At 72.1% G+C, this 56553-nt stretch carries 51 protein-coding genes, 1 tRNA gene and 1 pseudogene (1 of these 53 only partly in view); 25 read left to right on the top strand and 28 right to left on the bottom strand.

The annotated features are described in order from the left end of the window. Together IE311_RS37430 and IE311_RS21785 are read right to left on the bottom strand one after the other, a co-directional pair. Positions 1–1406: pseudogene (locus IE311_RS37430) on the bottom strand (SUKH-4 family immunity protein); the annotation flags it as partial. A 7-nt stretch (positions 1407–1413) separates the two neighbouring features. Next, positions 1414–2412, bottom strand: a complete 999-nt coding sequence (locus IE311_RS21785; protein ID WP_189833452.1) for an SMI1/KNR4 family protein — start codon at positions 2410–2412, stop codon at positions 1414–1416. Positions 2413–2679: 267 nt separating this feature from the next. Here IE311_RS21785 and IE311_RS21790 point away from each other — a divergent pair, with 267 nt between their 5' ends. Further along, a complete protein-coding gene (locus IE311_RS21790) occupies positions 2680–3195 on the top strand; it encodes a YwqJ-related putative deaminase (protein WP_189833453.1) in 516 nt (171 codons plus the stop codon). A 10-nt stretch (positions 3196–3205) separates the two neighbouring features. Beyond that, positions 3206–3697, top strand: coding sequence for an SUKH-3 domain-containing protein (locus tag IE311_RS21795; protein WP_189833454.1), 492 nt, complete (start codon positions 3206–3208; stop codon positions 3695–3697). Positions 3698–3823: 126 nt separating this feature from the next. Here IE311_RS21795 and IE311_RS21800 read toward each other — a convergent pair whose 3' ends face one another. Then, on the bottom strand, positions 3824–5143 hold the full coding sequence (locus IE311_RS21800) for a sensor histidine kinase (protein ID WP_189833455.1): 1320 nt from the start codon (positions 5141–5143) through the stop codon (positions 3824–3826). Between the two features lie 131 nt (positions 5144–5274). Here IE311_RS21800 and IE311_RS21805 point away from each other — a divergent pair. From IE311_RS21805 to IE311_RS21835, 7 genes are all read left to right on the top strand, one after another. After that, positions 5275–5346, top strand: a tRNA-Gln gene (locus IE311_RS21805). Between the two features lie 109 nt (positions 5347–5455). Then, the gene (gene glmU / locus IE311_RS21810) at positions 5456–6901 is read left to right on the top strand and encodes a bifunctional UDP-N-acetylglucosamine diphosphorylase/glucosamine-1-phosphate N-acetyltransferase GlmU (protein WP_189833456.1); all 1446 of its coding nucleotides are present in this window, start codon (positions 5456–5458) and stop codon (positions 6899–6901) included. Between the two features lie 121 nt (positions 6902–7022). Continuing rightward, complete coding sequence (locus IE311_RS21815) at positions 7023–7997, top strand: ribose-phosphate diphosphokinase (protein ID WP_017241154.1); 975 nt, start codon at positions 7023–7025, stop codon at positions 7995–7997. Between the two features lie 254 nt (positions 7998–8251). After that, on the top strand, positions 8252–8839 hold the full coding sequence (locus tag IE311_RS21820) for a 50S ribosomal protein L25/general stress protein Ctc (protein WP_189833457.1): 588 nt from the start codon (positions 8252–8254) through the stop codon (positions 8837–8839). Between the two features lie 96 nt (positions 8840–8935). Next, complete coding sequence (pth, locus tag IE311_RS21825) at positions 8936–9532, top strand: aminoacyl-tRNA hydrolase (protein WP_189833458.1); 597 nt, start codon at positions 8936–8938, stop codon at positions 9530–9532. A 42-nt stretch (positions 9533–9574) separates the two neighbouring features. Next, positions 9575–10018 (top strand): hypothetical protein, encoded by a 444-nt coding sequence (locus tag IE311_RS21830; RefSeq protein WP_189833459.1) that lies wholly within the window; start codon positions 9575–9577, stop codon positions 10016–10018. A gap of 152 nt (positions 10019–10170) precedes the next feature. Further along, complete coding sequence (locus IE311_RS21835) at positions 10171–10959, top strand: LPXTG cell wall anchor domain-containing protein (RefSeq protein ID WP_189833460.1); 789 nt, start codon at positions 10171–10173, stop codon at positions 10957–10959. An 86-nt stretch (positions 10960–11045) separates the two neighbouring features. Here IE311_RS21835 and ppc read toward each other — a convergent pair whose 3' ends face one another. Further along, positions 11046–13775 (bottom strand): phosphoenolpyruvate carboxylase, encoded by a 2730-nt coding sequence (ppc, locus tag IE311_RS21840; RefSeq protein ID WP_189833461.1) that lies wholly within the window; start codon positions 13773–13775, stop codon positions 11046–11048. A 273-nt stretch (positions 13776–14048) separates the two neighbouring features. Here ppc and IE311_RS21845 point away from each other — a divergent pair, with 273 nt between their 5' ends. The 3 genes from IE311_RS21845 (at position 14049) to IE311_RS21855 (ending at position 17665) form a co-directional block, all read left to right on the top strand. Next, positions 14049–15017, top strand: a complete 969-nt coding sequence (locus IE311_RS21845; RefSeq protein WP_189833462.1) for an acyl-CoA desaturase — start codon at positions 14049–14051, stop codon at positions 15015–15017. After that, positions 15017–15700 carry a TetR/AcrR family transcriptional regulator gene (locus tag IE311_RS21850; protein ID WP_073916044.1) on the top strand — a complete coding sequence of 228 codons (684 nt, stop codon included), beginning with the start codon at positions 15017–15019 and terminating at the stop codon, positions 15698–15700. The genes IE311_RS21845 and IE311_RS21850 overlap by 1 nt, the downstream gene beginning before the upstream one ends. A gap of 255 nt (positions 15701–15955) precedes the next feature. Beyond that, positions 15956–17665: an FG-GAP repeat domain-containing protein gene (locus tag IE311_RS21855; RefSeq protein WP_229902068.1), complete on the top strand. Its 1710-nt coding sequence runs from the start codon at positions 15956–15958 to the stop codon at positions 17663–17665. Between the two features lie 78 nt (positions 17666–17743). Here IE311_RS21855 and IE311_RS21860 read toward each other — a convergent pair whose 3' ends face one another. After that, the gene (locus IE311_RS21860; protein WP_189833464.1) at positions 17744–18586 is read right to left on the bottom strand and encodes a trans-aconitate 2-methyltransferase; all 843 of its coding nucleotides are present in this window, start codon (positions 18584–18586) and stop codon (positions 17744–17746) included. 163 nt (positions 18587–18749) lie between these two features. Here IE311_RS21860 and IE311_RS21865 point away from each other — a divergent pair, with 163 nt between their 5' ends. Further along, positions 18750–19247, top strand: a complete 498-nt coding sequence (locus tag IE311_RS21865) for a MarR family winged helix-turn-helix transcriptional regulator (protein ID WP_030315385.1) — start codon at positions 18750–18752, stop codon at positions 19245–19247. Here the strand turns inward: IE311_RS21865 and IE311_RS21870 are convergent. The 5 genes from IE311_RS21870 to IE311_RS21890 all read right to left on the bottom strand — a co-directional run bounded on the left by IE311_RS21870 (position 19206) and on the right by IE311_RS21890 (position 24288). Continuing rightward, entirely contained in the window at positions 19206–19991 is a 786-nt protein-coding gene (locus IE311_RS21870) for a response regulator transcription factor (protein ID WP_229902069.1), read from the bottom strand. The genes IE311_RS21865 and IE311_RS21870 overlap by 42 nt on opposite strands. Positions 19992–20255: 264 nt before the next feature. Further along, positions 20256–21395, bottom strand: coding sequence for a galactokinase (galK, locus tag IE311_RS21875; protein ID WP_189833466.1), 1140 nt, complete (start codon positions 21393–21395; stop codon positions 20256–20258). Further along, on the bottom strand, positions 21392–22435 hold the full coding sequence (gene galE, locus IE311_RS21880) for a UDP-glucose 4-epimerase GalE (RefSeq protein WP_189833467.1): 1044 nt from the start codon (positions 22433–22435) through the stop codon (positions 21392–21394). Before galE ends, galK begins: the two co-directional genes overlap by 4 nt. Beyond that, the gene (gene galT, locus IE311_RS21885; protein WP_189833468.1) at positions 22432–23475 is read right to left on the bottom strand and encodes a galactose-1-phosphate uridylyltransferase; all 1044 of its coding nucleotides are present in this window, start codon (positions 23473–23475) and stop codon (positions 22432–22434) included. The genes galE and galT overlap by 4 nt, the downstream gene beginning before the upstream one ends. Positions 23476–23604: 129 nt before the next feature. Beyond that, on the bottom strand, positions 23605–24288 hold the full coding sequence (locus tag IE311_RS21890) for a response regulator transcription factor (RefSeq protein ID WP_189833578.1): 684 nt from the start codon (positions 24286–24288) through the stop codon (positions 23605–23607). A 237-nt stretch (positions 24289–24525) separates the two neighbouring features. Between IE311_RS21890 and IE311_RS21895 the strand changes: the two genes are divergently transcribed. Then, a complete protein-coding gene (locus IE311_RS21895; protein ID WP_189833469.1) occupies positions 24526–24966 on the top strand; it encodes a hypothetical protein in 441 nt (146 codons plus the stop codon). 69 nt (positions 24967–25035) lie between these two features. Here IE311_RS21895 and IE311_RS21900 read toward each other — a convergent pair whose 3' ends face one another. The 3 genes from IE311_RS21900 to IE311_RS21910 all read right to left on the bottom strand — a co-directional run bounded on the left by IE311_RS21900 (position 25036) and on the right by IE311_RS21910 (position 30707). After that, entirely contained in the window at positions 25036–26931 is a 1896-nt protein-coding gene (locus tag IE311_RS21900; RefSeq protein ID WP_189833470.1) for an outer membrane protein assembly factor BamB family protein, read from the bottom strand. 13 nt (positions 26932–26944) lie between these two features. Further along, entirely contained in the window at positions 26945–28789 is a 1845-nt protein-coding gene (locus tag IE311_RS21905; protein ID WP_189833471.1) for an outer membrane protein assembly factor BamB family protein, read from the bottom strand. A 112-nt stretch (positions 28790–28901) separates the two neighbouring features. Next, positions 28902–30707 carry an ABC-F family ATP-binding cassette domain-containing protein gene (locus IE311_RS21910; RefSeq protein ID WP_189833472.1) on the bottom strand — a complete coding sequence of 602 codons (1806 nt, stop codon included), beginning with the start codon at positions 30705–30707 and terminating at the stop codon, positions 28902–28904. A gap of 92 nt (positions 30708–30799) precedes the next feature. Between IE311_RS21910 and IE311_RS21915 the strand changes: the two genes are divergently transcribed. Then, complete coding sequence (locus IE311_RS21915; protein WP_189833473.1) at positions 30800–31081, top strand: CopG family transcriptional regulator; 282 nt, start codon at positions 30800–30802, stop codon at positions 31079–31081. Continuing rightward, entirely contained in the window at positions 31078–31491 is a 414-nt protein-coding gene (locus tag IE311_RS21920) for a PIN domain-containing protein (RefSeq protein ID WP_189833474.1), read from the top strand. The genes IE311_RS21915 and IE311_RS21920 overlap by 4 nt, the downstream gene beginning before the upstream one ends. On the opposite strand, the gene IE311_RS21925 is transcribed toward IE311_RS21920, so the two are convergent. Then, a complete protein-coding gene (locus IE311_RS21925; RefSeq protein WP_189833475.1) occupies positions 31478–32770 on the bottom strand; it encodes an acyltransferase family protein in 1293 nt (430 codons plus the stop codon). The two genes, IE311_RS21920 and IE311_RS21925, sit on opposite strands and share 14 nt — an antisense overlap. Positions 32771–33047: 277 nt before the next feature. Between IE311_RS21925 and IE311_RS21930 the strand changes: the two genes are divergently transcribed. Continuing rightward, positions 33048–34019, top strand: a complete 972-nt coding sequence (locus IE311_RS21930; protein ID WP_189833476.1) for an NHL repeat-containing protein — start codon at positions 33048–33050, stop codon at positions 34017–34019. Here the strand turns inward: IE311_RS21930 and IE311_RS21935 are convergent. The 6 genes from IE311_RS21935 to rsmI form a co-directional block, all read right to left on the bottom strand. After that, positions 34016–34921, bottom strand: a complete 906-nt coding sequence (locus IE311_RS21935; RefSeq protein ID WP_229902070.1) for a 4-(cytidine 5'-diphospho)-2-C-methyl-D-erythritol kinase — start codon at positions 34919–34921, stop codon at positions 34016–34018. The genes IE311_RS21930 and IE311_RS21935 overlap by 4 nt on opposite strands. Continuing rightward, positions 34918–35790 carry a 16S rRNA (adenine(1518)-N(6)/adenine(1519)-N(6))-dimethyltransferase RsmA gene (gene rsmA / locus IE311_RS21940; RefSeq protein ID WP_189833477.1) on the bottom strand — a complete coding sequence of 291 codons (873 nt, stop codon included), beginning with the start codon at positions 35788–35790 and terminating at the stop codon, positions 34918–34920. The genes IE311_RS21935 and rsmA overlap by 4 nt, the downstream gene beginning before the upstream one ends. Before the next feature lie 89 nt (positions 35791–35879). Then, the gene (locus IE311_RS21945; RefSeq protein WP_189833478.1) at positions 35880–37214 is read right to left on the bottom strand and encodes a resuscitation-promoting factor; all 1335 of its coding nucleotides are present in this window, start codon (positions 37212–37214) and stop codon (positions 35880–35882) included. A gap of 72 nt (positions 37215–37286) precedes the next feature. After that, positions 37287–38156 (bottom strand): TatD family hydrolase, encoded by an 870-nt coding sequence (locus IE311_RS21950; RefSeq protein WP_189833479.1) that lies wholly within the window; start codon positions 38154–38156, stop codon positions 37287–37289. A 63-nt stretch (positions 38157–38219) separates the two neighbouring features. After that, on the bottom strand, positions 38220–38639 hold the full coding sequence (locus IE311_RS21955) for a hypothetical protein (RefSeq protein ID WP_189833480.1): 420 nt from the start codon (positions 38637–38639) through the stop codon (positions 38220–38222). A 139-nt stretch (positions 38640–38778) separates the two neighbouring features. Next, positions 38779–39666, bottom strand: a complete 888-nt coding sequence (gene rsmI, locus IE311_RS21960; protein WP_189833481.1) for a 16S rRNA (cytidine(1402)-2'-O)-methyltransferase — start codon at positions 39664–39666, stop codon at positions 38779–38781. Between the two features lie 52 nt (positions 39667–39718). Here rsmI and IE311_RS21965 point away from each other — a divergent pair, with 52 nt between their 5' ends. The 5 genes from IE311_RS21965 (at position 39719) to IE311_RS21985 (ending at position 45829) form a co-directional block, all read left to right on the top strand. Further along, positions 39719–41473 (top strand): dolichyl-phosphate-mannose--protein mannosyltransferase, encoded by a 1755-nt coding sequence (locus tag IE311_RS21965; protein WP_189833482.1) that lies wholly within the window; start codon positions 39719–39721, stop codon positions 41471–41473. A 238-nt stretch (positions 41474–41711) separates the two neighbouring features. Continuing rightward, positions 41712–42635: a serine hydrolase gene (locus IE311_RS21970; protein WP_189833483.1), complete on the top strand. Its 924-nt coding sequence runs from the start codon at positions 41712–41714 to the stop codon at positions 42633–42635. 146 nt (positions 42636–42781) lie between these two features. Beyond that, the gene (locus tag IE311_RS21975) at positions 42782–44431 is read left to right on the top strand and encodes a penicillin-binding transpeptidase domain-containing protein (RefSeq protein ID WP_189833484.1); all 1650 of its coding nucleotides are present in this window, start codon (positions 42782–42784) and stop codon (positions 44429–44431) included. A gap of 55 nt (positions 44432–44486) precedes the next feature. Further along, positions 44487–44981, top strand: a complete 495-nt coding sequence (locus tag IE311_RS21980; protein ID WP_189833485.1) for a YbaK/EbsC family protein — start codon at positions 44487–44489, stop codon at positions 44979–44981. Further along, on the top strand, positions 44978–45829 hold the full coding sequence (locus IE311_RS21985) for a DMT family transporter (protein WP_189833486.1): 852 nt from the start codon (positions 44978–44980) through the stop codon (positions 45827–45829). The genes IE311_RS21980 and IE311_RS21985 overlap by 4 nt, the downstream gene beginning before the upstream one ends. Positions 45830–45837: 8 nt before the next feature. Here IE311_RS21985 and IE311_RS21990 read toward each other — a convergent pair whose 3' ends face one another. Both IE311_RS21990 and IE311_RS21995 read right to left on the bottom strand, forming a co-directional pair. Continuing rightward, positions 45838–46353, bottom strand: a complete 516-nt coding sequence (locus IE311_RS21990) for an HAD domain-containing protein (RefSeq protein ID WP_189833487.1) — start codon at positions 46351–46353, stop codon at positions 45838–45840. 53 nt (positions 46354–46406) lie between these two features. Beyond that, complete coding sequence (locus IE311_RS21995; RefSeq protein WP_189833488.1) at positions 46407–47189, bottom strand: SDR family NAD(P)-dependent oxidoreductase; 783 nt, start codon at positions 47187–47189, stop codon at positions 46407–46409. 204 nt (positions 47190–47393) lie between these two features. Here IE311_RS21995 and IE311_RS22000 point away from each other — a divergent pair, with 204 nt between their 5' ends. Then, complete coding sequence (locus IE311_RS22000; protein WP_189833489.1) at positions 47394–48011, top strand: LysE family translocator; 618 nt, start codon at positions 47394–47396, stop codon at positions 48009–48011. A 43-nt stretch (positions 48012–48054) separates the two neighbouring features. On the opposite strand, the gene IE311_RS22005 is transcribed toward IE311_RS22000, so the two are convergent. From IE311_RS22005 to IE311_RS22020, 4 genes are all read right to left on the bottom strand, one after another. Then, a complete protein-coding gene (locus IE311_RS22005; protein ID WP_189833490.1) occupies positions 48055–49230 on the bottom strand; it encodes a serine hydrolase domain-containing protein in 1176 nt (391 codons plus the stop codon). Between the two features lie 73 nt (positions 49231–49303). Continuing rightward, entirely contained in the window at positions 49304–50062 is a 759-nt protein-coding gene (locus IE311_RS22010; RefSeq protein ID WP_189833580.1) for an energy-coupling factor ABC transporter ATP-binding protein, read from the bottom strand. Beyond that, positions 50059–50820 (bottom strand): cobalt ECF transporter T component CbiQ, encoded by a 762-nt coding sequence (gene cbiQ, locus IE311_RS22015; RefSeq protein WP_189833491.1) that lies wholly within the window; start codon positions 50818–50820, stop codon positions 50059–50061. Before cbiQ ends, IE311_RS22010 begins: the two co-directional genes overlap by 4 nt. 113 nt (positions 50821–50933) lie before the next feature. After that, entirely contained in the window at positions 50934–51965 is a 1032-nt protein-coding gene (locus IE311_RS22020) for an energy-coupling factor ABC transporter permease (RefSeq protein ID WP_189833492.1), read from the bottom strand. A gap of 186 nt (positions 51966–52151) precedes the next feature. Between IE311_RS22020 and IE311_RS22025 the strand changes: the two genes are divergently transcribed. After that, positions 52152–52511 carry an SsgA family sporulation/cell division regulator gene (locus tag IE311_RS22025; protein WP_189833493.1) on the top strand — a complete coding sequence of 120 codons (360 nt, stop codon included), beginning with the start codon at positions 52152–52154 and terminating at the stop codon, positions 52509–52511. A gap of 69 nt (positions 52512–52580) precedes the next feature. On the opposite strand, the gene IE311_RS22030 is transcribed toward IE311_RS22025, so the two are convergent. Continuing rightward, positions 52581–54782, bottom strand: coding sequence for an MMPL family transporter (locus IE311_RS22030; RefSeq protein ID WP_189833494.1), 2202 nt, complete (start codon positions 54780–54782; stop codon positions 52581–52583). A gap of 105 nt (positions 54783–54887) precedes the next feature. Continuing rightward, positions 54888–55460, bottom strand: a complete 573-nt coding sequence (locus IE311_RS22035; protein WP_189833495.1) for a TetR/AcrR family transcriptional regulator — start codon at positions 55458–55460, stop codon at positions 54888–54890. Between the two features lie 312 nt (positions 55461–55772). On the opposite strand from IE311_RS22035, the gene IE311_RS22040 reads away from it, so the two are divergent. Next, positions 55773–56553, top strand: the 5' portion of a protein-coding gene (locus tag IE311_RS22040) for a S41 family peptidase (protein ID WP_189833496.1). Its footprint extends 2537 nt past the window's final position; only the first 781 of its 3318 coding nucleotides appear in the window; the start codon lies at positions 55773–55775; the stop codon falls past the right edge of the window.

Below are 56553 nucleotides of genomic sequence, written 5' to 3' on the forward strand. Positions count from 1 at the left end.
CCGGCCGGACCCGGGTGGGCCAGCATCGTCGCGGCGTGGTGCATCGGCTGCGGCGGCGTCGGCGGGCCCGGCGGGGCCGGAGCGGGCGGCGGGCCGGGCGGACCCGGCCGGGAAGGCGGCTGCGGGCCCTCGGGCCCGAGCTGCGACACCAGTTGCGTGGGGATGTACGCCCCCGCGCCCGAGGAACCACCCGGGACACCGGGCGCGCTCGGCGCACCCGGAACTCCCGGGGCTCCCGGCGGCGGAGGCGGAGTCGCCGGACCACGCCCGCCCTTCGGCGGCAGCGCGGCCTTGCTGGTCGCGGCGTCCGCGATGTCCCCGGGCCCACCCGACGCCGAGGGCGCGGGCGGCGGCAAGGTGGGCACCCCGGGGCCGGCGGGACCGACCGGGGCGGCCGGGGCGGCCTGCGGCGGCACGGCGGCCGGCGGGGCGAACGGAGGCGCCTGGGCGCCACCCGGCGGCGGAGCTGCCGGGTCGAGCCGGGGCGCCACGGCGGGCGGCGGCAGCGCGCTGCCGCCCTTCATCAGGGCGGTCGGCGCGTCGGCCCCCACCTGCGGCGGCGGGGTGTCCTCGTCGTCCGTCCCCGACAACGCCGGCGCGAACACGGTCGCGGGCAGCGGCACCGCCCCGTCCGCACCCCCGGAACTCGCGTTGGCGTCGGCCCACGGGCTGGGCGCGGGCGGCGGCGTCGCCGCGGACGGGGTCACCGGCGCGGGCGCCGGCGACGCGACCGGGCCGGCGGCCGCCGGAGTCGCGGGAGGCACGGGAGCCGAGGGCGTCTCCGCCGGGACCCCGTCCATCGCCGTCGGCTCGTACGCGGCACCACCCGGCGCCACACCGACCCCCGCACCCTCCGACGAGGCGGAGGACACGGGCAGAGAGGAAAGGGAGGAAGAAGCCGAGGAGGCCGACGACGCCGACGAGGCGGCCGAAGCCGAGGACCCCGCCTCCGCCACCGCCACCGGATCCGACACATCGTCCGCAGGACCCGACGAACCCACGCTCTCCTGCGACACGTTCGGCTGCTTCGGCAGCCCGATCCGGTCCGCCGCGTCCTGCAACCACTCCGGCGGGCTCAGCAGGAACGACGTCTGATTCAGATCGATCCGGGCCGCCGGAACGGCCGCCTGCGCCGGAACGTCCTCCGCGGCCCCGTACTCCTCCTCGTACCGGCGGATCACCTCACCCACCGGCAGCCCCGGCCACAGCGTCGCCTCACCGCTGTCCCGGGCGATCACGAGCCGCTGACGCCCGCCGTCCGACGTCGGACCGCCCTCGCGGTCCTCCGCCCACACCACGAACCCCAGCTCGAACTCCCGCACCCGCACCTCACGGTGCTGATACGACGGAAGCTCACCGTTGATCCACTCCTCGGCGCGCTCCTGCGCCTGCGCGAACGTCACCACAGCCCACTCACTCCCCCACCGGGACCACGGCCACCGCACGCGCGAAGCCACCGTCCACCATCAGGTTCGCCACCGTCTCCAGCTCCGGCGGATTGCCCGCCAGACGCTGCAGAAACGCGTCGAAGTCCGCACCACAGGGCAGCAGCAGACGCTCCACCCGCTCACCCACCGACCAGCCCGCCGCCACCTCGCCGGAGTCCCGGGCGTCGTCGTACGCGCAGAACCACACCGAACCGACCCCCTCACCCCGCACCTTCAGCGCGATCAGACCGCCCTGGACGAACGCGACGCCCAGATAGTCCTTGGTCAGATGGTCACGGAGACACTTGTTGACATAGACGAGGTCATTGACACCCGCCTCCTCCCGCACCGTGAAGAACGGCTGGTCCACCAGGAGCCCCAGCTCCGCGTCGAGCGCCGCGCCCACCGGAGCGCAACCGCCCGCCGCCTTCAGGAACGAGCGGTACGCCCCCGGAAGCCGGTAGCCGAGATCCTCCTCGACCCCCAGCAGCTGCTGCTCCGACACCGACACCAGGCCCTTCGGCAGCCCGAAGTGCACCGGCCGGGTCTCCTGCAACGGGCGCGTACCCCGCTTCGTGTGGTCCACGGCAGCCGTCGCCACCCCGCCGTGATGGCGCAGCAGGGCCTTCACCTCGACCGGCACCAGCTCCATCCGGCGGCTGCGCGCCACGTGGTGCCAGGTCCAGCCGTGCGGAGTCGCCACCGACGGAATCGTGTCCCACAGCTCATGACCGGTCGCCGCCATCGCCGCGTTCGCCGACACGTAGTCCGTGAGCCTCAGCTCGTCGACGCCGAACCCCTCCGGCGGGTCGGCGATCTCCGCCGCCGCACGCGCGTACGGCGAGAAGTCCGGATGCCCGAACTCGTCCACCCGCACCCCTCTCGGGTGACGGGAAGCACGGACCGGGTCCGGGAAGTGCACGACCTGCCCGGCATAGGCCGCGTTCGGTGGCGCGGTGTCCTGGCCGAGCCGACCTGTCGTCATGGCGGTTGCCCCCTGCACTGGCGTCGCTGTCTGCTACTACCCGCAGCCGCTGGCTGCTCCTGACTGATGCCGCACAGCCTATGCGCTGCCACAAGAGCCCGAACCGGCCCGATCCGACGGTGACCAAGTGTCACGACGCCATGACAGCCGCACCATGATTCCGACACACCGAAGCCACGTTTACGCGCCCCAGCTTCCCCATATGGCTCCCTATTTGGCAGGCTGTCCACGCAACTCGGGGGATTGCAGGAGGGGAAGAAACGCACCATGCACGCAGCACCTACGCCCACACAGGGTGACCCACGCCTCAACTGGAGCAGCAGCGCCGAAGCCACGCGCGCGCCGTTACTGCTTCAGCGCCGCGACGGGATCCTTCCCACCGTCGGGGCCGCCCTCTCCGTACGCGGCGAGACGACCCTCACGTGCACCGCGGGCCGCGGCGACCGCCCGCCGATCCTGCACGCCCTCGTCCAGGACTTCCTGGACACCCTCACCAGCGGCCAGCGCGAACGCTTCACCGGCCGCTGCCCCGAGGCGATCCTGCTCTCCCGGCACCTCACCGCCACCGAGAACGGACGTTCCAAGCGCGCCCAGCGCAAACCACTCACCCACGGCGAGGCCCGCCGCTCCCTCAAATACGCCAAGCTCACCGCCCGGCGCATCCGCGAGGACGGCGACCCCCTGCACGGCAGCTACTCCGCACCCTGCCGTTCCTGTACGGCGATGCTCGCCCACTTCGGTGTCCGGGCCGTCGACCCCACCACGCCTGTCGAGAACGGCTGACCGCACCCCCATGCCCGACCACCTCAGCACCACCCGCTTCCCGGTCAACGTCGACGCCGCCCTCCGCGAGGCCGGCTGGCAGCCCGGCCGCTGGGACATCAAGCTCGCCGAAGAATGGGCCGACACCCTGCGCGCCCACATCTCCCCGGCCGGACACCGGCACAGCGTCTTCCCCGCAGCCGTCGAGGCCTGGGCCGAATTCGGCGGCCTGCGGATCACCGCGCCCGGTCACGGACGGCAGATAGCGCCCGCCGCCGTACGCTTCGACCCGCTCGCCGGACTCCATCTCTCCCGCACCCTCGCGGACCTCGGACGCGCCCTGGAGACCGAACTCGCGCCGCTCGGCGAGGAGGGCGACCACCAGGCGATCCTCGCCATGGACGTCGAGGGACGTGTCTACAGCCTCGACCACGCGGGCGACTGGTACCTCGGCAAGGACATCGACGCGGCGCTCTCGACCCTGGTCACGGGCGCGCAGCCGCCGCGCCTCACGGCGGGGTGAGCGTCATCCTCCGGTGACCGGGGGCCGCGCGACGGGCCGACCCCCGTCGCCCCCTCCGCCGTCACCCACCCGGCCGCCCCCGACGCGGCCGTCCTCACCCGGCGGACGTGGGCAGCACCGCCGTCCTCACCCGGCGGACGTGGGCAGCACCGCCGACACCTTGAACCCACCGGCGTCGGTCGCCCCCGACACGAACACACCCCCGAGCCGCAGCACCCGCTCCCGCATCCCCACGAGCCCGTTCCCGCCGCTCGGCAGACACACCTCGGCGACCCCCGCGTCCGCGGGACACGGACCGTTCTCCACCTGCATCGCGACCTCGGCCTCCCGGTGCGCCAGCCGCACCACGACCTCGGCACCCGCCGCGTGCTTGTGGACGTTCGTCAACGCCTCCTGCACCACCCGGTACGCCGTCCGCTCCACCTCCGGCGGATACGCCCGCGCCTCCCCCATCACCACGAACTCCACGACCGCCCCCGCGAGCCGCGACTGCTCGCACAGGGCCTCCAGGGCGTCCAGACAGGGCCCGTCCTCGGCGGCGGCCTCGGCGGCGGCGGCAGCGGCCCGCCCCACGGCGGCCAACGGCACCACGGCGGGACCCACCGGAGCGGCCCCCTCCCTCAGCACACCCAGCATCTCCCGCAGCTCGGTCAGCGCCTGCCGCCCCATGTCACCCACGAGAGCGGCGTTCCGCACCGCCTTCTGCGGATCCTTCAACGCCACCGCCTGCAACGCCGCCGCGTGCACCACCATCAGCGACACCCGGTGCGCCACCACGTCGTGCATCTCGCGCGCGATCCGCGTGCGCTCCTCCTGCCGCGCCCACTGCGCCCGCTGCTCCGCCCGGTCCGCGAGCAGCGACAGCTCCTGCTCAAGACTGTCCGCGCGCTCCCGCAGACTCTCCATGAGCCGGCGGCGCGCCCCTATGTAGAGGCCGAAGAGCAGCGGGGGCGCGTTGAGCCCGAGGGTCATGAAGAGCCCGACGACCGGCACGTACCAGCCACTCGGGTCGAAGTCCTGCTGATCGACGTCGGCCTGCGCGACGTCCTGCCGCAGCCGCACCACGGTCACGACGAACACGGCGACCGTCGACATCCCGGCGAGCAGGGCGGTGATCCGCCGGGGCACGTCGGAAGCGGCGAGCGAGTAGAGCCCGACGATCCCCATGAGGAAGCCCATCTCGGCGGGCGCCACGGCGATCGACACGAGGACGACCGCGATGGGCCACCGGCGCCGGACGAGCAGCACGGACCCGACGAGCAGCCCGAACAGCACCCCCAGCGGCACGGGCAGCGAGGCCTTCTCGGCGAACCCGATCCCTTCGAGCCCGCACTCCAGGGCGGACACGAGGGCGAGCCCCACGTCGAGAACGACACTCCGCCGTCTTCCCCACCACCACCATGTCCCGACGCCCCCGGCGCCCCGATCTGCCCCCGTCGCGGTCATACCCACCACCCTACGGGCGAGCCCCGGGGCGGTGCCGGGCTATACCGTCGCACGGAAGGTGCCTGGTACGGCATAGTGGAGGCCGCCGGGGCACGAGGCCGACGCAATGTCCGTTTCAACCCTGTACGCCATCCCCTGTGGTGTAATTGGCAGCACTGAGGCTTTTGGTGCCTTATGTCCGGGTTCGAGTCCTGGCGGGGGAGCTTCTTCACACGGGTCCTGACCGACATGGTCAGGACCCGCACTCATGTCCGCCCCCCTGCCCCCCGGTATCCTTCGTGCGTCCACCACCCAAAGCCGAAGGGCATTCCCGTGAGCGCCAACCGCCCGGCAGCCGTCGTCGTCCTCGCAGCGGGTGAGGGCACCCGCATGAAGTCGAAGACCCCCAAGGTCCTGCACGAGATCGCCGGGCGGTCGCTCGTCGGGCATGTCGTGGCCGCTGCCCGGGAGTTGGAGCCCGAGCACCTCGTCGTGGTCGTCGGCCACGCCCGTGAGCAGGTCCGGGGGCACCTGGAGGAGCACTACGCCGGGACCCGTACCGCCGTCCAGGAGGAGCAGAACGGCACCGGACACGCGGTGCGGATGGCCCTCGACGAGCTCGGGCGGGCGCCCGAGGGGACCGTCGTGGTCGTCTGCGGCGACACCCCGCTGCTCTCCGGCGAGACCCTGCGGGCCCTGGCCGACACCCACGCGGCCGACGGCAACGCCGTCACCGTGCTGAGCGCCGAGGTGCCGGACTCCACGGGCTACGGGCGGATCGTGCGGGACGGCTCCGGTGCCGTGACCGAGATCGTCGAGCACAAGGACGCCACCGACGCCCAGCGCGCCATCCGTGAGATCAACTCCGGTGTGTTCGCCTTCGACGGCCAGCTGCTCGCGGACGCCCTGGGCAAGGTGCGCACGGACAACAGCCAGGGCGAGGAGTACCTCACCGACGTGCTGTCGATCCTGCGCGAGGCGGGACACCGGGTCGGCGCCTCCGTCGCGGCCGACCACCGCGAGATCCTCGGCATCAACAACCGTGTGCAGCTCGCCGAGGCCCGCGCCCTGCTGAACCGGCGGCTGATCGAGCGGGCGATGCTCGCCGGCGTGACCGTGGTCGACCCGGCGTCGGTGTTCGTGGACGTGACGGTGACCTTCGAGCCGGACGCCGTGATCCTGCCGGGGACGCAGCTGCTCGGTGCGACGCACATCGGCGAGGACGCCGAGGTCGGGCCGAACACGCGCCTCAAGGACACCCGCGTCGGCAAGGGCGCCCGGGTGGACAACACGGTCGCCGACTCCTCCGTGATCGGCGACAGCGCCTCCGTGGGGCCGTTCGCGTACCTCCGTCCGGGCACGAACCTGGGCGCGCGGTCCAAGGCCGGCGCGTACGTCGAGATGAAGAACGCGACGGTAGGCGAGGGCACCAAGGTCCCCCATCTGTCGTACGTGGGTGACGCGACGATCGGCGAGTACACGAACATCGGCGCGGCGAGCGTCTTCGTGAACTACGACGGCGAGGCGAAGCACCACACCACGATCGGCTCCCACTGCCGGACCGGTTCGGACAACATGTTTGTGGCTCCTGTCACGATCGGGGACGGTGCCTACACCGCCGCCGGGTCCGTGATCACCAAGGACGTCCCGGCCGGTTCGCTCGCCGTCGCCCGGGGCCAGCAGCGGAATATCGAGGGTTGGGTGGCCCGCAAGCGTCCCGGCAGCGCCGCCGCGCAGGCCGCGCAGGCCGCCGCCGGGGAGTCCGCCGGCGAAAGCTGACCGGAAACGGGTACGTCGAACTCGGCGTACCGTGATACGTGCACACAAATTCGGCTGGCTCGCACACGCGCACGACAGCTCGTGGAACGCGGCCAGACAACACGTCTGAGGAGACAGTGCTGTGACCGGGATCAAGACGACCGGCGAGAAGAAGCTGATGCTCTTCTCCGGCCGCGCCCACCCCGAGCTGGCCGAGGAGGTCGCGCACCAGCTGGGCGTCGGCCTCGTTCCGACCAAGGCGTTCGACTTCGCCAACGGTGAGATCTACGTCCGCTTCCAGGAGTCGGCCCGTGGCGCGGACTGCTTCCTGATCCAGAGCCACACGGCTCCGATCAACAAGTGGATCATGGAACAGCTGATCATGATCGATGCGCTGAAGCGGGCCTCGGCCCGCAGCATCACCGTGATCATCCCGTCTTACGGCTACGCCCGTCAGGACAAGAAGCACCGCGGCCGCGAGCCGATCTCGGCGCGTCTGGTGGCGGACCTGCTGAAGACGTCGGGCGCGGACCGCATCCTGACCGTGGACCTGCACACGGACCAGATCCAGGGCTTCTTCGACGGCCCGGTGGACCACCTGTCGGCGCTGCCGGTGCTCGCGGACTACGTGGGTGCCAAGGTCGACCGCTCCAAGCTGACGATCGTCTCCCCGGACGCGGGCCGCGTGCGGGTCGCCGACCGCTGGTGCGACCGTCTGGACGCGCCGCTGGCGATCGTGCACAAGCGCCGCGACAAGGACGTCGCCAACCAGGTCACCGTGCACGAGGTCGTCGGTGACGTGAAGGGCCGCGTCTGCGTCCTGGTGGACGACATGGTCGACACCGGTGGCACGATCTGCGCCGCCGCGGACGCCCTGTTCGCGCACGGCGCGGAGGACGTCATCGTGACGGCCACGCACGGCATCCTGTCGGGTCCGGCGGCGGACCGCCTGAAGAACTCCAAGGTGAGCGAGTTCGTGTTCACGGACACGCTGCCGGTTCCGGGCGCGCTCGAGCTGGACAAGATCACGGTGCTGTCGATCGCGCCGACGATCGCGCGTGCGGTGCGCGAGGTGTTCGAGGACGGTTCGGTGACGAGCCTCTTCGAGGAGCACTGAGCCGTAGCCGCTCGGTAGGCACGAGGGCCGTTCCCCGTTCGGGGGAGCGGCCCTCCGCCGTGTTTCGGTGATCGAATTGGGTGGTAGGGCGGTGGGCCGGTAGACTGCCGTAGTTGCTCGGCGAGGGAGGCCGTACCCGTACGGATGTACAGGGTCACGGCGGTCCGTTATCGACGCGCTCTTCGTAGCAGGCCATCGCCAGTCGTGGCCGGGTGACCACATTTTCGTCGTCACCTTTCTACGAGGAGTGCACCATGTCCGAGGTCAAGATCGCCGCTGCCGTCCGCACCGAGTTCGGCAAGGGCGCCGCCCGTGCGATCCGCCGCGACTCCCAGGTCCCCGCGGTCGTCTACGGCCACGGTTCCGAGCCGGCGCACGTGACCCTCCCGGCCCACGAGCTGGGCCTGGCCCTGCGTACGCCGAACGTCCTGCTCTCCCTGGACATCGACGGCAAGAACGAGCTGGCGATCCCGAAGGCCGTCCAGCGTGACGCCATCAAGGGCTTCCTCATCCACGTCGACCTGCTCCTCGTCAAGCGCGGCGAGAAGGTCACCGTCGAGATCCCCGTCCAGGCCGAGGGCGAGCTCGCCGCCGGTGGCAACCTGCTCGAGCACGTGCTCGGCACCCTCTCCATCGAGGCCGAGGCCACCCACCTCCCCGAGGCCGTCACGGTCTCCGTGGAGGGCCTGGAGGCCGGTGCCTCCGTCCTCGCCGGTGACATCACCCTGCCGAAGGGCTCGACCCTGGTGACCGACGCCGACGCCGTCGTCCTCCAGGTCCTGGCCGCGCAGGCCGAGGAGCCGGCCGCCGAGGCCGAGGCCACCGAGGGCGCCGAGGCCTGAGCCGTAGGCTCTGCCTGACGTGACGGGGTGACGGGCCGCACGGCCCGTCACCCCGTTTCCCGTATCCGGATGCATGGACGAGGAGATCCGACGCACATGACCGATGACGCGAACGCGCCCTGGCTGATCGTCGGCCTCGGCAACCCCGGCCCCGAGTACGCGGCCAACCGGCACAACATCGGGTTCATGGTGGTGGACCTGCTCGCCGAGCGGATGCGCGGCTCGTTCAAGCGGGCGGGGAAGGCGCAGGCGCAGGTCGTGGAGGGCCGGATGGGTCCGCCGGGGCCGGCGAGCCGCCGGGTGATCCTCGCGAAGCCGATGTCGTACATGAACCTGTCGGGCGGTCCGGTGACGGCGCTGCGCGACTTCTACAAGGTGCCGACGGCGCACATCGTGGCGATCCATGACGAGCTGGACATCGACTACTCGGTGCTGCGGCTGAAGATCGGCGGCGGCGACAACGGGCACAACGGTCTGAAGTCGATGACGAAGGCGATGGGCGCGGAGTACCACCGGGTGCGGTGCGGGATCGGGCGTCCGCCGGGCCGGATGCAGGTGGCGGACTTCGTCCTGAAGGACTTCTCCTCGACGGAGCGCAAGGACCTGGACTGGTTCGTGGACCGGGCGGCGGATTCGGTGGAGTGCCTGGTGGCGGAGGGTCTGGAGCGGGCCCAGTCGGCGTACAACTCCTGAGGCCTGCGGGGCTCTCGCGGTACGACTGTACGATCCCGGGTCATGACCCACGTCCGTAACGCCGCCATGGCCCTGGTCGTCCTCCTTCTCGTCGTCGCGGGCGCCTGGGCCTCCTGGAACTCGGCCCAGCACGTGCTGCTCGCCAAGGGGCGGGAGCACGGCACGCTGACGGTGACCGGCTGCACCGAGGAGAGGTGCAGCGGCCGCTACACCCCGGAGGACCCGTCCTCGCCGCGCCGGTCGCTGACGATCGCGCGTTCGGTCGCGGCGGAGCCGGGAGCGACGATCCCGGTGGTGGTGAAGCCGGGGACCGACGAGGGCGTGCGGACGGGCTGGGGCGGCGGTCTGCACGCGTGGCTGCCGCTGGGCGGGGCGCTGCTGCTCGCGGCGCCGCTGATAGGCGGGGGTCTGCGGCTGTCGAGGACGGCGTGGTCGGTGGCGGGTGCGGGCGGGGCGCTGCTGGTGGCGGCGTTCTTCGCGCTCTGAGGCTGGTCGGGGCCGGGGATCGCGGCCGGATTCCAGCAGTTCCCGGCGTGATCGTCATGGGGCTCCGACCTGATGCCGGCTCACAGCGGTGGATAGGCTGCCCCCCTGCCACCCCCCACGGCATCCCTCATCCCATAGATGGACGACAGCACATGCGACGTTCTCTCATACCCGCCGCCGCGTTTGTCGCGGCCATGGCAGGCTCCCTCGTCCTGGCCCCGGTGGCCTCCGCGTCGGAGGGCCCCAAGCCGCTCCCGCTGCACCAGATCGAGGATCTTCCCCTGACCGCCGCGGAGTTCGGCGACAAGGGCGACTGCCCGACCGTTCCGGCCGGCAAGGACGGCTGGCACTTCGTGCTTCCGGGCAGCGGCAAGGGCGACTCCGCCGTCTTCACCAAGCTGACGGTCGAGTTCCAGCCGGGTGGCGTCCAGACCATCACGACCTTCGGCCCGCCGAGCGACAAGCACGCCTACGCGAGCTCCGAGCCGGGTGCCAAGCTGGTCGCCGCCACGGCGGAGGTCTCGGGCGAGGTCAAGCAGGGCTGGTTCAACCTGTCCCACACCTGCCCGGTGACCGTCCCCACCCCGACCGGCACCCCCTCGGGCACCCCGTCCGGGACGCCGTCCGAGACCCCCTCGGGCACGCCGTCCGAGACCCCGTCCGAGACGTCCGGCACCCCGTCCGGGACCCCCTCGGGCACGCCGAGCGAGTCCGTCTCCCCGACCGGGACCCCGAGCGCCTCCGAGACCCCCGGTGGCACCGGGTCGCCGTCCGCGACCACCCCCGCCACGGGTGGCACGGGCGGCACCGGCGGCACCGGTGGTGACCTCGCCGAGACGGGCTCCAGCGCCCCGGTCGGCGTGCTCGCCGCCGTCGCCGTGGCCCTCGCGGGTGCCGGTGCGTTCCTGGTGACCCGCCGTCGCAGGGCCCAGCAGCACTAAGGGCCGGCGGTACCGACGTACCCCATCGTGACGGTGCCCCCGTGGAGGGATCTCCACGGGGGCACCTTCATGTCCGCGGCCGGGCGTCAGCCGGTGTTGCGGAGGCCCGCGGCCACGCCGTTCACGGTGAGGAGCAGGGCCCGCGCGAGCAGCGGGTCCGGGTCCTCGCCGCGCTCGGCGGCACCGCGCTGGCGGGCCAGGAGGGCGACCTGGAGGTAGGAGATCGGGTCCAGGTAGGCGTCGCGGATGGCGAAGGTCTGCTGGAGGACCGGGTTGGAGTCCAGGAGCCGCTCCCCGCCGGTGATCTTGAGGACCTCGGCGACGGTCAGCGCGTGCTCGGCCTCGATGGCGTCGAAGACGTGCTTGAGGTCGTCGGGGACCAGGGTGTCGACGTAGTGGCGGGCGATCCGCAGGTCGGTCTTCGCGAGCGTCATCTCCACGTTGGCGAGGAAGTTGCGGAAGAAGTGCCAGCGCTCGTACATCTCGCCGAGGACCGGGTCGAGACCGGCCTCGCGCAGGGCCTTGAGGCCGGAGCCGACGCCGAACCAGCCGGGGACGATCTGGCGGGACTGCGTCCAGCCGAACACCCAGGGGATGGCGCGGAGTCCGTCGAGGGAGACGCCTGAGCCGGGGCGGCGGGAGGGCCGTGAGCCCAGGTGCAGGTCGGCGAGCTGGTCGACGGGGGTGGAGGCGAGGAAGTACGCCGGCAGGCCGGGGTCCTCGACCAGCTTGCGGTACGCGGTGTGGGCGGCGTCCGAGACGGTGTCCATGGCCGCGTCCCAGCGGGCCAGGGCCTCGTCGGACTGACGCGGCGCGGTGTGCAGGGCGGAGGCCTGGAGCGTGGCGGCGACCGTCAGCTCCAGGTTCTCCCGCGCCAGGGACGGGATGAGGTACTTGTCGGAGATGACCTCGCCCTGCTCGGTGACCTTGATCTCGCCCTCGAGGGTGCCCCAGGGCTGGGCGAGGATCGCGTCGTGCGAGGGGCCGCCGCCGCGGCCGACGGTGCCGCCGCGGCCGTGGAAGAGGCGGAGCCGCACGCCGTAGCGGTGGGCGACGTCGCGCAGCCGTCGCTGGGCGCGGTGGATCTCCCACTGGGAGGTGGTGATGCCGCCGAACTTGGAGGAGTCCGAGTAGCCGAGCATGACCTCCTGGACGTCGCCGCGGAGCGAGACGAGGCGCCGGTAGGAGGGGTCGGCGAGCATGCCGTCGAGGATGACGTCGGCGGCCTTGAGCTCGTCGGTGGTCTCCAGGAGCGGCACGATGCCGATCTTGGCCCAGCCGCCGTGCAGGTCGATCAGTCCGGCCTCGCGGGCGAGGACGGCGGCGGCGAAGACGTCGTCGGCGCCCTGGCACATCGAGATGATGTAGGACTCGATGACCTCCGGGCCGAAGCGCTCGAAGGCCTCCTTGATGGTGTGGAAGACACCGAGGGTCTTCTCGCCGGCGGCGTCCAGCGGGGCCGGGGTGGGCGCGAGCGGGCGGCGCGAGCGCAGCTCCTTGGCGAGCAGCTTCTGCCGGTAGTCGCGCGGCATGTCGGCGTACCGCCAGGACTCCTCGCCGAGGCGGTCGAAGAGCTGACCGAGGGCGTGGTGGTGGGCGTCGGCGTGCTCGCGGACGTCCATGGTGGCGAGCTGGAGGCCGAAGGCCGAGAGGGTGCGGATGGTGCGGTCCATCCGGCCGTCGGCGAAGAGGCCGCCGCGGTGCTCGCGGAGGGAGGTCTGGATCAGGGTGAGGTCGTGGACGAGCTCGGCGGTGCCGAGGTAGTCGCGGCCGTCCTGGTGGGGGGTGCCGGAGGCAAGGCGCTCACGGGTGTTGACGAGCTTCTGCCGGACGCAGGTGGCCTTGAGCCGGTAGGGCTCCTCGGCGTTGAGGCGCTTGTAGCGGGGGCTGATCTCCGGGAGGAGCTCCAGGTCGCGCTGGAGGGAGTCCAGGAGTTCCTGGGTGGCTCCGGCGTAGCGGATGGAGTTGGAGAGGAGTCCGCGCAGGTAGTCGACCAGTTCGAGGGCGTCGGTGATGCCGTGCTCGTGCTGGAGGATCAGGACGTCCCGGGTCACCTGGGGGGTGACGTTGGGGTTGCCGTCGCGGTCGCCGCCGATCCAGGTGCCGAAGGTGAGCGGGCGGGTGCCGGAGGGCAGTTCGACGCCGACGCGCTCCAGCTCGGCGGCGAGGTCCTCCAGGACGTCGCCGACGGCGCCGGCGTGCAGTTCGTCGAGGTAGTAGATGGCGTTGCGGGCCTCGTCGGCGGGCTCGGGTCGGACGACCCGGAGCTCGTCGGTCTGCCAGATGAGGTCGATGTTCTCGGCGAGCCGCAGGTCGAGGCGGCGCCGGTCGGCCTCGATGACCGGGGTCTCCAGGAGGGCGGCGATCCGGCGCAGCTTGTTGAGGACGGAGCGGCGGGCGGCCTCGGTGGGGTGCGCGGTGAAGACGGGCCGGACGTTGAGGTTCTTGACCGTCTCGCGGACGTGCTCGGGGTCGCCGTCCTTGAGCATGTCGGCGGTGCGGGCGAGGAGACCGCCCTCGGCGGCGCGCTTCTCGCGCATCTCGCGGCCGCGGTGGACCTGCTCGGTGACGTTCGCGAGGTGGAAGTAGGTGGAGAAGGCGCGTACGAGCTTGGCGGCTGTCTCCAGTTCGACGCCGCGGAGCAGCTCGGCGGCGGCCTCGCCGTCCTCGCGGGTGAGGCTGCGGACCCGCTCGACGAGGTCGAGGAGCTCGTGGCCCTCCTGGCGGACGAGGGTCTCGCCGAGGAGATCGCCCAGTCGGCGGATGTCGGCGCGCAGCTCGGCGCTGGCGGTGGGGGTCTGGTCGGCACTGCTCACAGGTGCGGCTCCTTGCAGTGTTTGAGCACGTCTGGAGGGGTTCTGGAGGCTTGCGGACCGCGCTGTCCGACGCACCCAGGATAGGTGTCCACATTGTGGTCGGCGGCCAGGGTCGTCTTGTGCCCCCTTGCCGCGCGCCCCGGCGCTGCCATACTTACGACGCCGTAGGTTACGGAAGCGTAGCCATGCGCCCCTTTTCTACCGTTCCGCTCTCATTCCTTCCTCATTACCGCATCCCTTCATTCCTTCATCCCTCATCCCCAGGGGACACCCATGACCGCAAGCCCCGAGTTGCTCGAAGCCGAACATGACCTGCCCTCCGCCACGCTCGGCGGGGACAAGAAGCGATCGATCGAGCAGATCACGCTGCTGCTGTTCATCACGGTGCCCTTCGTCGCCCTGGTCGCGGCCGTGCCGCTGGCCTGGAGCTGGGGCGGCGTGTCCTGGCTCGATCTGGGTCTGCTGGTGGCGATGTACTACATCGGCTGCCACGGCATCACGATCGGCTACCACCGCTACTTCACCCATGGCTCCTTCAAGGCCAAGCGGCCGCTGCGGATCGCCCTGGCGATCATGGGCTCACTGGCGGTGGAGGGTCCGCTGGTGCGCTGGGTGGCGGACCACCGCAAGCACCACAAGTTCTCCGACGCCGAGGGCGACCCGCACTCGCCGTGGCGCTTCGGCGAGACGGTGCCGGCCCTGATGAAGGGGCTGTGGTGGGCGCACATCGGCTGGATGTTCGACGAGGAGCGCACGCCGCAGGCCAAGTACGCGCCCGATCTGATCAAGGACCCGGCGATCCGGCGGATCTCCCGTGACTTCATCTTCTGGACGATGCTGTCCCTGGCGATCCCGCCGCTGGTGGGCGGTCTGGTGACGATGTCGTGGTGGGGCGCGTTCACCGCGTTCTTCTGGGGCTCCCTGGTGCGGGTGGCGCTGCTGCACCACGTGACCTGGTCGATCAACTCGATCTGCCACGCGGTGGGCAAGCGTCCCTTCAAGTCCCGGGACCGTTCGGGCAACGTGTGGTGGCTCGCGGTGCTGTCCTGCGGCGAGTCCTGGCACAACCTGCACCACGCGGACCCGACGTCGGCGCGGCACGGGGTGCTGCGCGGCCAGGTCGACTCCAGTGCGCGGCTGATCCGCTGGTTCGAGCTGGCGGGCTGGGCGAGCGACGTGCGCTGGCCGGCGAAGGCCCGCATCGAAGCCCGGCGCCAGAGCGCGTCCGCAGACGCGGCATGATGGAAGACGTGGCGATCGACGGCAGGACCAGTGGCACCGGCAGCGGCGAGCAGAAGCCCCGGCGGGGCCGCCGGGTGCGGATGACGGGCGCGGAGCGCCGGGAGCAGCTGCTGGACATCGGCCGGACGCTCTTCGCCGCGAAGGGCTTCGAGGGCACGTCGGTGGAGGAGATCGCGGCGAAGGCCGGGGTCTCCAAGCCGGTGGTGTACGAGCACTTCGGCGGCAAGGAGGGGCTGTACGCGGTCGTCGTCGACCGGGAGATGCGTCAGCTCCTGGACGGGGTGACGGGGGCGCTGACCGCGGGGCACCCGCGGGAGCTCCTGGAGCAGGCTGCGTTCGCGCTGCTCGACTACATCGAGAACTACACGGACGGTTTCCGGATTCTCGTACGGGACTCTCCGGTGGCCCAGTCGACGGGGACGTTCGCGTCGCTGATCAGTGACATCGCCACGCAGGTGGAGGACATCCTGGGCCTGGAGTTCAAGGCCCGCGGCTTCGACCCGAAGCTGGCGCCGCTGTACGCGCAGGCGCTGGTGGGCAGTGTGGCGCTGACGGGTCAGTGGTGGCTGGACGTCCGCAAGCCGAAGAAGGCGGAGGTCGCGGCGCATCTGGTGAATCTGGCGTGGCACGGTCTGGACGGTCTGGAGCCGAAGCCGCGGTTGATAGGGCACCGCAAGAACTGACGCGGCGGGGAGGCGGCGGGGCGCGGTGGAGCCGGTCCGGACGGAAAAGCACACCGGACGGTCGGATTCGATCCGTAAACCCCTGGTGCTCTGTCAGACCGCGAGTAGACTCGCGTTCAACATCCGGGGGGGGTGTTCCGACCGTCCGACGAGGTCGTCTCCGCGTGCCTTCTGTCATGCGCTGAAGCCGTTCGACGCCTGTTCGAGCCCCCCTGTTTGGTTCCGTTGAACCTCTGATCCCTGGGGGGGATCTTTTTGTTCTTCCTGCACTCCAAGCGTGCCCGCCGTGTCGCCGGCTGCACCGCTCTCGCCCTCTCCGCGGGCATGCTCCTGGCGGGCCCCGCGTCCGCCGACTCGCCGGCGCCGCGTCCGGCCGTCGAGAAGCCGGCCGCGGCTCCGTCCGTCCCGTCGGGGCGGTTCCTGCCGCAGGACGGCGCCCGGTCCGCCGGGACCGCCGGCGCCACGGCGACCCTGCCGTCGCGCGCGGACTTCGACGGCGACGGCCGTACCGACCTCGTCTACCGCACCGGCGGCGGCTCGCTGTGGACGTCGTCGACGTCGTCCGAGCCGTCCGAGTTCCCGGTGTCCGGCGAGTTCGTCAAGGACATCGTCCCGATCGGGGACCAGGACGGGAACGGCAGCGGTCCCGAGGTCCTGACGCTGTCGAAGTTCGGGAACCTGGCGCTCTACGGCGACGCGACCACGTCCTACGCGAGCCACCGCTGGTCGGGTGCCGGCTGGCAGATCTACAACAAGGTCTTCTCGCCGGGCGACCTCAGCGGCGACGGCCGCGCGGACGTGCTGGCCCGCACGCCCGCCGGTGAGCTGTACGTCTACGTCTCCACCGGCGTGTACGGCTCCCCGTTCCACGCCCGCAAGCTGGTCGGCAAGGGCTGGACCATCTACGACCAGCTGATCGGTCTCGGCGACAGCGACGGCGACGGCCGGGGCGACTTCCTGGCCCGTACGCCCGCGGGCGTCCTGTACTTCTACGGCAGCACCGGCAACCCGCAGACGGTGAAGGCGCGCACTCAGGTCGGCTACGGCTGGCAGGAGTACAACCAGATCGTCGGCATCGACGACGACAACGGCAACGGCATCGCCGACGTCGTCGCGCGCGGCTCGGACGGCACGCTGTGGATCTACTACGGCACCGGCGGCGGCCGCTTCACCGCCCGCAAGCAGGCCAGCAGCGGCGGCGGCTGGGCCGGCGTCGCCCAGTTCGGCGGCGCGGGCAACGTGCCGGCACACGGCAAGGAGGGCCTGGTGGCCCGCACCAAGGCCGGCACGCTGTTCTGGTACAACCCGCTGGGCAACGGCAAGCTCGCGCCCCGCGAGCAGATCAGCAGCGACGGCGGCTGGGCCGGCGCGAACCTCTTCGAGGTCAACTCGCTGGGCCGCGACCGGGTCTCCGACACCCTGGAGATCTGGGACGGTCACCTCTACGGCGGCGACACCGACTTCGGCGGCGGCTGGAGCGGCATCAACCAGATCGCCGGTCCCGGTGACCTGAACGGCGACGGCACCGGCGACTTCGTGGCCCGGGACCGCTCCGGCGTGCTCTGGCTGTACCGGAGCAACTACGACGGCACGGCGCTCCACGCCCGCGTCAAGGTCGGTTCCGGCTGGGGTGCGTACGACCGGATCGTCGGCTCGGGCGACTTCAGCGGTGACGGGCTGAACGACCTGGTGGCCCGCGCCAAGGACGGCACGCTCTACCTGTACCAGGGCACCGGGCAGGCCGGTTACCCGTTCAAGCCGCGCGTCAAGATCGGCGGCGGCTGGAACGCGTACCCGAAGATCGTCGCCCCGGGCGACATCACGGGTGACGGCAAGGCCGACCTGCTCGCGGTGAACTCGGGCGGCGAGCTGTTCCGCTACAGCGGTACCGGCGTGGCCGGTGTCCCGTTCAAGCCGCGCGTCTCGATCGGTCGCGGCTACCAGATCTACAACGGTCTGTACTAGTCGACGGTCTGTACGCGTCGTACCGCGCACGCCCAGGGCGCCCCGCACCGGAGTTCCGGTGCGGGGCGTCCGCGCGTGTCAGGCGGGTTTTCGGGCGACGGCGAAGATCCGGCGGAAGGGGAAGACGGTGCCGTGCGGGCCGGCCGGGTAGGCCTCGCGGAGGAGGGCGCGGTACTGGCCGAGGAAGGCGTCGATCGCCTCCTGGTCGTCGCCCAGGGTGGTGAGGACGGGCCGCAGGGCCGTCCCCTTGACCCAGTCGAGGACGGGGTCCTCGCCCTGGAGCAGCTGGCAGTACGTGGTCTCCCAGACATCCGTCTCGCAGCCGAGGTCGGTGAGGCGGGTGAGGTAGTCGGAGGCGTCGAGGATGTGGACGAAGCGGCGGCCCTGGTCGCCGACGCGGCCGCGCCACTCGGGGGTGTCGCAGAGTTCGCCGAGCAGGGCGTGGCTGGGCGAGGTGAAGTTGCCGGGGACCTGGAAGGCGAAGGTGCCGCCGGGGTGGAGCCCGTCGATCCAGCCGGCGAAGGACTCGGGGTGGTTGGGGACCCACTGGAGGGCCGCGTTGGAGACGATCAGGTCGTAGGGCTCGGTGGGGGTCCAGTGGGCGGCGTCGGCGGGCCGGAAGTCGATCCAGCCGCCGCCCCTGGTGGTGCCGGACCAGTCCTTCTCGGCCCGTTCCAGCATGTCGGGCGAGAGGTCGAAGCCGGTGATGTGCGCGTCGGCCCACCGGTCGGCGAGGAGGGCCGTCACGTTGCCGGGGCCGCAGCCGAGGTCGGCGATGCGGGTGGGGCGGTCCTGCGCGGGCAGGTGCGGTATTCGGGTGAGCAGGTCGAGGAAGGGCCGGGTGCGGTGCCCGGAGTGCCGGAGGTACTGCTGCGGATCCCATGCGGGCGCGGATGGTGCGGCGGATTCCACGGAATGCATGTTCGAAGCCCCCTTGCTGGAACGAAATGCCGAAGCGGAACGGAGTTCCGGCCGGGTCCCTTCCCCATAGTCCAGGGAAATATATCTTGATTTCAAGATACTTGATATCGAGAAACTTGAACACAAGAGACTTTATGTCAACAGACCCTCTACACTGATCGTCATGGAGGACGAGGTCGACCGACTGGTCGCAGCATGGCGCCGAGAGCGCCCCGACCTCGACGTGGAACCGCTCGAGGTGCTCAGCCGCGTCTCGCGGCTCGCCCGGCACCTCGACCGCGCCCGTCGGCTCGCCTTCTCCGAGCACCAGCTGGAGCCCTGGGAGTTCGACGTCCTCACCTCCCTGCGCCGCGCCGGCGCCCCGTACCAGCTCTCCCCCGGCCAGCTCCTGACCCAGACCCTGGTCACCTCCGGCACCATGACCAACCGCATCGACCGGCTCACCAAGAAGGGTCTCGTCGAGCGGCTCCCCGACCCCAGCGACCGCCGCGGCGTCCTGGTCCGGCTCACCCCCGAGGGCCGCGACCGCGCCGACGAGGCACTGGCCGGGCTCCTCGCCCAGGAGCGGGCCATCCTGGCCCAGCTCTCGCGCGGCCAGCGGGGCGAACTGGCCGCGCTGCTACGCCAGCTGACCGCCCCGTTCGACAACGTCCCCGGATAGTCCGGCCGGCGGCTCCTCGTCCAGCCGGGCCGGTCCCACGCCCGCCCGCCGGGCCAGCGCCACCGCCGCCAGGGTCGAGTGCACACCCAGCTTCCCCAGCACGTTCTGCATATGCGTCCGGACGGTGTGCGGGGAGAGGAAGAGCCGCTCCGCGACGGCCTTGCGACCCAGACCCGCCACCATGCAGCGCAGCACCTCCCGCTCGCGCGGGGTCAGCGACTCCACCAGCCGCTCGCTGTCCGTCCGGTGCTTGCGGGCCGCCGTCAGCTCCCGCAGGACGCCGGTGAGCAGCGCGGCCGGCAGATGCGTCTCGTCCCGCAGCACCCCCCTGACCACCGCGAGCAGCCGCTGGAGCGAGCAGTCCTTGGCCACCCAGCCGGAGGCTCCGGCCTGGAGCGCGAGGGCGGCCCGGTGCGCGTCGTCCTTCTCCGCGAGGACCACGGTGCGGACGGCGGGCTGGATCCGGCGGACCCCCGCGACCAGGGAGATCCCGTCGACGACACCCTCGGCGTCGTCCGGCACCGCGCGGGCCACGGCCCCCGCGGGCCCCGCGCCCAGCTCGGCGTCGACCAGCAGCACGTCGAACCTGCGCCCCTCGGCGGCACCGCGCTCCAGGCAGCGCAGGGCGGCCGGGCCGCTTCCCGCGGCCGCGACGTCGACATCGGGCTCGGCCGCGAGTGCGGCGGCCAGCGATTCGGCGAAGACGCGGTGGTCGTCCACCACGAGGACACGGATACGTGCCACGGGCACCCCCAAGTGTCGAGGAACGGAACCGACGCGGGCACGGCGCCGGAGGCGGGTCCGTCATCCGCGCGGCCGCCGCCGTGCGTTGAGTGTTACCCCGCTTGCGGCGCCGTACCCGACCGGGTCTCGCCCCCTGAACAGCACCGGCCCCCACCGGCGCTGCCCAACAGAGTAGGGGCGGAGCGTCACGGTGGGGGCCGATTCGCGGAACTGTCCGAAGTCGTACCGGAGTACGAGGGGTGCCGGAGGTCCGCGGCGGGGGTCTCAGAGCCTGCGGGCACCCGCCGAGGGGACGGCCGGGAAGATGCCGGGGGCCGCGTACCCGGCCTCGGCGAAGGCCTTCCCGACGGCGGCGGCGACCTCGTCGGCCCGGTCGGTGTCGACGAGGACGACGGCCGAGCCGCCGAAGCCGCCGCCGGTCATCCGGGCGCCGAGCGCCCCGGCGGCGTTCGCCGCCTCGACGACGAGGTCCAGTTCGGCACAGGAGACGCGCAGATCGTCCCGGAGGGAGGCGTGCCCCTCGGTGAGGACGGGACCGACGGCCCGGGTGTCCCCGGCGTCGAGCAGGGCGATCGTCCGCTCCACGCGGGCGTTGTCGGTGACGACGTGCCGCACATAGCGAAGAATCGTCTCATCGCCCAGACGTGCGAGTGATTCGGGCAGATGCGCGGCGCTCACGTCACGCAGGGCACGGGCGCCGAGCGCCCGCGCACCGGCTTCACAACCGGCGCGCCTCTCGGCGTACGCGCCGTCCCCGAGCGCGTGCTTCACCCGTGTGTCGACGACGAGCAGCCGCAGCCCCTCGCGGGCCAGGTCGAAGGGGACCTGCCGGTACGAGAGGTCCCGGGTGTCCAGATGGAGGGCGTGGCCCTCCTCGGCGCAGGCGGAGGCCATCTGGTCCATGACCCCGCAGGGGACGCCGACGAAGGCGTTCTCGGCGCGCTGGGCGAGCCGGGCGAGCACGGGCCGGGAGAGCCCGAGCCCGAACAGGTCGTTCAGGGCGAGCGCCGTGACGACCTCCAGGGCGGCGGAGGAGGACAGCCCGGCGCCGGTCGGCACGGTCGAGGCGAGATGGATGTCCGCGCCCGTCACCGGGTGCCCGGCCTCCCGCAGGGCCCAGACGACTCCGGCCGGGTAGGCGGCCCAGCCGCCGCCGGAGAGCGGTTCGAGCGAGTCGGTCCCCAGCTGGACGATGCCGCCGTCGATGTCGGCCGAGTGCAGGCGCAGCACCCCGTCGTCGCGGCGGGAGACGGCGGCGACGGTGGTGTGCGGCAGCGCGAGCGGCAGCACGAAGCCGTCGTTGAAGTCGGTGTACTCACCGATCAGGTTGACCCGCCCGGGGGCGGCCCAGACACCGTCGGGGGCGGCGCCGTACAGCGCCTCGAAGCCGGCTGCGACGCTCATGCGCGTCCCTCCTCGTCACGGGTGGCGGTCCGGCGGGCGAAGGCCCAGGCGTCGGCGACGACGTCGGCCAGGTCGGGGCGGGACGGCGTCCAGCCGAGCCGCTCGCGGGCCGCGTCGGCGGAGGCCACGAGGACGGCGGGGTCCCCGGCCCGGCGCGGGGCGGTGATCTCCGGGACCGGGTGCCCGGTGACCTTCCGTACGGTCTCGACGACCTCGCGGACGGAGAAGCCGTTGCCGTTGCCGAGGTTGCAGATCAGATGCTCGCCGGCGGGCACGGCGGCCCCGGCCGCGGAGGTCTCCGTCGCCGGGGCGCCGGTCGCGGCGCCCCCCGTCATCGCGTCGAGCGCCAGGAGATGGGCCTCGGCGAGGTCGGCGACGTGGATGTAGTCGCGGACGCAGGTGCCGTCCGGGGTCGGGTAGTCCTCGCCGTACACGGAGATCGCCTCGCGCCGGCCCAGGGCGACCTGGAGGACGAGCGGGATCAGGTGCGACTCGGGTTCGTGCCGCTCGCCGAGCGCGCCGTACGCCCCGGCCACGTTGAAGTAGCGCAGCGAGACGGCGGCCAGTCCGTGGGCGGCGCACTCGCCGCCGATCATGTGGTCGACGGCGAGCTTGCTCGCGCCGTACGGGCTGGTGGGGGTGGTCGGCGCGGTCTCGGGGATCGGCACGGCCTCCGGCTCGCCGTAGGTCGCGGCGGTGGAGGAGAAGACCAGCTTGCGGACCCCGGCGGCGCGCATCGCGGCGAGCAGGGCCATGGTGCCGCCGACGTTGTTCTCCCAGTACTTCTCCGGCCGGACGACGGACTCGCCCACCTGGGAGAAGGCGGCGAAGTGCAGGACGCCGTCGTAGGAGCCGTCGAGCCACCGCGCGGCGTCCTGGATCCGGCCCTCGACGAATTCGGCGCCCTCCGGGACGGCTTCGGCGAAGCCGGTGGAGAGGTCGTCGAGGACGGTGACCCGGTGGCCCCGCTCCAGGAGGTGGGCGGCGACGACGCTGCCCACGTACCCCGCCCCACCCGTCACCAGATACCTCTGCGTCATGCGCCTGCCACCTCTCGGAGTCGTCGGGCCGCGTCCTCGGGCCGTACGTCGTTCATGAACGCGCCCATGCCGGACTCGGTGCCCGCGAGGAACTTCAGCTTGCCGGAGGCCCGTCGGACGGTGAAGAGCTCCAGGTGAAGCCCGAAGTCCTCCCGCCGGGCGTCCGTGAACGGCGCCTGGTGCCAGGCGGCGATGTAGGGCGTCGGCGGTTCGTCCGGCCCGAAGATCCGGTCGAACCGCTTCAAGAGTTCCAGGTAGACCTGTGCGCACTCTGTGCGGGCGGCCCCGTCGAGGGCGAGGAGGTCGGGCACCCGCCGCTTGGGGTGGAGGTGCACCTCGTACGGCCAGTGCGCGGCGAACGGCACGAAGGCGATCCAGTGCTCGGTCTCCAGGACGACCCGGTCGCCGTCGGCGCGCTCGCGGTCGACGACGTCGTCGAAGAGGTTCCGTCCGGTCTCGGCCCGGTGGGCGTCGATCCGGCGGCGCATGGCGGCCGTCCGGGGGGCGACGTAGGGAAAGGCGTAGATCTGGCCGTGCGCGTGGGGCAGGGTGACGCCGATCTCGGCGCCCCGGTTCTCGAAGCAGTAGACCTGCTCGACGCCGGGAAGCGCGGAGAGCGCGGCGGTGCGGTCGGTCCAGGCGTCGAGGACGAGCGAGACCCGTTCCTCGGTGAGGTCGGCGAAGGAGAGCGTGTGGTCGTCGGTGAAGCAGACGACCTCGCAGCGGCCGACTCCGCCGGAGAGGGAGGGGAAGCGGTTCTCGAAGACCACCACCTCGTAGCTCTCCTCGGGGATCTCGCTCTCGCGGCCGTCCCGGGCGGGGCAGAGCGGGCAGGCGTCGGCCGGCGGGTGGTAGGTGCGGGCCTGCCGGTGCGAGGCGACGGCGACGTGGTCGCCGGTGAGGGCGTCGTACCGGATCTCGGAGCGGGAGACGACGGGGGTGAGGGGGCGTGGGTCGACGGCGGTTCGGGCGGTGTCGTCGCGCGTGTCGTAGTAGATCAGCTCGCGCCCGTCGGCGAGCGTGGTGGCGGTCTTCTTCACGGGGTGCCCTCCGGCGGGATCAAACATAACCACGCACAAGGAACCACATTCAAACATCCCAGTCAACGGCGAAGCGCGACCCCGCACACAGCGGGGCCGGAGTTCAAAAAACCTCGGGCCGGACTCGGGTCAGAAGGGCCCGCGCGGCCCGGGCACCGCGCGGTCGAGCAGCCCCGTACGGGCCGCGAGAGCCGCCGCCTCCAGACGGGAGCCCACCCCCAGCTTCATCAGGACCCGCTGCACATGCGTCCGCGCGGTGCTCGACGCGATCCCCATCCCGGCCGCGATCAGCCGGGTGTCCTCCCCCTCCGCCACCCGGACGAGGACCTCCACCTCCCGCTGCGTCAACAGCCGCAGCAGCCGCTGCCCCTCGTCGTCCGGCTGCGCCGAGGGGTGCAACAGCTCCGCGAAGGCCGACTGGAGCAGCTGCGGCGCCACCGCCGACTCCCCCGCCCTGGCCTTCACCAGGGCGCGCTCGACACCCTCGATGCGCTCGTCGTGGCGGACGTACCCCGAGGCCCCTGCGGCGAACGCCGCCGCGATGCCGCGCGGCGACGGCACCGGACCGAGCACCACCACCGCCACCTGCGGCCGCTCCCGCTTGATCCGTACGACCACGTCGAAGGCCCCCGGCTCGGCCGGGGCCGCCGTGCCCAGGAGACAGACCTCGGGCGCCCGGCTCACCACGAGCTCCGCCGCGCCCGCCACCGGCGCGGCCGCCGCGAGCACCCGGTGCCCGCGCAGCTTCAGCGCCGAGGCCAGCGCCTCCGCGAGCAGGCGGTGGTCGTCCACCACCACGAGCCGTACGCCCATCCCGGTCATCCCCCATCCTCCGGACCCGCCGCTCCCCGGCAACCCAGACCCGGCAAGCTACACGCTCCCCCGTCCGGCATCGCCCCAACCGTGATCACAGGACTCGCCGAGGTGGTGGATTTCCCCGCGATCACCCTCCCCCGGTGGGGAACTGACCCACCGCCAGAAATCGAACAGCACGGTGGGCGCACGTCTGGGATGATCACGCCGAAGTCGAGGAAAGGAAGACATATGCGCATGCGCCGACGCACCGTCGCGCTGGCCTCCGCCGCCGCGGCCCTGCTGGTCCCGGCCACCGCGGGTGGCGCGCAGGCCGCCACGCCCAAGAGCGAGGTGTACCTGACGACACCGTTCTCCAAGGTCGTCGCCGGCTGGCAGTGGCGCTCGGACCGCCTGGACCCCGTCATGCTGTCCGTCCAGGACATCAAGGCGGACGGTTTCTCCGTCAGCATCCGGCTCGTCACGGAGACCCCCGGACAGGGCCGCCGCTACTGGACGACCCACTTCGTCCACAGCGGGGCCGGCACGGGGCTGAACCGTACGACCTACGCGCTCACCGGCGGCAGCCCGCAGCGCGCCTGGGTCGAGACGTGCAAGTGGAAGGGCGGCAACCCCTGGGACTGCCGCATCTCCACCATCACCCACAACCCGATCGACGACTCGTCGGTCTCGGGCTGACCCACCCGGCGGAGACACGCGTGGGCCCCTCCGGATCACCGGAGGGGCCCACGTCGCCCGTACCGTCCGTCAGCGCGGGACGGCGAAGGAGACCACCAGGTACCTCTTGTCCGTGGCGGACTCCCGGGGCTTGCTCACCGTGGTCTCCCCGATGAACATCCGCCCGTCCTCGTAGAGGATCTCCGCGGCGTTGAGGCTGACGCTGGTCTCGACGTTCCGGATCGAACGCTCCCCCGGGTTCTCCAGGAGCAGCGTCTCCTTCATCGTGCCGCCGTTGATCGACACGATCCGGCCGCCCTTGTCGTACGGCGCCTCCTTGTACGCGATGAGGTCGCCGCCGTCCATGCGGAGCGGGACGAGGGTGTACTTGTCACCCGCGTCCGCCTTCTCCGGCGCGGTCCTGCCGGTGGCCAGGTCGAAGGCGATGACCTCGTTCGTCTCGTCGCCGTACTCGCCGGTGGAGCCCTCGTGCTCCTCGGTCGGCACATACAGCCGGCCATTGCCGACGAGCGCCTGCCGGCAGGCCTCGACCCGGGTCGAGCGGCAGCGGGCCGCGTACTGCTCGGCGTCCGCCGTGATCTTCGCCTTCAGCTTCCCGGTCTTCTCGTCGAGGGAGAAGAAGTCCGAGATGCCGCTGCCGTCACCGGCGCTGTCGCCGACGTCGGCCGCGACGACCAGCGGCTTGGTGGAGATGACCGACGCGTACTTCACACCGGTCGGCATCTTGTACTGCGAGATCGGGGCACCCGTCGTCGGGTTGAGGTTCTGGATCAGCACGGACTGGCTCCCGTACGGACCGCACTTGCGGACCGCGACGAGACCGGCGCCGCCGCCGTACCCCAGGTCGTAGCAGTTCTCGTCGTTGGCCTGCGGCTTCCAGCGGGGGTTGCCGTTGCCGGCGTCGAACGCGGCGCCACCGTCGGTGCCGCCCGCCGCGACCGTGTCACCGCTGAGCGTGATCTCGGAGAACCGGACCTTCTGGTCGCCGGCGGAGCCGCCGGTGATCGAGGTGGACCACAGCAGCTTGCCGGTGTTCAGGTCGACCATGCCGACCTCGGTGCAGAGCTGGTAGTAGCGCGGCGCGACCCGCTTCTTCGCCTCGAAGAGGATCGGCACCTTGTTGTCCGCGGTCTTGTGCCGGGAGGCGCCGCAGACCTGACCGGTCAGGGGCAGCGTCCACAGGACGGTGCCCTTGTCCCGGTCGTAGCCGACGACCGAGTTGACGCCCGTCTTCACGTACGCCTTGTCGGTGAGCCACGAGCCGGAGACGTCGGTGATGTCCGGAACCTTCGGCACCTCGATCGAGAAGGCCATCTTCGCCCCGGTGTTCGCGGGCGCCTTCTCCTTGCCGTCGCCGCCCAGACCACTGTTGGAGCCGCTGTTCCCGGCGTCGCCGCCCGTGCCCTGCGAGGTGCCGCCCGTTCCCTTGGCCTCCTCGCCCTTGCCGTCGCCCCCGGAGTTGGCGTACCAGATGCCGGCGCCGACGATCAGGACGACGGCGACGACCGCCGCGATGACGATCTGCAGCTGTGCCGACAGCTTCTTCCCACCGCCGGGCGCGGGCGCCGGGGCGGGCTGCTGGTAGCCGCCGTACGCCTGCTGCGGCTGGGTCGGATAGCCGTACGGAGGCTGCGCGGGCTGCTGGTAGCCGCCGCCGTAGGGCTGGTGCGGGTCACCGTACGACGGCTGCGGCTGCGTGGGCGGCTGCTGCGGGTCGCCGTACGGCTGCTGCCCGGGCTGCTGCGGGTACCCGTAGCCCTGGTCCTGCTGCTGCGGGTAGCCGTAGCCCGGCTCCTGCTGCGGGTAGCCGTACGGCTGCGGCGGCGTCGCCGGGGGCTGCTGCGGGTAGCCGTAGCCCTGGTCGGGCTGCTGCGGGGTCGGCGCGCCGAAGCCGCCCTGCGGGTCCGGCTCGCCGAAACCGCCCTGCGGGTCCGGCGGCCGGTTCGGTGGGGGTGGCTGCGTCATCGGTCCGTGCACCTCACTTGCTGAACGCCATCATCGTCTTGACCTGCTTCTCTTCCTTGTCGTTCGAAGCGGAGACGCGCCCGCTCGCCACGACGAAGGTGCCGGCACCGTAGGCGTAGCCCGCGCTGTAGAAGCTGCTCTCGACCTGGGCCGTCGCCGCCTGGTGCTGGAGCAGGACCTTCGGAGCACCGCCGGTCGGGGCGATCGTCGCGACGGCGCCGCCCGCGTCGTACTTCGGGTCCACGTACACCAGGACCTCGGAGCCCTCCATGCGGAGCGGCATCATCGACTGCTCACCCGGCGCCTTGGAACGCCACTTGGCCTTGCCGTTCTTCAGGTCGAAGGCGACGACCTCGTTGGGGGTGCCGTACGAGGTCTCGGTGGCCATGTAGAAGGTGTTCGCGTCGGCCGCGACGCCCGTGCAGCCTTCGAGGTTCTTGCCGAAGATGATCAGACCGCCGCCGCACGAGGGGGCGAACTTGTCCTTGCCGCCCTGGATCTGCGAGCGCAGCGAACCGTTGGCGTTGAGCGCGAAGATGGTCCACTTCTTCTGCTCGCGCTGGGTGGCGGAGACGACCAGCGGGTCGACCGAGTAGACCCGGTCCACCTCCCAGTCGGCCTCCAGCTTGAAGGTCCACTTGGGCTTGCCCGTGTTCGGGTCGACCTGGCTGACGCCCTGGATCTTCTTGGTGGTGCTGCCCGAGGGGCAGTCCACGGCGGCGATCAGCTTGCTGCCGCCCGCGTAGGCGAAGGGCTTGCAGCCGGTCGTCGCCCCGGTGAAGAGCTGCCTGCCGTCGGTCAGGGAGAAGCCGTAGGAGCTGCTCGTGCCGGCGACGGTCACCGTGTTGCCGCTGATGGACAGGGTGTTGTCCGAGAAGGCGAACAGGCCCTTGGGCTTGGGCACGGCCTTCTTCCAGCCCGTCTTGCCGGTCTTCAGATCGACCTGGACGAGCGAGGTGCACTTGGCGCCGTCCTTGGCGCTCTCGGCGTAGGCGAAGACCATCAGCCCGTTCGGCGAGGGGGCGGCCGGCGTCGCGCACAGCTCGAACGGCACGTCGACGTGCCACTTCGCCGAGCCGTCGCCCAGGCTGTAGCCGTCGATGCTCTTGTACATGGCCTTGACGGCGATGTCGCCGACGATCCACGGGCCGTAGACGTCGGCGCCGTTGCGGGGCAGGTCGACGTTGTTCTTCAGCAGCCAGTTGATCTTGGCCTCGCCGTCCTTGCGGCCGGCGTTGAGATCGTCCTCGCCCTTGTCGCCGTCACCCGTGCCGTCGCCCTGGTCCACCGACTCGGTGGGCTTGGGAGCGCCGGAGGAAGCCGTGGCGCTGGAGGTCGGCCCCGCGATCGGGTCCTCCTTGTCGTCACCGCCGACGACCGCCCAGGTGGTGACGGCGGCGATGAGAACGGCCGCCGCGGCCACGGCCGCGACGATGCCGGTCCGCCCCTTGAAGGGGCCGCCGCCGCCGGAGGGCGGCGGGGTCGGAGCACCCGGGTACATCGGCTGGGTGGGGTAACCGCCGTACGGGTTCTGCTGCTGACCGTAGGGACCCGGCTGCTGCTGCGGGTAGCCGGGCTGCTGGCCCTGCTGCGGGTAGCCGTACGGGGGCTGCTGCGGCTGCTGCCCGTACGGTCCGGGCTGGCCCTGCTGCGGGTATCCGTAACCGGGCTGCGGCTGCTGCCCGTAGGGCCCGGGCGCGGCCGGCGGCGCGGTGGGCGGCCCGGCCGGCGGCGGCGGGGTCTGCGGTGCCTGCGGCGGGACGGGCGGGACGGGCGGCACACCCTGGGGCGGGCCCTGGTTCGGATCCTGGGGAGCTCCGAAGCCCCCCGGCGGCTGGTTGCTGGGCGGCTGGGTCATCAGCAGTTCCCCCTTGACGTGAGCGGGTTTTCTTTCTACCACTCACGCCGTGGCGCAAAAGCGACCGGTCCGCCCCTTGTACCCAAGGGAGGACCGGCCTGTGATGCCCTCGTTATGCGTCCTCGGCCAGCTCGAGCCAGCGCATCTCCAACTCGTCCCGCTCCCCCACGAGTTCCCGCAGCTCCGCGTCGAGCTTCGCGACCTTCTCGAAATCGGTGGCGTTGTCGGCGATCTGCGCGTGCAGCTTGGCCTCCTTCTGGGAGACCTTGTCGAGCTGACGCTCGACCTTCTGCAGCTCCTTCTTCGCGGCGCGGGCGTCGGCGGCGGAGACCCCGGGCTTCGTCTGCGCGGGCGCGGCGGCGGGCGTCGGAACGGCCGCTTCGATCATCTTCCGGCGCCGCTCCAGGTACTCGTCGATACCGCGCGGCAGCATCCGCAGGGTCCGGTCGCCGAGCAGCGCCAGCGTCTTGTCCGTGGTCCGCTCGATGAAGAACCGGTCGTGGGAGATGACGACCATGGAGCCCGGCCAGCCGTCGAGGAGGTCCTCCAGCTGGGTGAGGGTCTCGATGTCGAGGTCGTTGGTGGGCTCGTCGAGGAAGAGGACGTTCGGCTCGTCCATCAGCAGCCGGAGCAGCTGGAGGCGGCGGCGCTCACCACCGGAGAGGTCGCCGACGGGCGTCCACTGCTTCTCCTTGGTGAAGCCGAACTGCTCGCAGAGCTGTCCGGCCGTCATCTCGCGGCCCTTGCCGAGGTCGACCCGGTCGCGGATCTGCTGGACGGCCTCCAGGACCCGCAGGGAGCCGGGGAGTTCGGTGACGTCCTGGGAGAGGTAGGCGAGCCGGACGGTCTTGCCGACCGAGACGCTGCCGGCCGCGGGCTGGATCTCGCCCTGGCTGACGGCGGCGTCGGCGAGCGCGCGCAGGAGTGAGGTCTTGCCCGCGCCGTTGACGCCGACCAGGCCGATGCGGTCGCCGGGGCCGAGCTGCCAGGTCAGGTGCTCCAGGAGGGTCTTGGGACCGGCGGTGACGGTCACGTCCTCCAGGTCGAAGACCGTCTTGCCGAGCCGGGCGTTGGCGAACTTCATCAGCTCGGAGGTGTCGCGCGGCGGCGGCACGTCGGCGATCAGCTCGTTGGCGGCCTCGATGCGGTAGCGGGGCTTGGAGGTACGGGCGGGGGCACCGCGCCGCAGCCAGGCCAGCTCCTTGCGCATCAGGTTCTGCCGCTTGGTCTCCTCCGTGGCGGCGATGCGCTCCCGCTCGGCGCGGGCGAAGACGTAGTCGGAGTAGCCGCCCTCGTACTCGTGCACGGCACCGCGCTGCACGTCCCACATGCGGGTGCAGACCTGGTCGAGGAACCAGCGGTCGTGGGTGACGCAGACGAGCGCGGAACGGCGCTCCTGGAGGTGCTTGGCCAGCCAGGAGATGCCCTCGACGTCGAGGTGGTTGGTGGGCTCGTCGAGGACGATCAGGTCCTGGTCGTCGATGAGGAGCTTGGCCAGCGCGATCCGGCGGCGCTCGCCACCGGAGAGCGGACCGATGACGGTGTCGAGGCCGTTCTCGAAGCCGGGCAGGTCGAGCCCGCCGAAGAGCCCGGTGAGCACGTCGCGGATCTTGGCGCTGCCGGCCCACTCGTGGTCGGCCATGACGCCGATGACCTCGTGCCGGACGGTGGCCTCCGGGTCGAGCGAGTCGTGCTGGGTGAGCACCCCGAGGCGCAGCCCGCCGCTGTGGGTGACGCGGCCCGTGTCGGCCTCCTCCAGCCTGGCGAGCATCCGGATGAGGGTGGTCTTGCCGTCACCGTTGCGGCCCACGACTCCGATCCGGTCCCCCTCGGAGACGCCGAGCGAGACGCCGTCGAGCAGCGCACGGGTGCCGTACACCTTGCTGACAGCCTCGACATTGACCAGATTGACGGCCACATTGACTCCTGTACCGGGGATTGATCGATCTCCCAGGGTACGTTGCCGCGTGCGCCGCGCTCGGGGGTAGCATCAACGGTAGCATCGGTGGCATGAGCGAGCCCACTCAGAAGTACTCGATCAGCATGCCGCGCGACATCGCGGAGGCCGCGCGGGCCCGCAGCGGACCCTCGGGGCTGTCGGCCTATGTGGCGGCCGCGGTCGCCCGGCAGATAGAACGCGACGACCTCAACGAACTCATCGCCGTGGCCGAGGCCGAACACGGACCGGTCGTGGACGCGGAGATCCAGGCACGACGCGAGCAGCTGCGCCGGGCCCGCGAGCAGCAGAGCGGTCCGGAGACGACTAGGACGACCGGGACGAGCGCGGCGTGACGCGCCGCGAAGCCGCTCCGGGCGGCACACTGGTCCTCGACAGTGAGGGGCTGGCCAAGGCCGTACGGCGTGACCGCGAGGTCACCACCTGGCTCGCGCTGGCCCGCGCGGACGATCTGCGCGTCGTGACGAGCGCCGCCACTCTGGTGGAGGTGATGCATCCGCGCATCAACCGCCCGGCTCTGGAATGGACCCTGTCCCGCCTCGTCGTCGAGCCTGTGGCAGATGCCGTCGCACGTCATGCGGCGGCCCTCCTTGCCGAGAACGGGCTGCACGGCCACAAGTACGCCATCGACGCCATGGTCGCCGCGACGGCCCTCGCCGCACAGGGCCCCGTCTCCGTTCTCACCTCGGACCCGGAGGACCTCATCGTCCTCTGCGGAGGCCGGGCGACCGTCATCGCGATCTGATCCGCCCCGCCCGCTCCACCAGCAGCCAGCCCGCGAGCGCCAGCCCGACGGCCGCCGGGGCCGTGACCGGGACGGCGATCAGGGTGGCCGAGTGGCCGTCGAGGAGTCCCGCGAAGCCCGTCAGGGAGAGGCCCAGGACGCCGAGGAGCGCGAGCGTGATGCCGACCGCCGCCACCGGGCCGCCCTCGCCGGTCGCCGGGGCGGCCGGGACCGGGGCCTCGAAGCGGCGGAAGGCGGCCACGAGCAGCGCCGTGAGAAGGCCCGCCGCGAGGAAGCGGAGGGGGACCTGCGCCCACCAGGCGCCCGTCGCCGGGACGGGCAGCGCGCGACCGAGGCCGAGCATCGCCCCGTACACCCCGAGCATCGCCGTCAGGTGCCAGAGGAACGCCGTCATCGCGATCCCGTTGGCGGCGACCACCGCCCGCCACACCCCGGCGCGGGCGACGAGCCGCGCACCCGGGCCCCTGAGCAGTTCGACCGCGCCGACCAGCCACAGACCGTGGCAGAGCAGGGCGAGGGTCGGCGGGGCCATGTTCGAGACCTTCTCACCCGGCATTCCCACCATCGACAGCGGATACGGGCCCAGGGCGACCAGCGCGGTCGCGCCGAGCAGGCCCGCGCCGGCGAGCAGGGCGGGGCGGCGGATCATTCCGTCGGCGCGCAGGAAGCCGAGCTGGTGGACCGCCAGCCACACGAACGCGAAGTTCAGGAACTCGACGAACGGCACGTCCGCCGCGAACCGCAGCACGTCCACCGCGACCGCGCCGCCCGCGAGCGCCCCGAACGCGCCCCAGCCCCACCGCTCGTGCAGCCGCAGCAGCGGCGGCGTGAACGCGACCATCGCCAGATAGATCCCTATGAACCACAGCGGCTGGGTGACCAGCCGCAGCGCGACCCCGGTGAGCCCTCCGTCCGCCCCGGACAGCTGGAGGACGAGCGCGGCGGCGCCCCAGACGCCGACGAAGACCATCGTCGGCCGCAGCAGCCGCTGGAGCCGGGCCCGCAGGAAGGCCGCGTACTGCGGCCGGGAGCGGTGGGCGAGGGCGTGCGAGAAGCCGCCGACGAAGAAGAACACCGGCATCACCTGGAACAGCCAGGTCACCACCTGGAGTTCGGGCACGACGGCGAGCAGATTGCCGACCTGTCCGTCGGTGGTGACGGCCGCCATCAGCCAGTGCCCGAGCACGACGACGGCGAGCGAGGCGACCCGGAGCAGATCGACGTACCGGTCCCGGCTCGCCGGCGTTGCGGCGGCGAGCTCACGCGCGCTGATTCCCATGGCCGTACGGTCCCGCGGGCGGACCGGCGGCCGACAGGGCGCTGATACTCAACCTTGCGGATGAGTACGGGACTCCCGGCCCCCACCGACCCCCTTCCCGGACCGCCCGGCGCAGTGCCGACCGGCCCGCCTCCCGGACCGCCCGGCGCAGTGCCAACCGGCCCCATGCCGTCGGCCACGCGGGCGACCCCTCGGCCCCGGCTGCCGGGCCCCGCGAGCGACGACCCCCCATGTTCTCCTCGGGCCACCGCCCCCAGCCCCCTCGAAGGAGAGACCCATGACGAGACACCCACGCCTCGCCGCCGTCGCCGTCGCCACCGCGGCCCTCGCCGTGATCGCGGCGGGCCCCGCGTCGGGCGGCGATCCGACCGTGACCGACCCCCGGATCGTCGCCCACTTCGACTTCGCCGCCGGACAGAACGCGGAGAACATCGCCCTCGAACCCGACGGCTCCGCCGACATCACCTTCGCCTTCGCCCATCAGGTCGCCCGCGTCACCGAGAAGGGCACGACGACGATCCTCGCCACCCTGCCCGAGGTGCCGGACGCGCAGACGCCCGTCGGCGGGGCCGTCGCCCTGGGCATCGCCCGCGCCCACGACGGCACCCTGTACGTCACCTACGTCACCGGCACGGCGAAGACCGGCGTCTGGCGCATCGCACCCGGCGGCGAGCCGGAGCAGATCGGGTTCTTCCCCGCGGACGCCTTCCCCAACGGGCTCGCCCTCGACGAGAAGTGCGGCACCCTCTACACCGCCGACACGCGGCTCGGCACGGTGTGGTCCCTGCCGGTGACCGGTGGCACGCCCACGGCCTGGGCCACCGGGGCCGCGCTCGAACCCACCGCGCAGATCCCCTTCGGCGCCAACGGCCTCAAGATCCACCACGGTGCCGTCTGGGTGTCCAACACCGCCCACGCGACCCTGCTGCGCATCCCGATCGGTCCCGGTCCCGAGCACGCGGCGGGTCCGATCGAGACCCGGGCGACCGGGCTCACGTCCATCGACGACTTCGCGTTCACCGGGCACGGCGACACGGTCCTCGCCGCGCTGAACCAGGTCGACGAGCTGGAACTCGTCCGTCCCGACGGCACCCACAAGACGGTGCTCACCCGCGCGGACGGGCTCGACAACCCGACCTCCGTGGCGGTGCGCGCCAAGACCGTCTACGTGAACAGCGCGGCCTTCTTCAACACGGTGGACCCGGACCCGAACCTGCTCCTGGCCCGGATCTCCAAGAACAAGCTCTAGAGAACGACGGCGCCCGGCGCCGGTGACGTCGCCACCCGGGCCGTGCGGCAGGTGCCCGAGGCGGTCAGGGCGGCGGCGACCGTCTCCGCCGCCTCCGCGTCCTTCACCAGGAACGCCGTCGTCGGGCCGGAGCCGGAGACCAGGGCGGCGAGCGCGCCCGCGTCCGTGCCCGCCGTCAGGGTCTCGGCGAGCGACGGACGCAGGGAGAGCGCCGCCGCCTGGAGGTCGTTGGCGAGGGCGGCCGCGAGGGCGGTCGTGTCGCCGGTGCGCAGGGCGTCCAGGAGGACCGGGGAGGCGGCCGGTTCGGGGACGTCGACGCCCTCGGTGAGCCGGTCGAACTCGCCGAACACCACCGGGGTCGAGAGCCCGCCGTCGGCGACGGCGAACACCCAGTGGAAGGTGCCGCCGACCGGCAGCTCCGTCAGCTTCTCGCCGCGACCGGTGCCGAGCGCCGCGCCGCCGACCAGGCTGAACGGCACGTCGCTGCCGAGCTCGGCGCAGATCTCCAGGAGTTCCTCGCGGGAGGAGTTCAGGCCCCACAGCGCGTCGCAGGCGAGCAGGGCGCCCGCGCCGTCCGCGCTGCCGCCGGCCATGCCGCCGGCGACCGGGATGTCCTTGGCGATGTGCAGGTGCACGTCCGGGGAGATGCCGTGCCGGGCCGCGAGCAGCTCGGCGGCCCGGGCGGCCAGGTTGCTGCGGTCGAGCGGCACCTTGTCGGCGTCGGGGCCCTCGCAGGTGACGGTCAGTTCCGCGGCCGGGGTCGCGGTGACCTCGTCGTGGAGGGAGACCGCGAGGAACACGTTGGCCAGGTCGTGGAAGCCGTCGGGGCGGGCCGCGCCGACCGCCAGCTGGACGTTGACCTTGGCGGGGACCCGGACGGTCACGCCCGCCGTGGTGGTCACGCCTTCGCCTCCGCGATCCGGGCGAACTCCTCCACCGTCAGCGCCTCGCCGCGCGCCTGCGGCGAGATGCCCGCCTTCACCAGGGCCTCCTCCGCGAGCGCGGGGGAGCCCGCCCAGTTGGCGAGGGCCGCGCGCAGGGTCTTGCGGCGCTGCGCGAAGGCCGCGTCGACGACCGCGAAGACCTCCTGGCGGGTGGCGGTGGTCGCGAGCGGCTCGCTGCGGCGGACCAGGGAGACGAGACCGGAGTCGACGTTCGGCGCGGGCCAGAAGACGTTGCGGCCGATGGACCCGGCGCGCTTGACCTCCGCGTACCAGTTGGCCTTCACCGACGGCACGCCGTACACCTTGTTGCCCGGCTTGGCGGCCAGCCGGTCGGCGACCTCGGCCTGGACCATGACGAGGGTCCGCTCGATGCTCGGGAACCGCTCCAGCATGTGGAGCAGGACCGGCACGGCGACGTTGTACGGCAGGTTGGCGACGAGCGCGGTCGGCGCCGGGCCCGGCAGCTCCTGGACGTGCATGGCGTCGGAGTGCACGAGCGCGAAGCGGTCGGCGCGGGCGGGCATGCGGGCGGCGATCGTCGCGGGCAGCGCGGCGGCGAGCACGTCGTCGATCTCGACGGCCGTCACCCGGTCCGCGGCCTCCAGGAGGGCCAGGGTGAGGGAGCCGAGTCCGGGCCCCACCTCCACGACCACGTCGTCGGGCCGCACCTCGGCCGTGCGGACGATCCGCCGGACGGTGTTGGCGTCGATGACGAAGTTCTGGCCCTTCTGCTTCGTGGGGCGCACGCCGAGGGCGGCGGCCAGCTCACGGATGTCGGCGGGGCCGAGGAGGGCGTCGGGGCTTTCGGGGCCGGTGGTGGTGCTCACCGGTACAGCCTACGGGGCACCCGTGGGGCGTTCCTACGACTCACCCTGCCTCACCCCGTCTCACCCCGTCTCACCCGTCTCACCCCGTCTCACCCGTGCAGCCGCCGTCCGCAGTGGGGCCACGGGCTCGCCCCCCGCTGCACGTAGAGCTTCTTCGCCCGGAAGGTCTGCTCGGCGGCGGGCGCGTTCTGGGCGGTGTCGCTGCCGCCGAGGGAGCGCCAGGTGCCGGGGTCGAACTGGTAGAGCCCGCCGTACGTCCCCGAGGGGTCGACGGCGTTCGGACGCCCGCCGGACTCGCAGGCGGCGAGCGCGCCCCAGTCGAGGCCGTCGGCGCCCGCGACGGAGTGCGGCAGCGGCTTGGTGCCGACCCGGACCAGGCGGCTGACGGGTTCGCGGACGATCTCCTCGCCGAGCCGGCGGGGCTTCTGCCGGACGCCGTTGACGGTGCGCAGGCCGTAGGTGACGCGGCGCACGCCGGCGGACCCCTGGCGTTCGACGACCTCGGTACCGGCGAACAGCTCGGGGTCGCGGGTCCGCTCCACGGCGTACGGCACGGTCTCCTCGCGCAGCTGCTTCGAGCCGGTGATCCGCAGCACCGTGACCGTCTGGCCGTCGCGCGGGAAGGAGCCGGGGGCGACGGAGGTGGTGTCCTGCGCGGAGAGGGTGATCCCCGCCTCGGCGAGCGCCTCGCGGACGGTGGCGGCGTTGGTCCGGACGGTCCGTTCGCGCCCGTCGGCGAGGAAGGTGACCGCCCGTTCGGTGCGCACGTCGAGGGCGAGGCCCTGGCGGGAGATGGGGGCGCCCCGGGAGACCGAGAGGTACGCGCCCTCCGCGCGGACCCCGAGCTGGCGCAGTGCCCCCTCGACGGTCCTGGCGGTCGTCCACACCTGGCGGCGCTGTCCGTCGACGGTGAGGGAAACCGGGCGGCCGTAGCGGACGACGATCTCGTCGCCGCTGGCCAGCGCCTCGGTGGGGGCGGGGGCGACGATGTCGTGGGCGCCGACGGTCAGGCCCTCGTCGGCGAGGAGTTCCTCGACGTCGTCGGCGAAGGTGTGGAAGGTGCGCGGGACGCCGTCGACGGAGAGCCGGACGGCCTTGTCGTCGGCGACGAAGGCGCTGGTGCCGCCGGCGAGGAAGGCGACGACGAGGGCCTGCGGGACGAGCCTGCGCAGGCCCTCCCCGGCGGGCCCGGAGGCCTTGCGTCGCCGGGCGGCACGCCGGGACCCGGCGCGGGAGCCCTGGCCGGGGACGGCGGCGCGCCCCTGGCCGGTGCCGGGTCCGGGGCCCTGGCCGGTGCCGGGTCCGGGGGCCGTGCCGGTCCCGGCGGCGGGGACGAAGAGCGGTGCCGCCTGGGTCGGCTGCTCGTGGAGGGGGAGGGTCGTGCCCCGCCGTCCCGCTCGGTGACTGCCCTGGGAAGTGCTCACGAGGCCGGGACCCTAGCCCCGAGCCGCGTCACTCAGTGGAGCAACGCGACCACGTCACGTAATCGTTATGGATCAGTAGTCGAAGGCGCGGGCCGTGTTCACGGCGATCGCCTCGGCCATCTCGTTCTCCCCGATCCCGCGCACCTCCGCCATCGCCCGGAGGGTGACGGGGATCAGGTACGGGGCGTTGGGGCGGCCCCGGTAGGGCGCGGGGGTGAGGAAGGGCGCGTCGGTCTCGACGAGGACGAGTTCCAGCGGGGCGACGGCGAGCGCGTCCCGCAGGTGCTGGGCGTTCTTGAAGGTGACGTTGCCGGCGAAGGACATGTAGTAGCCCTTGGCGGCGCAGATCTCGGCCATGGCGGCGTCGCCGGAGTAGCAGTGGAAGACGGTCCGCTCGGGGGCGCCCTCCTCGTCCAGGACCCGGAGCACGTCGGCGTGGGCCTCGCGGTCGTGGATGACGAGTGCCTTGCCGTGCCGCTTGGCGATCTCGATGTGGGCGCGGAAGGAACGCTCCTGCGCGGCGATGCCCTCGGGGCCCGTACGGAAGAAGTCGAGGCCGGTCTCGCCGACGCCGCGGACGTACGGGAGGGCGGCCAGCCGGTCGATCTCGGCGAGCGCGTCGTCCAGGGCGGAGTCCCCGCCGCCCTCGCGGGCTCCCTGCCGGGACCAGCCGTCCGGGTCCCCGAGGACGATCCGGGGCGCTTCGTTGGGGTGCAGGGCGACGGCCGCGTGCACGTGCTCGTGGGCGGCGGCGGTCTCCGCGGCCCACTGCGAGCCCTTCACGTCGCAGCCGACCTGCACGACCGTGGTCACCCCGACGGCGGCGGCCTTGACGAGGGCCTCCTCGACGGTCCCGGACTGCAGGTCGAGGTGGGTGTGCGAGTCCGCCACCTCCACGAGCAGGGGTTCGGGCAGCGGCGGCGGGGCGTCCTTGGCACTCATGCCCCCGATCGTACGAGGGTCATGAGTGCCGACGCGCGGGGTCCCGGGTCCCGGCGACCGGGGCTACTGGCGGCGCCTGAAGGGGTGCAGGAGGTCGGACAGGTGCCAGTGGTGCGGCACCGGGGGCTGCTCGGGGCCGTCCTCGGTCAGTTCCTGGCCGATGGGACCGGCCATCGAGACGGGCTTGGTGGCCCGCGCCCCCTGCTGGTGCTTCTCCGTCGCGGCGATCAGGTCGAGCACCGACGACACCTGCCCCGCGCGCATGATCCGGACGACGTGGCCGCCGCAGTTCATGCAGGTGGGGCTGGACAGCGGGGACGGCACCCGTTCCCCGTCGGCCTTGTAGACGACGAATTCGTGGCCGGCGGCGTCGGCGTGGTGCTCGATCTCGTACGCCTGCTCCCAGCCGTATCCACAGCGCATGCAGGCAAAGGCGTACGCCTCATGGGCGACGGATATGCCGGTGCCGGTGATCTCGGACATTCCAGCTCCTCTCCACTGATCCAGTGGACGCCTTTTCGGGCCGGAGCGCATCAGCGCGGGGTGAACCATGGAAGGCATTTGGAACTTCCCTTGCACAAGGCCCCGTATCGGGCCCCTGCGCCGGGTTCGGCTTTGCCTTTCAGGTTAGTCCTTTACCGTTTCCGGGGCCCGGTCCAGCCGCATTCTTTGCCGCCACCACGGCATCGAAGACCTCCCGCTTGGGAAGCCCCGCGTCGGCGGCGACGGCGGCGATCGCCTCCTTGCGCCGCTCGCCCGCCTCCTCGCGCACCCGCACCCTGCGCACCAGCTCCTCCGCGTCGAGTTCGGCGGGGCCGGTCTCGGGGGCGCCCTCGACGACGACGGTGATCTCGCCCCGTACGCCCTCGGCCGCCCAGGCCGCGAGCTCGGCCAGCGGGCCGCGCTTGACCTCCTCGTACGTCTTGGTCAGCTCGCGGCAGACGGCGGCCCGGCGCTCGGCGCCGAAGACCTCGGCCATCGCGGCGAGCGTGTCGTCGAGCCGGTGCGGGGCCTCGAAGTAGACGAGGGTGCGGCGCTCGTCGGCGACCTCGCGGAGCCGTCCGAGACGCTCGCCCGCCTTCCTCGGCAGGAAGCCCTCGAAGCAGAAGCGGTCCACGGGCAGGCCGGAGAGGGCGAGCGCGGTGAGGACGGCGGACGGGCCGGGGACGGCCGTCACCTTGATGTCCTGCTCGACGGCCGCGGCGACCAGCCGGTAGCCGGGGTCCGAGACGGACGGCATGCCCGCGTCGGTCACGAGCAGCACCCGGGCGCCGCCGACCAGGGCCTCGACGAGTTCCGGCGTTCGGGCCGACTCGTTGCCCTCGAAGTAGGAGACGACGCGGCCCGTCGTGTGGATGCCCAGGGCACGGGTCAGTCCGCGCAGCCTCCGGGTGTCCTCGGCGGCCACGATGTCCGCGTTCTCCAGTTCGGTGGCGAGTCGGGGCGGAGCGTCCGCGATGTCACCGATGGGGGTCCCTGCGAGTACCAGCGTTCCTGTCACACGGCCCATCCTCCCAGCCCGGAGAGGCGACGTGCACAGGCGCGTTCCCTACGATGGCGCGGTGACCAGTACCGCACCCGAGGCCCTGGAGGGCCAGCACCCCATGGCAGAGACCGTGGCAGAGCCCTCTTCGTGGCAAAAGCGGCTGCGGCGTTTCGGCTATGTGCCGCCCGCCGGCAGCTCCGCACCCATCGGGCTGCGGCAGCGGCTCGTCCCCTCGTACACCCGCCCCTCCGCGCGGGTCATGTCGCTCCTCGGCCTCGGCCCGGAGCGGGCCGAGCGGCTCTGGCGGCTGATGGCCTGGGGCGGTCCGCTCCTGGTCACTGCGGTCGCGGGGCTGCTCAGGTTCTGGAACCTGGGCAAGCCGCGCGCGGTGATATTCGACGAGACGTACTACGCCAAGGACTCGTGGGCCCTGATCAACCAGGGGTACGAGGGGGCGTGGCCGAAGGACATCGACAAGACGATCCTGACCGACCCGGGGTCGGTGCTGATCCCCACCGATCCCGGTTATGTCGTCCACCCCCCGATGGGCAAGTGGATGATCGGCCTCGGCGAGAAGATGTTCGGCTTCGAGCCGTTCGGCTGGCGCTTCATGGTGGCGCTGCTCGGCACGCTGTCGGTCCTGATGCTGTGCCGGATCGGCCGGCGGCTCTTCCGCTCGACGTTCCTGGGCTGTCTGGCGGGCCTGCTGCTCGCCGTCGACGGTCTGCACTTCGTGATGAGCCGCACCGCGCTCCTCGACCAGGTGCTGATGTTCTTCGTGCTCGCCGCGTTCGGCTGTCTGGTCCTGGACCGCGACCGGACCCGGAAGCGGCTCGCGGGCGCGCTCCCCGAGGACGAGGAGGGGGTGCTGCGGCCCGACGCGGAGATCGCGGAATCCCTGCGCCTGGGGTGGCGGCCGTGGCGGATCGCGGCCGGTGTGATGCTGGGTCTGGCGGCGGCGACCAAGTGGAACGGCCTGTACGTCATGGTGGGCTTCGGCCTGATGACGGTCCTGTGGGACGTCGGCGGGCGCCGGACGGCCGGCGCGGTCCGCCCGTACCTCGCGGTGATCAAGAAGGACCTGGTCCCGGCGTTCGTGTCGGTGGTGCCGGTCGCCATCGCCACCTATCTGGTGACCTGGACGGGCTGGATCGTCAGCGACAAGGGCTACTTCCGGAACTGGGCCGCCGACCAGGACAAGCTGGACGGCGGCGGGACCTGGGGCTGGCTGCCGCAGTGGCTGCGCAGCCTCTGGCACTACGAGTCCGAGGTCTACTCCTTCCATGTGGGCCTGACCTCGCCGCACACGTACGAGTCGAACCCGTGGTCCTGGATCGTCCTCGGCCGCCCGGTCTCCTACTTCTACGAGTCCCCCGCGCCCGGCACCGCCGGCTGCCCGGCCTCGGCGAAGGAGAAGTGCGCCGCCGAGGTCCTGGCCCTCGGCACCCCGCTGCTCTGGTGGGCCGCCTGCATCGCGATCCTGTACGTCCTCTGGCGCTGGGCCTTCCGCCGCGACTGGCGCGCGGGCGCGATCGCCTGCGGGATCGCGGCCGGCTGGGCCCCCTGGTTCCTCTACCAGGAACGCACGATCTTCCTCTTCTACGCGGTGGTCTTCGTTCCGTTCCTGTGTCTGGCGGTGGCGATGATGCTGGGCGCGATCGTCGGCCCGGCGGGTTCGTCGGAAAGGCGCCGGACCTTCGGTGCGGTGGCGGCGGGCTGTGTCGTCCTGCTCATCGTCTGGAATTTCATCTATTTCTGGCCCATCTACACCGGCACTCCCATTCCGCTGGACCAGTGGCGGAATCGGATGTGGCTCGACACCTGGGTGTAGCGGGGGAATTGCGGGGAGAGGGCGCGACCGGCGGTCGCGCCCTCTCGCTTGTCGCCGGACGGCCCGGGCCGTCCCGGGCGGCCCCCGGACGGCCCGGGCCCGCGCCGCGTCGCGCCCGGGGGGGCGTCCCCCTGATTCCGCCGGATTCGTACAACCATCCGCACGCTCAGGAGTCGTACAAGGCGACTGCGCCGTAGACGTGTTCGTTCTGCTTCGTTTCGTTTCCAGGGGGACCCGCATGACTCACCACATATCGCTGCGCGCCCGCGTGCTTCCGGCCGTGGCCGCCGCCGCGATCCTCGTACCCGTCGCCGCGGGGGCGGCACCCGCTTCCGCCGCCACCGCGCCGCAGGTCGGCTGCACGTCCGGCAAGGCGGGGCTCGCCGCCAAGCTCCAGCGGGACATCACCGCCGCCCTGGCCGGGCGCTCCGGTACCGTCGCCGTCGGCCTGCGCGACCGCACCACGAACACCACCTGCACCCTGCGCGCGACGACCGCGTACGACTCGGCCAGCGTCGTGAAGGTGACCGTCCTCGCCACGCTCCTCTGGGACGCCAAGAAGACCAACCGGTACCTGACGGCACGCGAGAACACGCTCGCCACCGCCATGATCACCAAGTCCGACAACACGGCCACCACCTCGCTGTGGAACCAGCTCGGCGTCGCCAAGGTGAAGGGCTTCCTGGCGGCCGCCGGCATGACGCGGACGGTGCCGGGGTCCGGCGGCTACTGGGGGCTCACCCGGATCAACGTCACCGACGAGCAGAAGCTGCTCTCGCTGATCACCGCCAGGAACACCGTCCTGAGCGACGGCTCCCGCACCTACGTCCTCAAGCTCATGGGACAGGTCGTCAGCTCGCAGAAGTGGGGCACCCCGGCCGGCGCGCCCTCCTCGGTGTCCGTGCACGTCAAGAACGGCTGGCTGCAGCGGGCCACGCGCGGCTGGCGCGTGCACAGCATCGGCGCGTTCAAGGGCGGCGGCCACGACTACACGATCACCGTGCTCACCGACGGCAACAGCTCGATGAGCTACGGCGTGAACACGATCCAGGCGGTGTCCAAGGTGATCCACCGGGATCTGACCCCGACCGAGAGCATGGCGCACCGTTACAAGCCCACCCTCTTCCCCCAGGAGGCGGCCGTCGCGGTCCCCCGGCGCTAGGGGCGGACCGGACACGCCGATTCCGTCGGAGGCAGGGCGAAACAGGATGCCGCGGCGCCCAAGTGTGACGGAGACAGCGGAAGTTGCTCGACACACGCATGGGGCGCTGCTTGACTCGTGGGCTCACACGGGGAGGGAGCGCAGCCATGCGCAGTGGAGCCAAGGTCGCGATAGTCGGGGGTGTGTTCGCCGTCGTGGCGAGCGGGGTCGGGTACGGGGGCTACAACCTCTGGAACGGCGTCATGGGCGGCGAGAAGTCGCCGGAGTCCAAGACCGCCGCCGCGCCGAGAACCGGGCCCGTCACGGACGAGGAGATCACCACCACGGCACGGGACTTCCTGGCCGCCTGGGCCGCCGGGGAGCCGGAGAAGGCCGGGCAGCTGACGAACGACCCCGTCACGGCGGGCCCCGCCGTGGCGGCCTACCGGGACGGCGCGAAGGTCACGAAGGCGGTGATCACGCCGGGGGCCGCGGTCGGGGCGACGGTGCCGTTCACCGTGAAGGCGACGATCTCGTACGAGGACGTCACCAAGGACCTGTCGTACGAGTCCCGGCTGACCGTGGTCCGGGGGCAGACCACCGGCCGGGCGCTGGTGAAGTGGGCGCCGGCCGTGCTCCACCCGAAGCTCCTCACCGCCGACGCCACGCTGCGCACGGGTGTCGCGAAGACGCCCTCCGTGAAGGCGGTCGACCGGAACGGCACCGAGCTGACGGCCGCGAAGTATCCCTCACTGGGGCCGGTGCTCGACGAGCTGCGTACGCGGTACGGGGCGAAGGCGGGCGGACAGACCGGCATCGAGACATGGGTCGACTCGGGCAGCCCGTCCGTCCCGGACTCCACCCTCCTCGTCCTTTCGAAGGGGAAGCCGGGCACGCTGGAGACCACCATCGACGCGGGCGTGCAGGCGGCGGCGGAGAAAGCGGTGAAGGCGTACGGCTCCGCTTCGGTGGTCGCGGTACAGCCGTCGACAGGCGCCGTACGGGCGGTCGCCAACAGCCCGGCGGGCGGCTTCAACACGGCCTTCTCGGGCTCGAAGATGCCGGGCTCCACGATGAAGATCGTCACGGCGGCTCTGCTCCTGGAGAAGGGCCTGGTCAAGGCGGACCAGGCCGCCGAGTGCCCGCCGAGTGCCATGTACTACGGCCGGACCATCACGAACCTGAAGGGCTTCTCGCTGAAGGACGCGACCTTCGGGGAGAGCTTCGCCCGCTCCTGCAACACCGCCTTCATCAAGAAGATCGACGACGTGGAGAAGACCGAGGGCGACGACTCCGGCCTGGCCCGCGAGGCCAAGGAGGTCTTCGGCATCGGCCTCGAATGGAAGACGGGCATCAAGTCGTTCGACGGCTCCGTCCCCGAGGCGACGGGCGGCGCGGCGGCCGAACAGTACATCGGCCAGGGCACGGTGCAGATGAACCCGCTGAACATCGCCTCGATCACCGCGACGGCGAAGAACGGACGTTTCCGGCAGCCGTACCTGGTCCCGGCCGACCTGGACGACCGGCCCTTCGCCAAGGCCGAGCGGGAGCTGCCGCCGTCGGTGGCACGACAGCTGCGGGACATGATGCGCACCACGGCCACGGCGGGCTACGGCACGGCGGTCGGACCGATGGCCCCGGTGCGCGGCGACAAGGGCGCCAAGACCGGTTCGGCGGAGGCCGACGGCCAGGAGACCTCGGACAGTTGGTTCACGGCGTTCGCGGACGATCTCGCGGCGGCGGCCCTGGTCGAGGGAGCCGGCCACGGCGCGACGGCTGCCGGCCCGGTCGTGGCGCAGGTGCTGAACGCGGACTGACCACCCCGTGGAACCCGGTCGCGTGGCCCGTACATCCACCGCTAGCGTGCGGGCCATGACCGCTGACGACACCACGTCCCTCGCCCACCCCCGGTTCGCCGCCGCGCTCCACGAGTTGGGGCTCGACGTCGAGATCCGCCGCTTCCCCGACGAGACCCGCACCGCGCAGCAGGCCGCCGATGCCATCGGCTGCGGGGTCTCGGAGATCGTGAAGTCGCTGATCTTCGCCGCCGACGGGGTGCCGGTCCTCGTGCTGATGGACGGCGCCTCCCGGGTCGACGTCGAGCGGGTACGGGAGGAGCTGGGCGCCGGGAAGGTGACCCGGGCGGACGCGAACGCGGTCCGGGAGACCACGGGGTACGCGATCGGGGGTGTCCCGCCGTTCGGGCACCTCACCCGGACGCGGGTCCTCGCCGACCGGGGCCTCCTCGACCACGCGCTCGTGTGGGCGGCGGCGGGCACCCCGCACACGGTCTTCGCCCTCGACCCGAAGACGCTCGTCGCCCACGCCGGCGGCACCCTGGTGGACGTCCGCGAGCCCACGGCGTGACCCCGCTCGTCACCCTCGCCGTCCTCGTCGCCGCCGTCACGCACGCGAGCTGGAACGCGATCGCGCACCACATCAAGGACCAGCTGGTCTCGTTCACGCTGATATCCGGCGGCGGGCTGCTGATCTCCCTGGTCGCGGCCTGCTTCGCACCCCTCCCGGCGGCGGGGGCCTGGCCGTACCTGGTGGCCTCCGCGCTGCTGCACGTCGGCTACATGGCCCTGCTCATGCGCTCGTTCACGCTCGGCGACTTCGGCCAGATGTATCCGATCGCCCGCGGTACGGCCCCGCTGATCGTGACGGCCCTCGCGGCGGTCTTCGTCGACGAGGTCCCGGACGCCTGGCAGCTGCTCGGCGTCGCCGTGGCGTGCGCGGGCCTCGCGGGCCTCGCCGTGTGGGGCATCCGCGGCGGGGGAGGCCGGCCGCAGTGGCCGGCGCTGCTCGCGGCGGGCGCGACGGGCCTGTCGATCGCCCTGTACACGGTGGTGGACGGCGTCGGCGTACGCGCCTCGGGATCCCCGCTGGGCTACATCGCGTGGCTGATGATCCTGCAGGGCCTGGCCATCCCGGCGTACGCCCTGTGGACCCGCCGCGCGGCCCTCCTCCCCCAGCTCCGCCCCCACGCGGCGCGGGGCCTGCTGGGCGCGGCGCTCTCGGTGGCCGCGTACGCCCTGGTCCTCTGGGCCCAGACGAAGGCCCCCCTGGCCCCGATCGCGGCCCTCCGCGAGTCCTCGATCATCGTCGGCGCGGCGATCGGGGCCCTCTTCTTCAAGGAACGCTTCGGCGGCCCGAGAATCGCGGCGGCGGGGCTGATGGCGGTGGGCATCGGACTGATGCTGCACGCGGGGTGAGGCGCGGCCTACGGCGTGCTCCAGTGGAGCAGGAGCCAGTCGGAGATCGCGGCCAGGTCCGCGGCGGTGAGGCCCGTCGTGGCGTCCACACGGTGGAGGAGCGCCGGACCGTCGTGGTGGGCCGCCACCCAAGCGCGGTCGAGGTCGCCCATCTCGTCGTCCACCCAGACGAAGGCGCGGCCGTCCGCGAACTCGACCAGGGCGCGGGTCTTCCAGTGCAGGACGCTCGGGTCGTCCTCCTCCGGGGCGTCCGGCAGGGGGGCCACCGGCAGCTCCCGGATGCCGAGCAGCGGGGCGATCACCTTGTTGGCGTCGTGCATCCACGCGGTGGCCCACATCGGTTCACAGGGGAGCGCGGACAGAAGGGGGCCGTGTTCCCGCACGACCTTGGCCAGTTGGGGGTTGGTCGGGCGCTGCCAGCGGTCCCACTCCTCGGGTGTCGACGGCAACTGCGCCCCCGCGTAGGGCAGAAGCGTTCCGTCGACGTCCAGGAAGAGCAGGGGGCCCTGCGTCGGGTCGGTCATGGCGGCACCGTATCGGCCGTGCCCGGGACCGGGCCCCTCAGTACCTCAGTACCTCAGTCCCCCAGTACCTCCGCGAAGTGGGTGTTCACCGCGAGCAGGCCGCCGTCCACACGGAGGACCGTGCCGGTGATCCAGGAGGCGTCCGGCGAGGCCAGGAACGCCACCGCCGCCGCCACGTCCTCCGGGGTGCCCACGCGGGACAGCGGATAGACGCGGTCGGCCAGCGCCGCGAGTTGGGGGGCCCTGCCCTCCCAGGCCGTCGTGGCGATCGTGCCGGGGTTGATCTGGTTCACCCGGACCCCGCGCGGTGCCGCGTCCCCCGCCAGGGTGCGGGTCAGGGACGCGAGGCCCGCCTTGGCCGCACTGTAGGCGTGGCCGCCGAAGTCCGCCTCGGCGTTGACCGATCCGATCGTCACGATCGCCCCGCGGCCGCCGGCCTCCGCCAGGTGCGGCAGCGCCGCCCGGGAACAGCGGACCGCGCCCATGAAGGTGATGTCGTGCTGGCCGCTCCAGGCCTCGTCCGGCTCGTCCTCGAAGCGGTCCCGGTCGGGGGCCACCGAGCCGAAGGCGTTGTTGACCAGGACGTCCAGGCGGCCGAAGGTCCGTACGGCATACGCCGTCGCCTCGTCCACCGATGCCTGGTCGCTCACGTCGCAGTACCGGTACTCCGCGCCCGGGATCTCTCCCGCCGTCCTCCGCGCCTCCGCCTCGTCCACGTCCGTGACCAGGACCCTCGCCCCCTCCGCCGCCAGCCGTCGAGCCGTCGCCGCGCCGATGCCGCGCGCCGCGCCCGTGATCAGTACCGCGTATCCGCCGAAGCGTTCCCTCAGGTCCATGGGAGCGATCTCAGCATCCGCGCCCGACCCCGCGCCAGCCGTACGTGACATCCTGCCGCCCCCGGCCTCGCGCGACGCACGGGTCATCACCTACCGTCACAAGCCCTGCTGTCAGGTGCGGTTGCGAGGGTCGGCGGTGTCCGCGGAGACGCGCTCCCTCGTAGCCGCTCGTCCTCCGAGCGGTACGACGGGAAGAACGGGTACATGGGTCAGCTCATAGCCGTGGCGGTCATCACCATTCTGGCGGTCATCAGCCCCGGCGCGGATTTCGCGATGACCGTCCGGAACAGCTATCTGTACGGCCGGACCGCCGGCGTTCTCGCGGCGGTGGGAATCGCGCTCGGCGTTCTCGTCCATGTCACGTACACCATGCTGGGCGTGGGGCTTCTGGTGTCCCGGACCCCGATGCTCTTCACGGCGATGAAACTGATCGGCGCCGCCTATCTGGTGTACATCGGGTACAGGACGTTCGTCACCAAGGCCCAGGTGGACATCGACCTCTCGGACGACGGCGGCCTCTCCCGGGCCGGCGCGCTGCGCACCGGTTTCCTGACGAACGCGCTCAACCCGAAGACGATGCTGTTCGTGCTGAGCACGTACACGCAGGTCGTCAGCGCCGACACCCCCGTCTTCCAGCAGGTCGGCTACGGGCTCTTCATGTCGTTCGCCCATCTCGTCTGGTTCGCGGCGGCCGCGCTGCTCTTCTCCAACCAGAGCCTGCGCTCGCGCCTGCTGAAGCGCCAGACGGTGCTCAACAAGGTCATCGGCACCGTGCTCGTCGGCCTGGGGATGGTGCTCGCGCTGACGCCCTCCATGGCGTGACGGCCCGGGCCCGGGCGGGCGCGCGCCGGGCGGGGCGCTCCGCTCAGTGGCCGGCGTCCGTCACCGCGCGCACCGCCCTCACCAGCGACTGGGCCCGCGGATCCGCCGTGACCGTCTTGCGCATGCCGTTCGTCACGTACCCGAAGGCGATCCCGGAGTCGGGGTCCGCGAAGCCGAGCGAGCCACCGCGGCCGGGGTGTCCGAAGGAGGACGGGCCGAGCAGCGGCGAGGCCGGACCGTGCAGCATGTGGCCCAGGCCGAAGCGGGTGCCGACGAGCAGCACCCGGTCCGCGCCGGCCGACTCCTCGGTCCGCGCGAGCGTGAGGGTCTCGGGGGCGAGCAGGCGTTCGGCGCCGTCCACGGGGCCGAGGGCGGCCGCGTAGAAGCGGGCGAGGGCGCGGGCGGTCGCCACACCGGCGGAGCCGGGCAGTTCGGCGGCCCGGTAGACCGGGTCGTTCTCGTCGGGCTGGGGGTCGATGACCCCGAAGGCGCGGCGGGTGAGGGAGGCCGGGTCGCGGTACGCCTCGGTGACGGAGCGCTTGGGACGGAGCTTGAGGGCGCCGCTGCCGGGCGGTTCGATCTCCTCGACGGGGCCGAGCCGGCCGACCCGGTGGGCCTCCGCGTCCGGGAGTCCGATCCACAGGTCGAGGCCGAGGGGGCCGGTGATCTCCTCGGCGACCCAGCGGCCGATGGTGCGGCCGGTGACCCGGTGGACCAGGCCGGAGAGCAGCCAGCTGAAGGTGTGGGCGTGGTAGCCGTGGGCGGTGCCGGGCTCCCAGACGGGGGCCTGGGCGGCGACGGCGCGGGTCGAGGTCTCCAGGTCGACGGCCTCGGCGAGGGTGAGCGGCCGGTCGAGGACGGGGACGCCGGCCCGGTGCGCGAGGAGCTGCCGTACGGTCACCCGGTCCTTGCCGGCCGCCTTGAACTCGGGCCAGTACGCGGCGACCGGGGCGTCCAGGTCGAGCAGTCCGCGCTGGTGGAGCAGCAGGGGGACGACGGCGGCGACGCCCTTCGTGGCCGAGCGGACGACCTGGGCGGTGTCCTCGGTCCACGGTGCGTCGCCCTCGACGTCCCTGGTGCCCGCCCACAGGTCGACGACGGGCACGCCGTCGCGGTGGACGGCGACGGCCGCGCCGCGCTCACCGCGTTGTTCGAAGTTGCGCAGGAACGCGTCCCTGACCGGCTCCCAGCCCGCCGCCACCGTGCCCCGGACGTCCACGTCCCCACTCCTCACTCGCCGATCCGACCCTCCATGGTGCAACGCGAGGGGGGAGGGCCGGATTCCGGGGGTGTCAGACGACGGAGCCCGGCACGAAGCCGAACGGCAGCTCCAGGCGGTGCCGGGCCATCAGCTCCTCGTCGGCGAGGATCTCGCCGGTCCGCCCGTCGGCGGCGATGACGCCCTCGCTGAGGATCACCGCGCGCGGGCAGAGCTCCAGGGCGTACGGCAGATCGTGGGTGACCATGAGGACGGTGACGTCGAGCGCCCGGAGGATGTCGGCGAGCTCGCGGCGCGAGGCCGGGTCCAGGTTGGAGGAGGGTTCGTCGAGGACGAGGATCTCCGGCTCCATGACGAGGACGGTCGCGACGGCGACCCGGCGGCGCTGTCCGAAGGACAGGTGGTGCGGCGGCCGGTCCGCGTACTCCTCCATCCCGACCCGCTCCAGGGCCCGCCGTACGACGGCGTCGAGCTCGGCGCCGCGCAGTCCCGCGGCGGCCGGGCCGAAGGCCACGTCCTCGCGGACGGTCGGCATGAACAGCTGGTCGTCGGGGTCCTGGAAGACGATGCCGACCTTGCGCCTGATCTCGGCGAGGTGCTTCTTGCCGACGGGGAGCCCGGCGACGGTGACGCCGCCCGCGCCGCCGGTGAGGATGCCGTTGAGGTGGAGGACCAGGGTCGTCTTGCCGGCGCCGTTGGGGCCGAGGAGGGCGACCCGCTCGCCGCGCCCGACGGTCAGGTCGACGCCGAACAGGGCCTGGTGGCCGTCGGGGTACGCGTACGCGAGGCCGTGTACGTCGAGCGAGGGGACGGTCGTCGAGGGGGCGGTCATAGGGTCCATCCCAGGAGGCTGATCAGAAGTGCGGTGAGGGGAAGCGACGCCGCGTACGCCCACTGGGCGCGGGTCGCGGTCACCTCGTCGATGACCGGCATGGTGCCCGTGTAGCCCCGGCTGACCATGGCGAGATGGACCCGCTCCCCGCGCTCGTACGAGCGGATGAAGAGCGCGCCCGCCGACTTGGCGAGGACGCCCCAGTGGCGGACGCCCCGCGCCTCGAAGCCGCGCGACCGGCGGGCCACGGACATGCGGCGCATCTCGTCGGTGATGACATCGCCGTACCGGATCATGAACGAGGCGATCTGGACGAGCAGCGGGGGCAGCTTCAGCCGCTGGAGTCCGAGGAGCAGGGCGCGCAGTTCGGTGGTGGAGGCCAGGAGGACGGAGGCGGCGACGCCGAGGGTGCCCTTGGCCAGGACGTTCCAGGCGCCCCACAGGCCCGGGACGCTCAGGGAAACCCCGAGAACGGTCGTCCGCTCGCCGGGGACCACGAACGGCATGAGGACCGCGAACGCGACGAACGGCACCTCGATGAGGAGCCGCTTGAGCAGGAAGCCGGCCGGGATCCGGGCCTTCGCCGCGACGACCGCGAGGAGCGCGGCGTAGGCGGCGAAGGCCCAGACGGCCTCGCGGGGGGTCGAGACGACCACCACGACGAAGCCGAGGACCGCGGCGAGCTTGGTGTGCGGGGGCAGCTCGTGGACCGGCGAGTGCGCGTGCCGGTAGAGCTTGTGGGCATGCCCCGCTCCCATGTCAGGCGCTCCCCGCGTCGGCGTGCCCCGGCCCGGCGGCGCTTCCCGCGTCGGCGCGCCTCACGTCGGGCCGTCGTGCGCGTCCCATGTCGGGCCGTCGTGCGCGTCCCACGTCAGGCCGTCGTTTCCGTGTGCGCACGGCGGCGGCGGACGACCCAGAACGCGCCGGTGCCGACGGCGAGGGTCGCGCCCACGCCGATCGCGCCGGCGAGGCCGCCGGAGAGCCGGGCGGTCTCGATGCCCTTGACGCCGTAGTCGGCGAGCGGGGAGTCGGCGGCCGCGTGGTCCTCGACCTTGGCGTCGATGCCCTTGTCGGCGGCGACCTTCTCCAGGCCGTCGGGGCTGGCGGAGGCGTAGAAGGAGACGAAGCCGGCGAGGACGAGGGCGGTGACGAGGCCGCCGATCCACACCTTCTTCGGGGAGCCGGACCCGGCGGCGGGCGCGGCGGCCGGTGCCGCGTCGACCAGCTCGCCGTCCACGCGGAGCTTGAGCGGGGCGGTCAGTCCGCGGGCGCCGTACACGAGGTCGGGGCGGACGGCGACGACCGCGCCGACGGTCAGCATGGTGATCACGGCCTCGCCGATGCCGATGAGGGTGTGCACGCCGACCATGGCCGTGAGGACCTTGGCGACCGGTACGTGGGTGGTGCCGCCGATCGCGTAGAGGGCGGTGAAGGCGGCGGCCGCGGCGGGCACGGAGACGAGCGCGGCGACGAAGGAGGCCGCGGTCACCGAGGCGCGGGTGCGCGGCAGCACCAGGACGAGGCCGCGGAAGAGCGCGTAGGCGACGACGACGGTGACGACGCCCATGACGCTGATGTTCACGCCGAGGGCGGTGAGGCCGCCGTCGGCGAAGAGGATGCCCTGCATGAGCAGGACGACGGCGATACAGAGGACGCCGGTCCAGGGTCCGACGAGGATCGCCGCGAGCGCGCCGCCGAGGAGGTGTCCGCTGGTCCCGGCGGCGACCGGGAAGTTCAGCATCTGGACGGCGAAGATGAAGGCCGCGACGAGTCCGGCGAGCGGGGCCGTCCGCTCGTCCAGCTCCCGCCGTGCCCCGCGCAGGCTCACGGCGACGGCGCCGGCGGCGACGACACCGGCGGCGACCGATACAGGGGCGTTGATGAATCCGTCAGGTACATGCACGTCCCGAATGATGAGCGCTCCTGCAAAGGGCTTGCAAGAGCGCACGGGTCACAGAACGGTGGCGTCCGGTCGCGCGTGACCCCGCCCACACTCGCGTCCGCCCACGCATGGTCCGCGCCCCCGCAGGGAAATAGTGGGACATTAGGTATAGCGAGGATCGAAGGAACGGCTGTGAGGAGCACTTCCATGCGCGCCCTGGATGACCGTGAAGTCGAGGACCACGCCAAGGGACGGATCATCAGCGACGCCCCGCTCTCCCGCCCTGTCCCCGTCGACCTCCGCTACGACCCGGGGTTCTCTCCCGCGACCGTCCGCTTCGTCTTCCCCGGCGACGTCGAATGGTCCTTCCCCCGCGGCCTCCTGGAGACCGGACTGCGGGCCCCGACGCGTCGCGGCGACATAGGTGTCTGGCCCTGCGGCCGGGTACAGACGGTGGTCGAACTCCACCGGCACGACGGGGTCACCGTCGTGCAGTTCGACACCACGGCCCTGACCCGGTTCCTGAAACACACGTACGCCGCCGGCACGTCGATGTCGACACGCTGACGGCGTACCCGCGGATCACCCCTCAGGGCCTCGAAGCCCTGGGGCTCCGAGGCCCTGAGGCTCCGAGGATCAGACCTTCACGAGGTCCGGCTTCGAGCCCGGGGCCTCGTTCGTGGCCGGGGTCTCGGCGAGACCCTCGCCCTCCACGTCCACGTTCGGCAGGATCCGGTCCAGCCACTTCGGCAGCCACCAGGCCTTGTGCCCGAGGAGCGCGAGCACGGCCGGGACGATCGCCATACGGACCACGAAGGCGTCGAAGAGGACGGCGACGGCAAGGCCGAAGCCGATCATCTTGATCATCTGGTCCGTCATGCCGATGAAGCCGGAGAAGACCGCGATCATGATCACCGCGGCGGCGGTGACCACCCGGGCGCTGTGCCGGAAGCCGGTCACGATCGCCTCACCGGGCCGCTCGCCGTGGACGTACGCCTCGCGCATCCGGGTGACGAGGAAGACCTCGTAGTCCATCGCGAGACCGAAGACGACACCCACCATGAAGATCGGCATCATCGACATGATCGGGCCGGTCTGCTCGACCCCGAAGAGACTTCCGAGCCAGCCCCACTGGAAGACCGCGACGACCGCGCCGAGGGCCGCGACCACCGAGAGCAGGAAGCCGAGGGCCGCCTTCAGCGGGACGAGGATCGAGCGGAAGACCAGGGTCAGGAGCAGGAAGGCCAGGCCGACGACCAGGGCCAGGTACGGCACCAGGGCGTCGTTCATCTTCTGCGAGAAGTCGATGTTCATCGCGGTGGCGCCGGTGACGAGGACCTCGTCGCCGGTGGCGTCCCGGATGTCGTGGACGAGGCTCTCGGTGGCCTCCGAGGACGGGCGGTCCTTCGGGACGACCGTGATCATCGCGGCGTCGCCGGCCTTGTTCGGGGTCGCCGGGGTGACGGCGGCCCAGCCTTCGAGGCCCTTGATGGTGGAGACGGTCCTGTCGGCGGTCGCCTTGTCGCCGTCGACGACGACGAGCAGCGGGCCGTTGAAGCCGGGGCCGAAGCCGTCCGACAGCGTGTCGTACGCCCGGCGTTCGGTGGTGGAGGTCGGCTTGACGCCGTCGTCCGGGAGGCCCATCTCCAGGGAGGCGGCGGGCAGGGCGATCGCGCCGAGGCCGAGGACGCCGATCAGCAGCACCATCACGGGGCGGCGGATGACGAAGCGGGCCCAGCGGGTGCCGCCGTTCGGCTTCTCGGCCTTCTTCTCGCCCGCCGGAACGCCTCCGGCGGCCGTCGCGGCCTTGGCGGCCTTGCGCTGCTTGCGGCCGACGACCTTGTCGCCGGCGAAGCCGAGCATGGCGGGGATCAGGGTGAGCGCGATCAGTACGGCGATCACGACCGTGCCCGCGGCGGCGAAGCCCATCTTCGTCAGCATCGGGATGTTGACGACGGCCAGGCCGACCAGGGCGATGACGACGGTGAGGCCGGCGAAGACGACGGCGGAGCCCGCCGTGCCGACCGCGCGGCCGGCGGCGTCCTCCTTCTCGCGGCCCTCCGCCAGCTCCGCGCGGTAGCGGGAGACGATGAAGAGGGCGTAGTCGATGCCGACCGCGAGGCCGATCATCATCGCGAGGGTGGAGGTGGTGGAGCCGAGGTCGAGGACGTTCGCGAGCGCGGCGATCGACGAGACGCCGATGCCGACGCCGATGATCGCCGTGAGCAGCGGGAGTCCGGCGGCGACGAGCGAGCCGAAGGTCAGGACGAGGACGATGCCGGCGATGACGACACCGACGATCTCGCCCGCGCCGGTCTCCGGCATGGTCTGGAGGGCGTCACCGCCGACCTCGACGGTCAGCCCCTTGCCCTGCGCGTCGTGCCCGGCCTGGGTCAGCGCCTCGCGCGTCCCGTCGGTCAGCTCCATCGAGTTGACCTTGTAGGCGACGGAGACGTAGGCGGTGGAGCCGTTCTGGGAGACGGCCTGCGCGGTGTACGGGTCGGTGACCGAGACGATCTGGTCCGAGCCGGACTTCAGCGCGGCGACGGTCTCCTCGACGACGGCCTTGTGCGCCGGGTCGGTCATCTTCTGGCCCTCGGGGGCCTTGAAGACGACACGGGCGGTGGCGCCGTCGGCTCCGGCACCCGGGAAGCGCTCTTCGAGCAGGTCGAAGGCGCGCTGGGCCTCGGTGCCGGGGATGGAGAAGGAGCCCGATGTGGGGGCGGGCGCGGTGGCGGCGCCGATCCCGGCGACCGCCAGGAGGGCCACCCAGAGGAGGGCGACGAGCCGTCGGCGCCGGAAGGCGGAACGGCCCAGCTTGTACAGGAACGTGGCCACGGGGGCGTACTCCCATTTCGTGGTGGGACAGGACATGGGGAGCCGGCCCGACGGCGTGAGCGGTTCGACGTCAGGTGGAGCGGGGCGGAGCGGGTACTGCTGGGGTCAGACGCCGAGTGAGGGGAGCACGACGGCGTCGACGTACGCGCTGAGGAACGCGCGGTCGACCGGCTGATCGTCGATCAGCGGCCGGGCGATGAACGCACCGATCAACATGTGGGGGAGGAGGTTCAGCGCCGGGTTGGCGGCGTCGACCTCACCCCTGCGGACCGCTCTGCTCAGCACTTCGTCGAGGCCGTTCATCTCGGGTTCGATGAGCAGCTCGCGCAGCGCCCGGTGCAGTTCGGGGTTGGTGTGGACGGCCTGGGCGAGGCCCCGCATCAGCGCGGAGTCCTTCTCCATCTGACAGTCGTCCGTCCGTGCCATCAGTTCGTGGAAGTCGCCGCGCAGCGAGCCGGTGTCGATCTCGGAGAGATCGGCCGGCTTGTTGGCGCGCAACGCCCTGGCGACCAGCTCGGGCTTGCTCCCCCACTGGCGGTAGAGGGTGGCCTTGCTGGAGTGGGTGCGGGCGGCGACGGCGTCCATGGTGAGGGCGTCGTAGCCGACCTCGCGCAGGAGGTCGAGCACGGCTCCGTACAGCTCGGACTCACGCTCTGGGGTGAGCCTGCTGCGGGCCATGACCGGACTCCCATCGAACGAAACGGTTTCGTACAGTACGAAGATACCCCCGTCCCCAGCGAAACGAAACCGTTTCGTACGTGTCCTGGGCCACACCGAGACCGCACCACGCACACGAAGACGCCCGCAGGCACCCACGAGTTGCCCCGGCGCCGCCCGCCCACCCACGAGCCGCCACACCCCGCCACCGCCCGCCCACCCACGAGTCGCCACACCCCGCCACCGCCCACGCACCCACGAGCCGCCGCCCCCGCCACCACCCGCAAACACGTACGAGTTGCCGCACCCCCTCCACGCGGAAAGCATGAGGAGGTGAGTGACGACGTCGCGTATCTCCGTTTTCCGCACCTCCACGACGACCTGCTGTGCTTCGCCGCCGAGGACGACCTGTGGATCGCCCCGCTCGTACCCGAGGGCCACCACCCCGGCCGGGCCTGGCGTCTCACCGTCGACCGGACGCGGGTCGGCCACCCGCGCTTCTCGCCCGACGGGCGCCACATCGCCTACACGAACTGGCGCAGCCTCGATCCCGAGATCCATCTCGTCCCCGTCGAGGGCGGGGCCGCCCGGCGGCTCACCTACTGGGGCTCCACCGACACCCGGGTCTGCGGCTGGACGCCCCCCGACAAGGACGGCCGCACCGACATCCTGGCCGTCTCCTCGCACGGGCAGCCCTTCTCCTACTACTCCTGGGCCTACACCGTCCACACCGACGGCTCCCCCGGCATGCGCCAGCCCTGGGGCCCGGTCTCCGACATCGCCGTCACCGAGGACGGCTGCGAACAGGAGGGGGAGCGCCGCACCCTCCTCCTCACCGGAAAGCCGCCGCACGAACCGGCCGCCTGGAAGCGCTACCTCGGCGGGGCCACCGGACGCCTCTGGCTCCACGGCGAACGGCTGCTCCCCGACATCGGCGGCCACCTCGACTGCCCCATGGCCGTCGACGGCCGGGTCGCCTTCCTCTCCGACCACGAGGGCATCGGCAACCTCTACTCCTGCCTGCCCGACGGCACCGACCTGCTCCGGCACACCGACCACGACGAGTTCTACGCCCGGCACGCCTCCAGCGACGGCCGCCGGGTCGTCTACCAGT

The sequence above is a fragment of the Streptomyces zaomyceticus genome (genome assembly GCF_014656215.1).
GTDB classification, from domain to species: Bacteria; Actinomycetota; Actinomycetes; order Streptomycetales; family Streptomycetaceae; genus Streptomyces; species Streptomyces zaomyceticus.

Bases quoted from the DNA above. Each gene is read 5' to 3' on its own strand.
- IE311_RS21830 (WP_189833459.1), top strand. From the start codon at position 9,575: ATGACCCACGTCCGTAACGCCGCCATGGCCCTGGTCGTCCTCCTTCTC.
- IE311_RS22025 (WP_189833493.1), top strand. From the start codon at position 52,152: ATGCGCGCCCTGGATGACCGTGAAGTCGAGGACCACGCCAAGGGACGG.
- galK (WP_189833466.1), bottom strand. From the start codon at position 21,395: ATGAGCGTCGCAGCCGGCTTCGAGGCGCTGTACGGCGCCGCCCCCGAC.
- IE311_RS21995 (WP_189833488.1), bottom strand. From the start codon at position 47,189: ATGGACCTGAGGGAACGCTTCGGCGGATACGCGGTACTGATCACGGGC.
- IE311_RS21915 (WP_189833473.1), top strand. From the start codon at position 30,800: ATGAGCGAGCCCACTCAGAAGTACTCGATCAGCATGCCGCGCGACATC.
- cbiQ (WP_189833491.1), bottom strand. From the start codon at position 50,820: ATGGGAGCGGGGCATGCCCACAAGCTCTACCGGCACGCGCACTCGCCG.
- IE311_RS21785 (WP_189833452.1), bottom strand. From the start codon at position 2,412: ATGACGACAGGTCGGCTCGGCCAGGACACCGCGCCACCGAACGCGGCC.
- IE311_RS22010 (WP_189833580.1), bottom strand. From the start codon at position 50,062: ATGACCGCCCCCTCGACGACCGTCCCCTCGCTCGACGTACACGGCCTC.
- IE311_RS21790 (WP_189833453.1), top strand. From the start codon at position 2,680: ATGCACGCAGCACCTACGCCCACACAGGGTGACCCACGCCTCAACTGG.
- IE311_RS21845 (WP_189833462.1), top strand. From the start codon at position 14,049: ATGACCGCAAGCCCCGAGTTGCTCGAAGCCGAACATGACCTGCCCTCC.
- IE311_RS21970 (WP_189833483.1), top strand. From the start codon at position 41,712: ATGACTCACCACATATCGCTGCGCGCCCGCGTGCTTCCGGCCGTGGCC.
- IE311_RS21900 (WP_189833470.1), bottom strand. From the start codon at position 26,931: ATGACGCAGCCACCCCCACCGAACCGGCCGCCGGACCCGCAGGGCGGT.
- IE311_RS22035 (WP_189833495.1), bottom strand. From the start codon at position 55,460: ATGGCCCGCAGCAGGCTCACCCCAGAGCGTGAGTCCGAGCTGTACGGA.
- IE311_RS22000 (WP_189833489.1), top strand. From the start codon at position 47,394: ATGGGTCAGCTCATAGCCGTGGCGGTCATCACCATTCTGGCGGTCATC.
- IE311_RS21975 (WP_189833484.1), top strand. From the start codon at position 42,782: ATGCGCAGTGGAGCCAAGGTCGCGATAGTCGGGGGTGTGTTCGCCGTC.
- IE311_RS21820 (WP_189833457.1), top strand. From the start codon at position 8,252: ATGTCCGAGGTCAAGATCGCCGCTGCCGTCCGCACCGAGTTCGGCAAG.
- IE311_RS21895 (WP_189833469.1), top strand. From the start codon at position 24,526: ATGCGCCGACGCACCGTCGCGCTGGCCTCCGCCGCCGCGGCCCTGCTG.
- IE311_RS21865 (WP_030315385.1), top strand. From the start codon at position 18,750: ATGGAGGACGAGGTCGACCGACTGGTCGCAGCATGGCGCCGAGAGCGC.
- IE311_RS21990 (WP_189833487.1), bottom strand. From the start codon at position 46,353: ATGACCGACCCGACGCAGGGCCCCCTGCTCTTCCTGGACGTCGACGGA.
- IE311_RS21890 (WP_189833578.1), bottom strand. From the start codon at position 24,288: ATGGGCGTACGGCTCGTGGTGGTGGACGACCACCGCCTGCTCGCGGAG.
- pth (WP_189833458.1), top strand. From the start codon at position 8,936: ATGACCGATGACGCGAACGCGCCCTGGCTGATCGTCGGCCTCGGCAAC.
- galE (WP_189833467.1), bottom strand. From the start codon at position 22,435: ATGACGCAGAGGTATCTGGTGACGGGTGGGGCGGGGTACGTGGGCAGC.
- IE311_RS21860 (WP_189833464.1), bottom strand. From the start codon at position 18,586: ATGCATTCCGTGGAATCCGCCGCACCATCCGCGCCCGCATGGGATCCG.
- IE311_RS21905 (WP_189833471.1), bottom strand. From the start codon at position 28,789: ATGACCCAGCCGCCCAGCAACCAGCCGCCGGGGGGCTTCGGAGCTCCC.
- IE311_RS21835 (WP_189833460.1), top strand. From the start codon at position 10,171: ATGCGACGTTCTCTCATACCCGCCGCCGCGTTTGTCGCGGCCATGGCA.
- IE311_RS21930 (WP_189833476.1), top strand. From the start codon at position 33,048: ATGACGAGACACCCACGCCTCGCCGCCGTCGCCGTCGCCACCGCGGCC.
- IE311_RS21850 (WP_073916044.1), top strand. From the start codon at position 15,017: ATGGAAGACGTGGCGATCGACGGCAGGACCAGTGGCACCGGCAGCGGC.
- IE311_RS21925 (WP_189833475.1), bottom strand. From the start codon at position 32,770: ATGGGAATCAGCGCGCGTGAGCTCGCCGCCGCAACGCCGGCGAGCCGG.
- IE311_RS21955 (WP_189833480.1), bottom strand. From the start codon at position 38,639: ATGTCCGAGATCACCGGCACCGGCATATCCGTCGCCCATGAGGCGTAC.
- IE311_RS21980 (WP_189833485.1), top strand. From the start codon at position 44,487: ATGACCGCTGACGACACCACGTCCCTCGCCCACCCCCGGTTCGCCGCC.
- IE311_RS21950 (WP_189833479.1), bottom strand. From the start codon at position 38,156: ATGAGTGCCAAGGACGCCCCGCCGCCGCTGCCCGAACCCCTGCTCGTG.
- IE311_RS21795 (WP_189833454.1), top strand. From the start codon at position 3,206: ATGCCCGACCACCTCAGCACCACCCGCTTCCCGGTCAACGTCGACGCC.
- rsmI (WP_189833481.1), bottom strand. From the start codon at position 39,666: ATGGGCCGTGTGACAGGAACGCTGGTACTCGCAGGGACCCCCATCGGT.
- IE311_RS21800 (WP_189833455.1), bottom strand. From the start codon at position 5,143: ATGACCGCGACGGGGGCAGATCGGGGCGCCGGGGGCGTCGGGACATGG.